The sequence below is a fragment of the Streptomyces sp. RLA012 genome (assembly GCF_056270325.1).
Genome location: NZ_JBWDPA010000002.1, coordinates 4,753,104 through 4,809,302, shown reverse-complemented (window position 1 = coordinate 4,809,302; position 56,199 = coordinate 4,753,104). Strand labels below are relative to the sequence as shown.

At 69.7% G+C, this 56,199-nt stretch carries 52 protein-coding genes, 3 tRNA genes and 5 pseudogenes (1 of these 60 cut by a window edge); 39 read left to right on the top strand and 21 right to left on the bottom strand.

Translation table 11 applies throughout. The annotated features are described in order from the left end of the window. Positions 1-308 precede the first annotated feature (308 nt). The 5 genes from RV986_RS21825 (at position 309) to RV986_RS21805 (ending at position 6,118) form a co-directional block, all read left to right on the top strand. Positions 309-1,319 (top strand): polyprenyl synthetase family protein, encoded by a 1,011-nt coding sequence (locus RV986_RS21825; RefSeq protein ID WP_475919007.1) that lies wholly within the window; start codon positions 309-311, stop codon positions 1,317-1,319. Between the two features lie 287 nt (positions 1,320-1,606). After that, entirely contained in the window at positions 1,607-2,653 is a 1,047-nt protein-coding gene (locus RV986_RS21820; protein WP_475919006.1) for a CHRD domain-containing protein, read from the top strand. Positions 2,654-2,921: 268 nt separating this feature from the next. Next, complete coding sequence (locus RV986_RS21815; RefSeq protein ID WP_475919005.1) at positions 2,922-4,178, top strand: LolA family protein; 1,257 nt, start codon at positions 2,922-2,924, stop codon at positions 4,176-4,178. A gap of 46 nt (positions 4,179-4,224) precedes the next feature. Then, complete coding sequence (locus RV986_RS21810) at positions 4,225-5,223, top strand: ABC transporter ATP-binding protein (RefSeq protein ID WP_475924371.1); 999 nt, start codon at positions 4,225-4,227, stop codon at positions 5,221-5,223. After that, complete coding sequence (locus RV986_RS21805; RefSeq protein ID WP_475919004.1) at positions 5,210-6,118, top strand: ABC transporter permease; 909 nt, start codon at positions 5,210-5,212, stop codon at positions 6,116-6,118. Before RV986_RS21810 ends, RV986_RS21805 begins: the two co-directional genes overlap by 14 nt. Positions 6,119-6,206: 88 nt before the next feature. Here RV986_RS21805 and RV986_RS21800 read toward each other — a convergent pair whose 3' ends face one another. Continuing rightward, positions 6,207-6,743 (bottom strand): DUF6668 family protein, encoded by a 537-nt coding sequence (locus tag RV986_RS21800; RefSeq protein WP_475919003.1) that lies wholly within the window; start codon positions 6,741-6,743, stop codon positions 6,207-6,209. Between the two features lie 318 nt (positions 6,744-7,061). On the opposite strand from RV986_RS21800, the gene RV986_RS21795 reads away from it, so the two are divergent. Next, the gene (locus RV986_RS21795) at positions 7,062-8,495 is read left to right on the top strand and encodes a tetratricopeptide repeat protein (RefSeq protein ID WP_475919002.1); all 1,434 of its coding nucleotides are present in this window, start codon (positions 7,062-7,064) and stop codon (positions 8,493-8,495) included. A gap of 147 nt (positions 8,496-8,642) precedes the next feature. Here the strand turns inward: RV986_RS21795 and RV986_RS21790 are convergent, their stop codons facing one another. The 4 genes from RV986_RS21790 to RV986_RS21775 all read right to left on the bottom strand — a co-directional run bounded on the left by RV986_RS21790 (position 8,643) and on the right by RV986_RS21775 (position 12,573). Continuing rightward, entirely contained in the window at positions 8,643-9,590 is a 948-nt protein-coding gene (locus tag RV986_RS21790) for a M28 family metallopeptidase (protein WP_475924370.1), read from the bottom strand. A 150-nt stretch (positions 9,591-9,740) separates the two neighbouring features. Beyond that, positions 9,741-10,265: a VOC family protein gene (locus tag RV986_RS21785; protein ID WP_475919001.1), complete on the bottom strand. Its 525-nt coding sequence runs from the start codon at positions 10,263-10,265 to the stop codon at positions 9,741-9,743. Between the two features lie 143 nt (positions 10,266-10,408). Beyond that, complete coding sequence (rarD, locus tag RV986_RS21780; protein ID WP_475924369.1) at positions 10,409-11,341, bottom strand: EamA family transporter RarD; 933 nt, start codon at positions 11,339-11,341, stop codon at positions 10,409-10,411. 377 nt (positions 11,342-11,718) lie between these two features. Continuing rightward, entirely contained in the window at positions 11,719-12,573 is an 855-nt protein-coding gene (locus RV986_RS21775) for an SDR family oxidoreductase (RefSeq protein WP_475919000.1), read from the bottom strand. Between the two features lie 89 nt (positions 12,574-12,662). On the opposite strand from RV986_RS21775, the gene RV986_RS21770 reads away from it, so the two are divergent. Continuing rightward, positions 12,663-13,103, top strand: coding sequence for a winged helix-turn-helix transcriptional regulator (locus RV986_RS21770; RefSeq protein WP_475918999.1), 441 nt, complete (start codon positions 12,663-12,665; stop codon positions 13,101-13,103). Between the two features lie 22 nt (positions 13,104-13,125). Here RV986_RS21770 and RV986_RS21765 read toward each other — a convergent pair whose 3' ends face one another. The 5 genes from RV986_RS21765 to RV986_RS21745 form a co-directional block, all read right to left on the bottom strand. After that, positions 13,126-14,211 carry a 2-oxoacid:ferredoxin oxidoreductase subunit beta gene (locus RV986_RS21765; protein WP_475918998.1) on the bottom strand — a complete coding sequence of 362 codons (1,086 nt, stop codon included), beginning with the start codon at positions 14,209-14,211 and terminating at the stop codon, positions 13,126-13,128. Next, the gene (locus RV986_RS21760; RefSeq protein WP_475918997.1) at positions 14,204-16,135 is read right to left on the bottom strand and encodes a 2-oxoacid:acceptor oxidoreductase subunit alpha; all 1,932 of its coding nucleotides are present in this window, start codon (positions 16,133-16,135) and stop codon (positions 14,204-14,206) included. The genes RV986_RS21765 and RV986_RS21760 overlap by 8 nt, the downstream gene beginning before the upstream one ends. A gap of 282 nt (positions 16,136-16,417) precedes the next feature. Beyond that, positions 16,418-17,122, bottom strand: a complete 705-nt coding sequence (locus RV986_RS21755; protein ID WP_475918996.1) for a response regulator — start codon at positions 17,120-17,122, stop codon at positions 16,418-16,420. A gap of 321 nt (positions 17,123-17,443) precedes the next feature. Continuing rightward, positions 17,444-18,799, bottom strand: a complete 1,356-nt coding sequence (locus RV986_RS21750; RefSeq protein ID WP_475918995.1) for a sensor histidine kinase — start codon at positions 18,797-18,799, stop codon at positions 17,444-17,446. 403 nt (positions 18,800-19,202) lie between these two features. After that, entirely contained in the window at positions 19,203-20,417 is a 1,215-nt protein-coding gene (locus RV986_RS21745) for a sensor histidine kinase (protein WP_475924368.1), read from the bottom strand. A gap of 541 nt (positions 20,418-20,958) precedes the next feature. Here RV986_RS21745 and RV986_RS21740 point away from each other — a divergent pair. From RV986_RS21740 to RV986_RS21675, 14 genes and pseudogenes are all read left to right on the top strand, one after another. Continuing rightward, entirely contained in the window at positions 20,959-21,372 is a 414-nt protein-coding gene (locus RV986_RS21740; protein WP_355884195.1) for an NADH-quinone oxidoreductase subunit A, read from the top strand. Then, a complete protein-coding gene (locus RV986_RS21735) occupies positions 21,363-21,980 on the top strand; it encodes an NADH-quinone oxidoreductase subunit B (RefSeq protein WP_475918994.1) in 618 nt (205 codons plus the stop codon). The genes RV986_RS21740 and RV986_RS21735 overlap by 10 nt, the downstream gene beginning before the upstream one ends. Continuing rightward, positions 21,977-23,260 (top strand): NADH-quinone oxidoreductase subunit C, encoded by a 1,284-nt coding sequence (locus tag RV986_RS21730; protein WP_475918993.1) that lies wholly within the window; start codon positions 21,977-21,979, stop codon positions 23,258-23,260. Before RV986_RS21735 ends, RV986_RS21730 begins: the two co-directional genes overlap by 4 nt. Further along, positions 23,257-24,225 (top strand): complex I subunit 1/NuoH family protein, encoded by a 969-nt coding sequence (locus RV986_RS21725; RefSeq protein WP_475918992.1) that lies wholly within the window; start codon positions 23,257-23,259, stop codon positions 24,223-24,225. The genes RV986_RS21730 and RV986_RS21725 overlap by 4 nt, the downstream gene beginning before the upstream one ends. A gap of 2 nt (positions 24,226-24,227) precedes the next feature. Further along, a pseudogene (locus tag RV986_RS21720) lies at positions 24,228-24,765 on the top strand (NuoI/complex I 23 kDa subunit family protein); the annotation flags it as partial. Positions 24,766-25,249: 484 nt separating this feature from the next. Further along, positions 25,250-25,918: an NADH-quinone oxidoreductase subunit J family protein gene (locus RV986_RS21715; RefSeq protein ID WP_475918991.1), complete on the top strand. Its 669-nt coding sequence runs from the start codon at positions 25,250-25,252 to the stop codon at positions 25,916-25,918. Beyond that, positions 25,918-26,331 carry an NADH-quinone oxidoreductase subunit NuoK gene (nuoK, locus tag RV986_RS21710; RefSeq protein WP_475918990.1) on the top strand — a complete coding sequence of 138 codons (414 nt, stop codon included), beginning with the start codon at positions 25,918-25,920 and terminating at the stop codon, positions 26,329-26,331. Before RV986_RS21715 ends, nuoK begins: the two co-directional genes overlap by 1 nt. Continuing rightward, the gene (locus RV986_RS21705; RefSeq protein ID WP_475918989.1) at positions 26,328-28,355 is read left to right on the top strand and encodes an NADH-quinone oxidoreductase subunit 5 family protein; all 2,028 of its coding nucleotides are present in this window, start codon (positions 26,328-26,330) and stop codon (positions 28,353-28,355) included. Before nuoK ends, RV986_RS21705 begins: the two co-directional genes overlap by 4 nt. Before the next feature lie 6 nt (positions 28,356-28,361). After that, on the top strand, positions 28,362-29,948 hold the full coding sequence (locus RV986_RS21700; protein WP_475918988.1) for an NADH-quinone oxidoreductase subunit M: 1,587 nt from the start codon (positions 28,362-28,364) through the stop codon (positions 29,946-29,948). Next, on the top strand, positions 29,945-31,444 hold the full coding sequence (locus tag RV986_RS21695; protein WP_475918987.1) for an NADH-quinone oxidoreductase subunit N: 1,500 nt from the start codon (positions 29,945-29,947) through the stop codon (positions 31,442-31,444). Before RV986_RS21700 ends, RV986_RS21695 begins: the two co-directional genes overlap by 4 nt. 156 nt (positions 31,445-31,600) lie before the next feature. Further along, a complete protein-coding gene (gene htpX, locus RV986_RS21690; protein ID WP_475918986.1) occupies positions 31,601-32,464 on the top strand; it encodes a zinc metalloprotease HtpX in 864 nt (287 codons plus the stop codon). After that, entirely contained in the window at positions 32,461-32,853 is a 393-nt protein-coding gene (locus tag RV986_RS21685; protein ID WP_475918985.1) for a YccF domain-containing protein, read from the top strand. Before htpX ends, RV986_RS21685 begins: the two co-directional genes overlap by 4 nt. A 15-nt stretch (positions 32,854-32,868) precedes the next feature. Beyond that, entirely contained in the window at positions 32,869-34,035 is a 1,167-nt protein-coding gene (locus tag RV986_RS21680; protein WP_475918984.1) for a barstar family protein, read from the top strand. Between the two features lie 52 nt (positions 34,036-34,087). Continuing rightward, a pseudogene (locus RV986_RS21675) lies at positions 34,088-34,653 on the top strand (SMI1/KNR4 family protein). A gap of 34 nt (positions 34,654-34,687) precedes the next feature. Here the strand turns inward: RV986_RS21675 and RV986_RS21670 are convergent. After that, complete coding sequence (locus RV986_RS21670) at positions 34,688-35,932, bottom strand: APC family permease (protein ID WP_475918983.1); 1,245 nt, start codon at positions 35,930-35,932, stop codon at positions 34,688-34,690. A 171-nt stretch (positions 35,933-36,103) separates the two neighbouring features. Here RV986_RS21670 and RV986_RS21665 point away from each other — a divergent pair, with 171 nt between their 5' ends. Then, positions 36,104-36,370, top strand: a complete 267-nt coding sequence (locus tag RV986_RS21665; protein WP_475918982.1) for a GlsB/YeaQ/YmgE family stress response membrane protein — start codon at positions 36,104-36,106, stop codon at positions 36,368-36,370. Between the two features lie 112 nt (positions 36,371-36,482). Here RV986_RS21665 and RV986_RS21660 read toward each other — a convergent pair whose 3' ends face one another. Continuing rightward, positions 36,483-36,971, bottom strand: coding sequence for a YajQ family cyclic di-GMP-binding protein (locus RV986_RS21660; protein WP_099500598.1), 489 nt, complete (start codon positions 36,969-36,971; stop codon positions 36,483-36,485). Positions 36,972-37,173: 202 nt separating this feature from the next. On the opposite strand from RV986_RS21660, the gene RV986_RS21655 reads away from it, so the two are divergent. Then, positions 37,174-37,255, top strand: a tRNA-Tyr gene (locus RV986_RS21655). Positions 37,256-37,433: 178 nt separating this feature from the next. Here RV986_RS21655 and RV986_RS21650 read toward each other — a convergent pair. The 3 genes and pseudogenes from RV986_RS21650 to RV986_RS21640 form a co-directional block, all read right to left on the bottom strand. Next, positions 37,434-37,685 (bottom strand): hypothetical protein, encoded by a 252-nt coding sequence (locus tag RV986_RS21650; protein WP_475918981.1) that lies wholly within the window; start codon positions 37,683-37,685, stop codon positions 37,434-37,436. Positions 37,686-37,788: 103 nt separating this feature from the next. Then, positions 37,789-38,280 (bottom strand): annotated as a pseudogene (locus RV986_RS21645) (helix-turn-helix domain-containing protein); the annotation flags it as partial. A gap of 546 nt (positions 38,281-38,826) precedes the next feature. Beyond that, positions 38,827-39,756: an SDR family oxidoreductase gene (locus RV986_RS21640; protein ID WP_475918980.1), complete on the bottom strand. Its 930-nt coding sequence runs from the start codon at positions 39,754-39,756 to the stop codon at positions 38,827-38,829. An 82-nt stretch (positions 39,757-39,838) separates the two neighbouring features. Here RV986_RS21640 and RV986_RS21635 point away from each other — a divergent pair. The 3 genes and pseudogenes from RV986_RS21635 to RV986_RS21625 form a co-directional block, all read left to right on the top strand. Further along, positions 39,839-40,108 (top strand): annotated as a pseudogene (locus RV986_RS21635) (TetR/AcrR family transcriptional regulator); the annotation flags it as partial. Between the two features lie 75 nt (positions 40,109-40,183). Continuing rightward, positions 40,184-41,437, top strand: coding sequence for an IS4 family transposase (locus RV986_RS21630; protein WP_475918579.1), 1,254 nt, complete (start codon positions 40,184-40,186; stop codon positions 41,435-41,437). Positions 41,438-41,661: 224 nt separating this feature from the next. Then, positions 41,662-41,952, top strand: coding sequence for an acyl-CoA-like ligand-binding transcription factor (locus tag RV986_RS21625; protein ID WP_475918979.1), 291 nt, complete (start codon positions 41,662-41,664; stop codon positions 41,950-41,952). A 13-nt stretch (positions 41,953-41,965) separates the two neighbouring features. Here the strand turns inward: RV986_RS21625 and RV986_RS21620 are convergent, their stop codons facing one another. Further along, entirely contained in the window at positions 41,966-42,610 is a 645-nt protein-coding gene (locus RV986_RS21620) for an IS630 family transposase (protein WP_475918978.1), read from the bottom strand. A 112-nt stretch (positions 42,611-42,722) separates the two neighbouring features. Beyond that, positions 42,723-43,007, bottom strand: a pseudogene (locus tag RV986_RS21615) (helix-turn-helix domain-containing protein); the annotation flags it as partial. Positions 43,008-44,170: 1,163 nt separating this feature from the next. On the opposite strand from RV986_RS21615, the gene RV986_RS21610 reads away from it, so the two are divergent. Continuing rightward, entirely contained in the window at positions 44,171-44,506 is a 336-nt protein-coding gene (locus tag RV986_RS21610) for an SCO0607 family lipoprotein (protein ID WP_475918977.1), read from the top strand. Between the two features lie 450 nt (positions 44,507-44,956). After that, the gene (locus RV986_RS21605) at positions 44,957-45,511 is read left to right on the top strand and encodes a hypothetical protein (protein WP_475918976.1); all 555 of its coding nucleotides are present in this window, start codon (positions 44,957-44,959) and stop codon (positions 45,509-45,511) included. Positions 45,512-45,846: 335 nt separating this feature from the next. Here the strand turns inward: RV986_RS21605 and RV986_RS21600 are convergent, their stop codons facing one another. Then, positions 45,847-45,981 carry a hypothetical protein gene (locus tag RV986_RS21600; RefSeq protein WP_475918975.1) on the bottom strand — a complete coding sequence of 45 codons (135 nt, stop codon included), beginning with the start codon at positions 45,979-45,981 and terminating at the stop codon, positions 45,847-45,849. A 134-nt stretch (positions 45,982-46,115) separates the two neighbouring features. Here RV986_RS21600 and RV986_RS21595 point away from each other — a divergent pair, with 134 nt between their 5' ends. After that, positions 46,116-46,328, top strand: coding sequence for a hypothetical protein (locus tag RV986_RS21595; protein ID WP_475918974.1), 213 nt, complete (start codon positions 46,116-46,118; stop codon positions 46,326-46,328). A gap of 23 nt (positions 46,329-46,351) precedes the next feature. Here the strand turns inward: RV986_RS21595 and RV986_RS21590 are convergent, their stop codons facing one another. Together RV986_RS21590 and RV986_RS21585 are read right to left on the bottom strand one after the other, a co-directional pair. After that, positions 46,352-47,008, bottom strand: coding sequence for an SDR family oxidoreductase (locus RV986_RS21590; protein ID WP_475918973.1), 657 nt, complete (start codon positions 47,006-47,008; stop codon positions 46,352-46,354). A gap of 261 nt (positions 47,009-47,269) precedes the next feature. Further along, positions 47,270-48,520: an amidohydrolase family protein gene (locus RV986_RS21585; protein WP_475918972.1), complete on the bottom strand. Its 1,251-nt coding sequence runs from the start codon at positions 48,518-48,520 to the stop codon at positions 47,270-47,272. 554 nt (positions 48,521-49,074) lie between these two features. On the opposite strand from RV986_RS21585, the gene RV986_RS21580 reads away from it, so the two are divergent. The 8 genes from RV986_RS21580 to RV986_RS21545 all read left to right on the top strand — a co-directional run bounded on the left by RV986_RS21580 (position 49,075) and on the right by RV986_RS21545 (position 54,394). Then, positions 49,075-49,147, top strand: a tRNA-Thr gene (locus RV986_RS21580). 46 nt (positions 49,148-49,193) lie between these two features. Further along, positions 49,194-49,266, top strand: a tRNA-Met gene (locus RV986_RS21575). 87 nt (positions 49,267-49,353) lie between these two features. After that, a complete protein-coding gene (gene rpmG, locus RV986_RS21570) occupies positions 49,354-49,518 on the top strand; it encodes a 50S ribosomal protein L33 (protein WP_004571794.1) in 165 nt (54 codons plus the stop codon). A gap of 336 nt (positions 49,519-49,854) precedes the next feature. Beyond that, positions 49,855-50,307 carry an FAS1-like dehydratase domain-containing protein gene (locus RV986_RS21565; RefSeq protein WP_475918971.1) on the top strand — a complete coding sequence of 151 codons (453 nt, stop codon included), beginning with the start codon at positions 49,855-49,857 and terminating at the stop codon, positions 50,305-50,307. 2 nt (positions 50,308-50,309) lie between these two features. Continuing rightward, the gene (locus tag RV986_RS21560; protein WP_475918970.1) at positions 50,310-50,738 is read left to right on the top strand and encodes a MaoC family dehydratase; all 429 of its coding nucleotides are present in this window, start codon (positions 50,310-50,312) and stop codon (positions 50,736-50,738) included. A gap of 164 nt (positions 50,739-50,902) precedes the next feature. Beyond that, a complete protein-coding gene (locus RV986_RS21555; protein ID WP_475918969.1) occupies positions 50,903-51,472 on the top strand; it encodes a TetR/AcrR family transcriptional regulator in 570 nt (189 codons plus the stop codon). A gap of 100 nt (positions 51,473-51,572) precedes the next feature. Next, on the top strand, positions 51,573-53,024 hold the full coding sequence (locus tag RV986_RS21550) for a DHA2 family efflux MFS transporter permease subunit (RefSeq protein ID WP_475918968.1): 1,452 nt from the start codon (positions 51,573-51,575) through the stop codon (positions 53,022-53,024). A gap of 314 nt (positions 53,025-53,338) precedes the next feature. Further along, positions 53,339-54,394, top strand: a complete 1,056-nt coding sequence (locus RV986_RS21545; protein ID WP_475918967.1) for a UDP-N-acetylmuramate dehydrogenase — start codon at positions 53,339-53,341, stop codon at positions 54,392-54,394. A gap of 3 nt (positions 54,395-54,397) precedes the next feature. On the opposite strand, the gene RV986_RS21540 is transcribed toward RV986_RS21545, so the two are convergent. Continuing rightward, positions 54,398-55,030 carry an NAD(P)-dependent oxidoreductase gene (locus RV986_RS21540; protein WP_475918966.1) on the bottom strand — a complete coding sequence of 211 codons (633 nt, stop codon included), beginning with the start codon at positions 55,028-55,030 and terminating at the stop codon, positions 54,398-54,400. A 162-nt stretch (positions 55,031-55,192) separates the two neighbouring features. On the opposite strand from RV986_RS21540, the gene RV986_RS21535 reads away from it, so the two are divergent. Next, on the top strand, positions 55,193-55,804 hold the full coding sequence (locus RV986_RS21535) for a TetR/AcrR family transcriptional regulator (RefSeq protein WP_475918965.1): 612 nt from the start codon (positions 55,193-55,195) through the stop codon (positions 55,802-55,804). A gap of 51 nt (positions 55,805-55,855) precedes the next feature. Beyond that, a protein-coding gene (locus tag RV986_RS21530) for a hypothetical protein (protein ID WP_475918964.1) crosses the window boundary here: on the top strand, positions 55,856-56,199 show its 5' portion. The gene runs 376 nt beyond the window's last position; only the first 344 of its 720 coding nucleotides appear in the window; it begins with the start codon at positions 55,856-55,858; its stop codon lies off the right edge, out of view.

Below are 56,199 nucleotides of genomic sequence, written 5' to 3'. Positions count from 1 at the left end.
TAGTCTTCGGTGTCCAGCCCTCCGGCGATTCGGTATATGCCTGGTCGTATCGCCCGATCGAGAACATACCGCTCGTGATCCGGAAACGCTCGGGCGCGGGACTGTCTGCCGCTCGGGGGACATCGGAGGGCCGGTGAGAGGGAAGTCGGGAGGAAGTCGACAGTGGGGACGGTGGGCGCTCGTGGTGATCGAAACGTGACCGGATACGCTGACTTGAGTGATGGCAGCGACACATCGACAAACCGTGTCATCGACCGAATGATCGACCGAGTTCGCCATGTGATCGTCAGCAGACAGGAGAACCTCTCGTGACCGTCGTCGGGCCGTTCGGGCTGAGCGTGCGGGACCAGGCTCTCGAAGCCGATGTCCAGGCCGGATTGGCGGCTGTGGAGGAGGGCTTGCTCGAAGTCACCAAGAGTGAGGTCCCCTTCATCACGGAGGCCGCGCAGCATCTTCTCCGGGCCGGCGGGAAGCGGTTCCGTCCGCTGCTCGTGATGCTCGCCGCGCAGTTCGGTGACCCGTACGCGCCGGGTGTCGTGCCCTCGGCCGTGGTCGTCGAACTGACCCATCTCGCCACGCTGTACCACGACGACGTGATGGACGAGGCCGACGCGCGGCGCGGGGTGCCCAGCGCGAACACCCGCTGGGGCAACTCGGTCGCTGTCCTCACCGGTGATTTCCTCTTCGCGCGCGCGTCGCACACGCTGGCCGACCTCGGGCCCGAGGCCGTCCGTATCCAGGCCGAGGCGTTCGAGCGGCTCGTCACCGGGCAGATCCTGGAGACGGCGGGGCCGCGCGACGGGCGCGACCCGGTCGATCACTACCTCGACGTGCTCGGCGGCAAGACCGGGTCGCTGGTCGCCGTGGCGTGCCGGTTCGGCGCGATGATGTCCGGGGCCGACGAGACGGTCGTGGACGTGCTGACGCAGTACGGGGAGCGGCTGGGCGTCGCCTTCCAGCTCGCCGATGACGTGCTGGACATCGCCTCCGACTCGCACGAGTCCGGGAAGACGCCCGGGACGGATCTGCGCGAGGGCATCGCCACGCTGCCGGTGCTGCGGCTGCGGGAGCGGGCGGAGCGGCTCGGTCTCGCCGAGGACATCGCGCTGTGCGAGCTGCTCGGCTCCGACCTCACGGACGACGACCGGCACGCCGAGGCGCTGGCGCTGCTGCGGGCGCACCCCGCGCTTGAGCAGGCTCGCCGGGACACCGTGCGCTACGCGGAGGAGGCGCGGGCCGCGCTCCTCCCGCTGCCGGAGTGCGACGCGAAGGCGGCGCTCGTGGAACTGGTGGACGCGGTGGTGCACCGGGCGGGTTAGGCCGCTACCGGGCGGGTCGGGACCGCTACCGGGCGGGTCGGGACCGTTACCGGGCGGGTCGGGACCGTTACCGGGCGGGTCGGACCGTTACCGGGCGGGTCGGGACCGCTACCGGGCAGGTCGGCTGCCCGGCGTCACGGGTGTGCCGACAGCCGCCTCCTCCCCGGGGCGGCTGGTGTGACGCAGGTCACATAGTTGGATTGAGTCCAGGTTCGGAATCTGTCCGTACTCAAGCATAGAAGCTGACGCAGGGGGTGTCAGCGGAAATACGGGGAGAAAACAGAATCATGGGATCGAATGCCACGTTCAGCAACGCGTCCTGGACCCGTCGCAAGAGCCTGACCCTGGCCGCTGTCGCGGTGGCCGCCGCGGCCGGTGTCGCCGCCGCCGTCATCCCGGCGGTCGCCGCAGTCGGCCACCACAGCGACCACAACGACCACAACGACCACAACGACATGACCCACTCGATGCCCGCCGACCAGACCATCGTCGCGCAGAGCGGAGTCGTCGGCGGCAGCGGCGGTACCATCCTCGCCACCAGCCTCCGCGGCGCCAACGAGGTGCCGGTCAAGGGCGGTCCGGCCGTCGGGGACAAGGACGGCGCGGCGCTGGAGTTCATCAAGGTCAAGGGCGACAAGGTGTCCGTCGCCGTGACCTGGCGCGGCACCGGCACACCGACCATGCTCCACATCCACCAGGGTGCCAAGGGCACCAACGGTGGCGTCAAGGTCGACTTCGGCAAGCTGCTCGGGAAGATCAAGGGCCACCATGTGGTCGGTACCGTGCAGGTCAAGGACACCGCCCTGCTGGCGCAGTTGAAGAACGACCCCGGTGCGTTCTACGCCAATCTGCACACCGCCGGGTTCCCGGGCGGAGCCGTCCGTGGCCAGCTCCACAAGGTCACCGGTTCCTTCGACTTCCGCGACGCCCTCGACAACTTCCAGGCGTCCGTGGTCAAGGGCAAGCAGATCTACCAGTGCAAGCCGGCCGAGGGCGGTGGCTACGCCTTCGCCCAGCGTGACGTCGCGGCCGTACTCGGCGGTGGCATCGTGCACACGTTCGTGAAGCCCAACTCCGGTACGCCGCAGTGGGTCGCGCCCGACCGCAGCGCGGTCACCGGGACGCTGATCTCCAAGACTCCGAACGGCGACAAGAACATCCCCGAGCTGGACCTCAAGGCCACCCAGTCCGGCAAGCACCGCGGTCTGCTGGCCGGCACGCAGGAGATCCTGCGGCTCAACACGGTGGGCGGCGTCGCCCCGGCCGGGTCCTGCACGCCGGGCACGATCGTGGGAGTGCCCTACCACGCGGACTACGTGTTCGTGCAGCGCTGACCCAGGGACCCGGATCCCTCCCGTGGACCGGCGGGTCGCCGGTCCACGGGCGGTGGTTTCCCCAACCCCTACGGGTCGGGGGAGCCACCGCCTTCCCACGTCATACCCCAGGAGTACGTGGAGTTGAGTCCGGGGTCTGACGCTTCTCGTCGGCCGATTTGGTCAGATTGAGAGCACCACTCCTCACCGGTTCGGGTGAGAATGGCGGCTATAGGGGTGGAGAAGTGCAGGACGGTAGGCCGCCGCCGACGACGGAGGTAAGGCACACATGGCACCGTACGAATCCGACAGGACCGCCGGGGCGGAAGGGCTGCGCGACGAGGCCGACGACGTCCGCGCCGGCCGGCGCAAGGCGGCTCGTTACGTCGTCCCGGTCGCAGTGGTGGGGGTGGCGGCCGCGACCATCGGGCTCGTCCCGGCGCTCGCCGACTCCGGCGACCCCAGCCTGCCGAAGATCACCGCACAGCAGCTCATCGAGAAGATCGCCAAGTCGGACGTCCAGCAGCTGTCCGGCACGGTCAAGGTCAGCACCGATCTCGGACTGCCCGGCCTGGGCGGACTGGAGAGCGGCATGCTGTCCGGCGCCGCGCAGGGCTCCGGCGGTTCCTCCGCCGACCCGCAGTCCAAGCTCCTGGAGCTGGCCTCCGGCACACACACCGTGCGTGTCGCCGCCGACGGCCCGGACAAGGCCAAGGTCTCCGTCCTGGACAGCGCCGCCGAGTACAGCGTCATCCACAACGGCGACGACGTATGGGCGTACGACAGCAAGTCGAACGAGGTGTACCACTCGACGGCCCCCGCAGCCGAGAAGGGCCAGGAGAAGGGCCAGGGGAAGGGGCGGGAGACGGCACCGGAGGATGTTCCGACGACGCCCAAGGATCTTGCCGACGAGGCCCTGAAGGCGGTCGACGACACGACCTCCGTGACGGTCGACGGCACGGCTCACGTCGCGGGCCGTGACACCTACAAGCTGCTCATCAAGCCGAAGCAGTCCGGGTCCACGGTCGGCGCGATCACCGTCGCGGTGGACGCGAAGACCGGAGTGCCGCTGAAGTTCACCCTGGTCCCGACGAGCGGCGGCGCGGCCGTCGTGGACGCCGGCTTCACCCAGGTCGACTTCGCCAAGCCGGCCGCCTCGACCTTCGACTTCACCCCGCCGAAGGGCGCGAAGGTCACCGAAGGCGATGATTCCACCGACTTCGGCGGCTCCGAGGCCCCGGAGTCCGCGCCGAAGCCCGGCGACCTCGGCCAGGGCCTCGACGGCCTGAAGACCATCGGCAAGGGCTGGAGCTCCATCGCCGAGTTCGACACGGGCGGCGAGGGCCTGCCCTCCGGCTCGTCGTCCGGCAACGGCGACGTCTCCGGATTCCTGGGCTCCCTCGGCGACCACGTCACCGGCAAGTTCGGCTCGGGCACGGTCTTCTCGACCCGCCTGGTCAACGCGCTGATCACGGACGACGGCAAGGTGTACGCGGGTGCGGTCACCAAGGACGCGCTGGTGAAGGCGGCCAACGCCGCCCAGTAGACCCGTACGGTGGAATCCCGTGCCCACAGGACGAATCGAGGAGCCCATGGAGGAACCGTCCGCCGCGGAGCCCGACCTGGTGGACGCGGGAGGCGCGGTGCCCGTCGACGACACGGCGATAGCCACCCGTGCGCTCACCAAGCGCTACCGCGGCGGACAGCTCGCCGTCGACGGTCTCGACCTGACCGTCCCGGCGGGCAGCGTCTTCGGCTTCCTCGGGCCGAACGGCTCGGGCAAGACCACCACCATCCGCATGCTGATGGGCCTGATCGAGCCGACCTCGGGCACCGCGCGGGTGCTGGGGCGGCCCATGCCCCGCGCCACCCGGGCCGTGCTTCCGCACGTGGGAGCCCTGATCGAGGGCCCCGCGCTGTACGGCTTCCTCTCCGGCCGCGACAACCTCCTCCGGTACGACGCCGCCGATCCGGCCGCCGACCCGCGCACCCGGCGTACGCGCGTCACGGCCGCCCTGGACCGGGTCGGACTGACCGCCGCCGCGGGCAAGAAGGCGAAGGCGTACTCGCTCGGCATGAAGCAGCGCCTCGGGCTCGCGGCCGCGCTGCTCCAGCCGCGTCGCCTGCTCGTCCTGGACGAGCCGACCAACGGCCTCGACCCGCAGGGCATGCGCGAGATCCGTTCCCTGGTACGGGAGCTGGCCTCGGACGGTACGACCGTCTTCCTCTCCTCGCACCTGCTCGACGAGATCGAGCAGGTGTGCACGCACGCCGCCGTGATGGCACAGGGACGGCTGATCATTCAGGGCCCGGTCGCGGAGCTCGCGGCGGGGGCGCGGGGCCGGCTCGTGGTCACCACCCCCGACCCCGGGGACGCGGCGCGCGTCCTGAAGGAACAGGGGGTGGGGGACCCCGTCGTCACCGATACCGGGGTGACGGCCGAGCCGCCCGACCACGACCGCGACCTCGCGGAGCTGAATGCCGCGCTGGTCACGGCGGGGGTCCGGGTACGCGGGTTCGGGGTGGAGCGGGCCTCGCTGGAGGACGCGTTCGTGGCGCTGACGGGGGAGGGGTTCGATGTCGCGGGCTGAAGTGACCTCCGCACTGCCGGAGGGACGGGGCGAGGCTCCGGCCGCCAGGAAGCCCAGTCCCCTCTGGACGTTCGGGCTGCTGCGCAGCGAGCTCGTCACCACCTTCCGGCGCTGGCGCACGATCGCACTGCTGGGCGTGCTCGCCGCCGTACCGATCCTCATCGGTGTCGCCATCAGGATCGAGACACGGGACGGCTCGTCGGCGGGCGGTGGAGGCGGCCAGGGGCCGGCGTTCATCACACAGGTCACCAACAACGGTCTGTTCCTGGTGTTCACGGCGCTCGCCGCGACGCTCCCGTTCTTCCTGCCGATGGCGATCGGCGTCATCGCGGGCGACGCGATCGCGGGCGAGGCGAACGCCGGAACCCTGCGCTATCTCCTCGTCGCCCCCGCGGGCCGGACCCGCCTGCTGATCACCAAGTACGCGACCACGATGACGTTCTGCCTGGTCGCGACCCTGGTGGTGGCGGTCTCGGCGCTCGCGGTCGGAGCGCTGCTCTTCCCGCTGGGCGAGCTGACGACCATCTCCGGGACACGGATCAGCTTCGCCGAGGGGCTCGGCCGGGCCTTGCTCATCGCGCTGGTCGTCGCCGCGTCACTGATCGGCGTCGCGGCGCTCGGGCTGTTCGTCTCGACCCTGACGAACAGCGGTATCGCGGCGATGGCGACCACGGTCGGCCTCCTCATCACCATCCAGATCCTCGACCAGATCCCCCAGCTCCACGCCCTCCAGCCGTACTTCTTCTCGCACTACTGGCTGTCCTTCGCCGACCTCATGCGTGACCCGGTGTACTGGCACGACCTGGTCCGCAACCTCGGCCTCCAGGGGCTGTACGCGGCGGTGTTCGGCTCGGCGGCGTGGGCGCGGTTCACGGTGAAGGACATCACGGCGTAGGACATCACGGCGTCGGGACAACGGCGCAGGCGTGACAACGGCGTAGGGGCGGTTACGGCGTAGGGGCGTCGCGGAGTTCTCGGCGGCTTCAGAGATGCTGCGCGGCACCGGTCAGACGGGCCAGCGCCGCCGTTTCGCGGGGCGGCCGGCCGGTGAGATCGCCGAGGCGCCACGCCGGTACCCACGGCACTTCGTACACGTCGATCGCCGAACCGATCACCTTGACGTGCTGGGCGAGTGGTCGGGGGAGCCGTCCGGGCGCGTCGGCGACCAGGACGACGGCGTCGAGGTCGAGCCCCGGGGGCGCGTCGCCCCGGCGGAAGATGTCCAGGGTGTGCGAGACGGCGTTCAGCCCGGCCGCGTGCGTACGCCCGACCAGGAGTACCGACGCCGGCTCCCCCTGCTCGGGCCGGGGCCAGTCCCGCCCCGCGTCGTGGCCTCCGAAGACCGCGACGAGCGTCGAGACACCGGCCCCGCCGTGCGTACCCACCCAGGCGAACCGTCGTGCGCCGGGGGAGTCGTGGCCGCCGGACGCGGAGTGCTGCGGCGGCTGCTCCGGTTCGCCCAGCGGCCCGCGAAGCCAGATTTCGGGCCCGTCCGCGCCCTGCCGTGCGCTCGCCTGCATAGCCGTTCTCCTCTGGTCGTGGGCTCGACGATCTCCGTGGCGTCCGGACAGGCTCGGGCCCGGTAACGGGGTGTGAGTTTCTGGGACGAGCCTGTGACGCTGTAGTGACGTGTGCGGTGGTGATGAGCCGAGAGACTTGACTGTATGTACACGACGTACGTGTCCAGATCTTGAGGCCGTGATCTCCCACGGACAAGGACGGCGGGCCGGTGCGTCCGGCACCCTGGCCGGTACTGAAGTGCTGAACGTGCGGAGGGGGACGAGGATGCGTACAAGGACGACGGCCGCGGTGGCGGATCGACCCGAGTGAGGGAACCGATGTCTCGACTCAGCCGCGATCAGAAGCGGGAATTCAAACGGCAGCACTCGGTGGTCGCCCCGGAGGCGACCCCGATCGAAGTACGGGTGCCCGTGCCCGCCGGAGGTTCCGGGGACGGAGCCACGATCGGCGGCATACCGGTCGTCCCCGCGCCCGGCGAGACCGTCCAGGCCGCCGTCCTGAACCATCTCCACCGCCACGCCCTGGCCACCGGCCGGACCGTACTCGCCTCGATCCACGACGAGCGGATCGGATTCGTCGTACCGCTTCAGGTGTACGCCGACGGGTCGAGCCGGTATGCCGGGGAGCCGGTGCGGGTGGGGCCCCCGGCCGACACGCCGTCGGTGGACGTGCTCCCGGTGGACGCGCTCCCGGTTCCGGCCGAGGCACCCCCGGTGCCGCTCCCGCCGCCCGCGCCGACCGCCCCGCCCGCGCCGCCGTCGGCAGTCCCGCGGCGGGACAGGGCGACCTCTGCGCTGCGGGCCGTGCCGGAGCCGGATCTGGAACCGAAGCCGCTGCCCGGTGCCGCGTCGACGCATGGGCCGCGGGCGGTGCCGGAGCGGGTGCCGGGTGTCGGCTTCGGCGACGTCGCGGCTCCGACGGGTGAGTTCGGCCCGCCCCCTGAGCTGCCCGGGAGCCCTTCGCCCCGGAGCCCTTCGCCCCGGAACCCGTCGCCCCGGAACCCGTCGTTCGGAAGTCAGCCGCTTGGAAGTCAGCCGTTCGGCGGTCAGGCGCTCGGCAGTCAGCCGGTGACTCCTGAGTGGCCGGAGCCCGCGCGCAAGGCCCCCGCGGTGGAGGCCATGTCCGTCGTCGGCTCCGAGCCCGAATCGGAGCCGAAGCCGACTCCCGCGCGGGGGTTCGACGCCGTCGCCGAGTCGGTCCTGGCACCGGTACCGACTCCGGGGGAGGAGGGGGCGCCGGAGTCGGAGGGCGCGGCGTTCCTCGCGGAGCCCGTGGCGCGCATCAACGAGGCCGTGAAGCAGGGCCGGATCGACGAGGCCGCGGGGATGGCCGAACGCGCCGGGGCGGAGGCCTCGCGGTCACTGGGGCCCGAGCACCCGGAGGTGCTGCGGTTGCGTGAACTGACCGCCTACATCGCCTACCTGGCCGGTGACCCGCTCCGGGCGTTCCATCTGTCGCTCGAACTCGCCCAGGCCCGCAGGCGGCACCGGGACCCGGACGCGGCGTACGGCAACGTGCAGAGCGCGGCGGCGGCCTGGCGCGCGGTCCGTGACCCCGCGCAGGGACTGAACCTGGGGCGTGACCTGATCACGCTGTGGACGGAACTCGTGGACGACGGCGGCCCCGCCGCCGACGACCTCGACCAGCTGGATTCGGCCCGCACCCGCATGACCCGCCTCGCGGACCGTGCCCGCGCCAAGGCGCTGGCCGACAACCCGTACACCCAGAGCCCGCCCGCCCACGGCCACTGACGCGGGAGGGCGGGCCCTGGATCTGGCCTTCTAGGACTCCTAGACCTCCTAGGACTCCTAGACCTCCTAGGACTCCTAGACCTCCTAGGACTCCTAGACCTCCTAGGCCTTCTAGACCTCCTAGACCTCCTAGGACTCCTAGGTCTTCTAGGAGGACAGCCCCCACACCGCGTACGCCAGCGCGTCCGCGTTCCGGTTCAGCGCCGTGTCGTTGATGTTGGACGACGTGTCGCAGGAGGCGTGGTAGCAGCGGTCGAAGGCCTGGCCGGACGTGCCGCCCCACTTGGCGGCCTGGGCGGCCGTCTTGATGTAGTCGGCGCCGCTGAAGAGACCGCCGACGGGGATGCCCACGTTCTTGAAGGGGGAGTGGTCCGAGCGGCCGTCGCCCTCGGTCTCCGGCTCCGTCGCGATGCCGACGCCCGCGAAGTAGTTCTTGAAGGTCTTCTCGATGGTCGGGTCGTCGTCGTAGACGAAGTAGCCGGGGTTCGGTGAGCCGATCATGTCGAAGTTCAGGTAGCCGCTGATCTTCGAACGGTTCGCCGCGGTCAGGTTGTTCACGTAGTACTTCGAGCCGATCATGCCCAGTTCCTCCGCGCCCCACCAGGCGAACCGCAGATGCTTGGTGGGCTGGTACTGCGCCCGGGAGACGGCGAGCGCGGTCTCCAGGATCGCGGCCGACCCCGACCCGTTGTCGTTGATACCGGGTCCCGCCGTCACGCTGTCGAGGTGCGAGCCCGACATGACGACCTGGTTGGTGTCGCCGCCGGGCCAGTCGGCGATCAGGTTGTACCCGGTGCTGCCGGAGGACGTGAACTGCTGGAGGGTCGTGGTGAATCCGGCGGCGTCCAGCTTGGCCTTCGCATAGTCGATGGACGCCTTGTACCCGGTGCGGCCGTGCGCGCGGTTGCCGCCGTTGGCGGTGGCGATGGACTGCAGCTGGGCGAGATGGGCCTTGACGTTGGCCACGGGGATGTCGGGCGCGACGGCCGCCGCGGTGGGGGCGGGCGCCGCGCCGACTATCGCGCCGGTGGTGAGAAGCGTGACGGCCGCGACGACGGAAGCACCGGTGGCACGCCCGGGAACGGAGAGCTTCATGTGGGGGGCTCCGAATTCCATGGGGATTCCAGGGGAATTCCACAGTGAATGGGGTGCCTGATGGTGTTTCTGAGGCTGACGTTCCGTCAAGAGCGCAATCCGGTCAGATGAGTTCACGGAGCGAACACCAACCTGTGGGGTGACCGACGCTCAGTGCACGCAGAACTCGTTTCCCTCCGGGTCGGCCATCACCACCCACCCGCCCGCCGGTTCCTCGACGTGGCGCAGAACGCTCGCGCCGAGCCCCTCCAGCCGGGCGACCTCGTCCACGCGCCGGCCCTCGCCCCGGTGCAGGTCGAGGTGGAGCCGGTTCTTGGCCGTCTTCGGTTCCGGGACGCGCTGGAAGAGCAGGCGCCGCCCGAGCCCGGCGCCGCGCTCCTTGTCGTACGGGTCGTCCGGATGCCGTACGGCGATCAGGTCCCGGAAGGCCGGGCGGCCGTGGAAGTCGACGGTGGCCTCGGCGGGCAGGGCGCCGAGCTCCAGCAGCCGTTCGACGAACGCGCTGTTGTCCTCGACCTCGTAACCGAGCGCGGCGGCCCAGAACTCGGCCTGGGCATGCGGGTCGAAGGCGTCGATGACGAGCTTCCAGTGCACGGGCGTCGGTGCGGGTGCGGATCCCGGCGTGGGCGTGGGCTCCGAAGCGGATCCCGGTGCGGGTGTGGGCGTGGGCGTCATGGCAACCACTCATAGTGGTTACGTGAGCGAGCGTGCAATGGAGGCGTCCGGGCCGACTTTGGTGTCGTACGACGGGAAGCGGTTCCGCTTCGACCCGGGCGCGCCCTGTCCGGAACTGCTGACGACGGGCGGGGCAGGGCTCCCTACGGCTTGGCCTCCACCACGGTGTCCGCGCTCCGCGGCGCGGTGACGCCGCCCCCGCCGCTCGCGCCGCGACCGGTGGCGGCAGCGGCTCCGAGTGTGCGGGCCGCGCGCCGTGCGGTCCGCAGCGCGTCGAAGGTGAGCAGCGACAGCGCGAGCCAGACCAGCGCGAACCCGGCCCACCGGTCGGGCGGCATGGCCTCGTGGAAGTAGAGAATGCCGAGCAGGAACTGGAACACGGGGGCGAGGTACTGCAGCAGCCCCAGCGTGGACAGCGGCACGCGTATCGCCGCCGCGCCGAAGCAGACAAGGGGGAGCGCGGTCACCACACCCGTCGCCGCGAGCAGCGCCGCGTGCCCCGCACCCTCCGTGGCGAAGGTCGCGTGGCCGCTCGAACCCAGCCACAGCAGATACCCGAGCGCGGGCAGGAACTGGACCGCGGTCTCGGCGGCGAGCGACTCGATCCCGCCCAGGTTGAGCTTCTTCTTCACCAGCCCGTAGGTGGCGAAGGAGAAGGCGAGGGTGAGTGAGACCCACGGCGGCCGGCCGTACCCGATGGTGAGGACGACCACCGCGGTGAGGCCGACACCGACCGCCGCCCACTGCGTCGGGCGCAGCCGTTCCTTCAGGAGAAGCACGCCCATGGCGATGGTGACGAGCGGGTTGATGAAGTAGCCGAGGGAGGCCTCCACCACGTGCTCGCTGTTCACGGCCCAGATGTAGACGCCCCAGTTGACCGTGATCACGGTCGCCGCGACGCTGATCAGCGCCAACTTGCGCGGCTGGCGCAGCAGCTCCCCGAGCCATGCCCAGCGCCGCATCACCACCAGCGCGACACCGACCACGGCGAGGGACCACACCATCCGGTGGGCGAGAATCTCGATGGCTCCGGCGGGCTTGAGCAGGGGCCAGAAGAGCGGGACGAGCCCCCACATGCCGTACGCCGCGAAACCGTTCAACAGTCCGATGCGCTGCTCGCCCTTGGCGGTCTGGACCTCCGTAGGGCCGGCGGAACTCCTGCCGGAACCCGCGGTCGCGCCGCTCGCGCCGCTCGCGCCGCTCGTGCCGCTCGTGCCGCTCGTGCCGGAACCCGGACCCGCGGTCGCGCCGCTCATGCCGGAACCTTCGGAGCCGGTCGCCCCATCGAGCTCTTCGCCTGCTGCACGGCCACCGGCCCTTCCTCTCGCCCGGCTGCTCCCGCGCAGCCTCCAAGAAGGTAGCGCCGAGCACCCCCGCCTGTCATGCCCGTATCGCTATACGGTCATGACAGGCGGAGGTGCGGAGGCGACGGCGCCCGGGGCCCTAGGGGGAGTCAGCCCTTGAGCGCCGCCGCGATCGAGTCGGCGATCGGCGTGGTCGGACGGCCGGTCAGCCGCGACAGGTCACCGCTGGTGCCCGCCAGCTCGCCCTTCTCGATGGACGCGTCCACGCCCGCCAGGATTGCGGCGAAGGGCCCGGGCAGTCCGGCGCCGGTCAGGATGCCCGTGAACGCCTCGACGGAGACGGGGTTGTAGGCGATCTCCTTGCCGGTCTGCCTGGCCACCTCGGCGGCGTACTCGGCGAAGCCCCACGCGATGTCGCCGCCGAGCTCGTACGTCTTGTTCTCGTGGCCCTCGCCGGTCAGTACGGCCACGGCGGCGGCCGCGTAGTCGGCGCGGGCGGCGGAGGCGACCTTGCCGTCACCGGCGGCCTGGGTCACGGCGCCGTATTCGAGGACCGGGGCGAGGTTCTCGGTGTAGTTCTCGTTGTACCAGCCGTTGCGCAGCAGCGCGTAGGGGACGCCGGACTCCAGGATCGCCTTCTCCGTGCCCTTGTGGTCGTCGGCGAGGGCTGCGGTCAGGCCGCCCGGGGCGCTGGTGTACGCGAAGAGCGCGACCCCGGCGGCCTTGGCGGCGTCCAGGACGACCTGGTGCTGGGCCACGCGGCCCTTGTCGAACTCGTTGCCGGAGATGAGCAGTACCTTGTCGCCGGCGGCGAAGAGGGTCCCGAAGGTCTCGGGCTCGTTGTAGTCGGCGACCGCGATCTTCACGCCGCGGGCCGCGAAGCCGGCGGCCTTCTCCGCGTCGCGGACGACGGCGGTGATCCGGTCGGCCGGAACCTTCTCCAGCAGCCCTTCGATGACGTGGCTACCGAGGTGTCCGGTGGCGCCGGTGACGACGATGCTCATGGCTCAACTCCTTGTGGGGTGGGTCTGCCACTAACCCTAGGGGGTGCGCTAACTCTGTGAAAGTACCCACTTTGGAGTAAGGTACTGACATGGGAGTAAGTGCCAAGGCATCCACCAGCAAGACCCCGGCCGTCTCCGAGACCCCGGCCGTCTCCAAGTACGACAGCGGCGAGGCGAAGTGCCCGTACCGCCTCGTCCTGGAGCACGTCACCAGCCGCTGGGGCGTGCTCGTGCTGATCGAGCTCCTCGATCGCCCCTATCGGTTCAGCGAGCTGCGTCGTGCCATCGGCCGCGTCAGCGAGAAGATGCTCACCCAGACGCTCCAGACCCTGGAGCGCGACGGCCTCGTCCACCGCGACGCGAAGGCCGTGATCCCGCCCCGCGTCGACTACTCCCTCACCGACCTCGGCCGCGAGGCCGCCGAGCAGGTGCGTGCGCTGGCCGCCTGGACCCAGAACCGGATGGACGACGTGGAGAAGTCCCGCCGCACGTACGACGAGGCCCGGGCGGCAGCCACCCGGGCCTCGTGAACTCCTCGAACGGTCGGGTCGCTCAGCCGACGACCGTCCAGGTGTCCCCGCCCGCGAGGAGCGTGGCGAGGTCGCCCTTGCCGTTCTGCTCGATGGCCGCGTCGAGCTGCTCGGCCATCTGGGTGTCGTAGACCGGCCGCTCCACGGAACGGAACACGCCGATCGGGGTGTGGTGCAGGGTGTCCGGGTCGGCCAGCCGGGACAGCGCGAAGGCCGTGGTCGGCGACGCGGAGTGCGCGTCGTGGACCAGGATCCGCTCCTCGTTCTCCGGGGTGACGGTGACGACCTTCAGGTCACCGGTCAGCTGATCCCGTACGACACCCTTGGCGCCGTCCGTGCCGAAGCGGATCCGCTGCCCGTGTTCGAGGCGGATGACCGCTTCCTGGGCCTGCTTCCTGTCCTTCAGCACGTCGAAGGCGCCGTCGTTGAAGATGTTGCAGTTCTGGTAGATCTCCACCAGCGCCGTGCCGGGGTGGGCGGCGGCCTGGCGCAGCACGTCGGTGAGGTGCTTGCGGTCGGAGTCCACGGTTCTGGCGACGAAGGAGGCCTCCGCGCCGATGGCCAGGGACACCGGGTTGAAGGGGGCGTCCAGGGAGCCCATCGGCGTCGACTTGGTGATCTTGCCGACTTCGGAGGTGGGCGAGTACTGGCCCTTCGTGAGCCCGTAGATCCGGTTGTTGAACAGCAGGATCTTCAGGTTGACGTTGCGGCGCAGGGCGTGGATCAGATGGTTGCCGCCGATGGAGAGGGCGTCGCCGTCTCCGGTCACCACCCACACGCTCAGGTCCCGCCGGGACGAGGCGAGCCCCGTCGCGATGGCGGGGGCGCGGCCGTGGATGGAATGCATGCCGTACGTGTTCATGTAGTACGGGAAGCGGGAGGAACAGCCGATGCCGGAGACGAAGACGATGTTCTCCTTGGCGAGGCCGAGTTCGGGCATGAAGCCCTGGACGGCGGCCAGGACCGCGTAGTCACCGCAGCCGGGGCACCAGCGCACTTCCTGATCGGACTTGAAGTCCTTCATGGACTGCTGGGCCTCGGCCTTGGGCACCAGAGTGAGCGCCTCGATCGTGCCCGAGCCCTCCGTGGACGTGGTCGTCTCAGCCATCGATGGCCTCCTTGAGCGCCGTGGCGAGCTGTTCGGCCTTGAACGGCATGCCGTTGACCTGGTTGTAGGAGTGCGCGTCGACCAGGTACTTCGCCCGGACGAGCGTGGCGAGCTGGCCGAGGTTCATCTCGGGGATCACCACCTTGTCGTAGCGCCTCAGCACGTCACCGAGGTTCTTCGGGAAGGGGTTGAGATGGCGCAGATGGGCCTGCGCGATGCTCTCCCCGGCCGCCCGCAGCCGGCGTACGGCCGCGGTGATGGGGCCGTAGGTCGAACCCCAGCCCAGGACCAGGGTGGTGGCCTGGCCGGAGGGGTCGTCGACCTCGGTGTCCGGTACGTCGATGCCGTCGATCTTGGCCTGCCGGGTACGGACCATGAAGTCGTGGTTGGCGGGGTCGTAGGAGATGTTGCCCGTGCCGTCCTGCTTCTCGATGCCGCCGATCCGGTGCTCGAGCCCCGGTGTGCCCGGGATCGCCCAAGGGCGGGCCAGGGTCTGCGGGTCGCGCTTGTAGGGCCAGAAGACCTCGGTGCCGTCCTCCAGGGTGTGGTTCGGGCCCTGCGCGAACTGCACCCGCAGGTCGGGGAGTTCGTCGACCTCGGGGATGCGCCAGGGCTCGCTGCCGTTGGCCAGGTAGCCGTCGGAGAGGAGGAGGACGGGGGTGCGGTAGGCGAGGGCGATCCGCGCCGCTTCGAGGGCGGCGTCGAAACAGTCGGCCGGTGTGCACGGGGCGACGATCGGGACCGGGGCCTCGCCGTTGCGTCCGTGCATCGCCTGCAGCAGGTCCGCCTGCTCCGTCTTGGTCGGCAGACCGGTGGAGGGGCCGCCGCGCTGGATGTCGACGACCAGCAGGGGCAGTTCGAGGGAGACGGCGAGCCCGATGGTCTCCGACTTCAGCGCCACCCCGGGCCCCGAGGTCGTCGTGACGGCCAGCGAACCGCCGAAGGCCGCACCCAGCGCCGCACCGATGCCCGCGATCTCGTCCTCGGCCTGGAAGGTGCGTACACCGAAGTTCTTGTGCCGGCTCAGCTCGTGCAGGATGTCGGAGGCCGGGGTGATCGGGTACGAGCCCAGATAGAGGGGCAGGTCCGCCTGCCGGGACGCGGCGACCAGGCCGTACGACAGGGCCAGGTTCCCGGAGATGTTGCGATAGGTGCCGGTCGGGAAGGTCTTGGAGGCCGGCGCGACCTCGTAACTGACCGCGAAGTCCTCGGTCGTCTCACCGAAGTTCCAGCCCGCCCGGAACGCGGCGATGTTCGCGGCGGCGATGTCGGGCTTCTTGGCGAACTTGGCCTTCAGGAACTTCTCGGTTCCCTCGGTCGGCCGGTGGTACATCCAGGACAGCAGGCCCAGCGCGAACATGTTCTTGCTGCGCTCCGCCTCCCTGCGGGACAGATCGAGCTCCTTGAGGGCCTCGATCGTCATCGTCGTGAGGGGGACCGGATGGACGGCGTATCCGTCCAGCGAGCCGTCCTCCAGGGGGTTCGCCGCGTAACCGACCTTCGCCATCGCCCGCTTGGTGAACTCGTCCGTGTTGACGATGATCTCCGCGCCGCGTGGCACGTCGCCGATGTTCGCCTTCAGGGCCGCCGGATTCATGGCCACCAGCACGTTCGGCGCATCGCCCGGCGTGAGGATGTCGTGGTCCGCGAAATGCAGCTGGAACGAAGAAACGCCCGGCAGGGTGCCTGCGGGCGCTCGGATCTCGGCGGGGAAGTTCGGCAGTGTGGAGAGGTCGTTGCCGAAGGACGCCGTCTCGGAGGTGAAGCGGTCGCCGGTGAGTTGCATACCGTCACCGGAGTCGCCCGCGAACCGGATGATCACCCGGTCGAGCCGGCGAGTCTCTTTCGCCCCCGCCGGTTTGCGCTGTTCTCCTACGACGGCTCCGTCGGCCTGCTCCGCTGGGCTACTGACCTGGCTGGTCACTTAACTGGACCTCCTTCGAGGCGGCTGTCTGGGAGCGGCCCTCCCGCAGGCCTTCCCAGGATCAACCCTACGTCTGTAAGGGTCGCCTTCCCCGGGCCGTTCGCATGATGGACACCATTTTGAGACGGTTCGACGCCCGGACTTGTCATGATTTACTCGCCCCCCGACCCTCCTGTGGAGGACGCTCCTATCTCATCCTTTGGTTCTGGTGCCGGGCTGGTGTCGGGCTGGTGTCGGCCTTGCGTTCGGCGTGTTCTCCATGACTGACAGAGTGTCAGGTGGTCAGGAGTTGAGGTAGGTCAAGACCGCCAGAACACGCCGGTGATCCCCGTCGCTCGGGGAAAGTCCCAGCTTCAGGAAGATATTGCTGACGTGCTTCTCGACCGCTCCGTCGCTGACCACGAGCTGGCGCGCGACCGCCGAGTTGGTCCGGCCCTCGGCCATTAGTCCTAGGACCTCCCGCTCCCGCGGGGTGAGCCCGGCCAGCACGTCCTGTTTACGGCTGCGTCCGAGCAGCTGCGCGACCACTTCCGGGTCCAGCGCGGTACCCCCCTGGGCCACCCGCACCACCGCGTCCACGAACTCGCGCACCTCGGCGACCCGGTCCTTGAGCAGATAGCCCACACCGCGGGTCGAACCGGCCAGCAGTTCGGTGGCGTAGCGCTCCTCCACGTACTGTGACAGCACCAGTACTCCCAGTCCCGGGTGGTGCTTGCGCAGCTGTACGGCCGCCTTCACGCCCTCGTCGGTGTGTGTCGGGGGCATCCGCACATCGGCGACCACGACGTCCGGCAACTCGTTCTGGGCCGCCAGGTCGGTGATGGTCTTGATCAACGCGTCCCCGTCCCCGACACCGGCCACGACATCGTGCCCACGGTCGGTCAGCAACCGGGTCAGGCCCTCCCTCAGCAGCACTGAATCCTCGGCGATGACCACCCGCACCCTGTCCTCCACGATTCTCGGCCCCCCAGCCCGTCCCCGGCCCATGCCGGCAGCATCCCCGCACGTACGACAGTCCTCAGCATCCCAGCATTCGGACCAGATGGGGGCCATTCGGGAGCCTGGGCGGGGGCAGTGCCCTACCGGGTTCGGGGGCGGAGCCCTGTCTTGAGGGCGCGAGGAACTGCGCGCCCGGCCCCCACCGGCCCGCAGTCGAACAATCCCGGGCGGGCGGGGGTCTCGGGGCGGAGCCCCGCCGGGGTCGTAGGGGCGGAGCCCCTGGGGATGGGGATGGGGATGGGGATGGGGATGGGTAGGGGTAGGGGCGGCGGGGGTGAAAACCATCCCGCCGCGCCCCGCGCACCCCCGCTAACCCCGCCAGGGCAACTCCGCCGTGATCCGCGTGGGCCCACCCACAGGCGAGTCCACCACCAAAACCCCATCCACCGCATCGAGCCGCTCCGCCAGCCCCGCCAACCCGGACCCGCCCGACACATCGGCCCCACCCGCACCGTCATCCGTGACCTGCAGCATCAACCGGTTCTCCACCCGCCACACATCCACCGTCGCCCGCGCCGCCCGCGAGTGCTTGCTGATGTTCTGCAGCAGCTCGGAGACGGTGAAGTAGGCGATCCCCTCGATCGCGGCGGCGGGCCGGGCGGGCAGGTCCACATCCACCTGCACCGGCACCGTGCACCGCGAGGCCACGGAGGACAGCGCGGCATCCAGCCCCCGGTCGGTCAGCACGGCCGGATGAATCCCGCGCGCCAGATCCCGCAGCTCCTGCAACGCCGTCTTCACCTCACCATGCGCCTCGTCCACCATCCGCGCCGCCGCCTGCGGATCCTCGGTGAGCTTCTCCTTCGCCAGCCCCAGATCCATCGCCAACGCGACCAGCCGGGCCTGCGCCCCGTCGTGCAGATCCCGCTCGATGCGCCGCAGGTCCGCCGCCGCCGTGTCGATCACGACCCCCCGGTCCGACTCCAGCTCGACCACCCGGGTCGCCAGCCGGGACGGCCCGAGCAGCCCCAGCACCATCACCCGGTCCACCATGGTCAGCGCCCGTACGATCCACGGCGTGGCCATCGTGATCAGCAGCCCCAGCAGCGCGGTGACCGTGATCTCGAAGGGATTGTCCAGATACACGCTGTGGGTGTCGTCGCCGTAGAGCTGCAGGCCGCCCTGACCGCCGTACACCGGGAAGAGCCAGAACCACAGCGGATACGTCAGCATCGCCCAGCCGTACACCCAGAAGCTCAGCGCCACCACGAACGAGAACACCGCCCACGGAAACTGCACCAGCGCGTAGAGCAGATGCCGCCACGACGAACCGTTCTTGAGGATCGCCCCCATCCAGGCCATCGCGCCCTGCTTCTTGATCCGCACGGGCTCCGGCGCGGCCACCTCGATCCCGAGCAGTCGGCGCGCCCGTGTCCGCTCCAGCGCACCGAGTCCGCGGCAGCCCGCCAGACCCGCGGCGAGCACGGGGATCCCCAGGAAGGTGATCAGCAGTCCCGCGCCGAGCGAGAACATCGTGACGGCGAACGTGAACATGAAGACGCCGAGCGGCAGGCTCAGCATCACATAGCCGAACTCACGCCGGCTGCGGGCCTCGATCGGCGCCCGCAGCGGTGCCGGGAGACGGTGCCGCCGCTCCTCGGCGCCCACCGCGTGGAATCCGGGCCCGCTGTGCTGCCCGTACCCCTGTCCGTATTCCGTGGCCATCGGCGTCGTCCGTTCTACTCGTCCTACTCGTCGGCTCGTACCCCCAACCCTGCTGTCCCCGGCTCTTCCCGACCATGGAGCGGGTCGGAGTCTTGGAACGGGGGTTTTCCCTACCCCGCAAGCCCAGGAGCCGCCGACAACCACACACGGACCTCAGCGGACACGCCCCCTACGCGCTCCCTACGCGCCCTATGCCCCTACGGCGCGGACCGCGCCCGGCGCGCAAGCCCGGCAAGCCGCGCAACCGCATACGTCATGCATGCCGCGCATACTGAACCGGATACCGCACGCCGCGTCCGCACGCCGTATCCGCCGCCCCGTCCGTATGCGCCGTCCGTATGCGCCGTCCGTATGCCCTGCCCGTATGCCCCATCCGTACGTGTCACGCGGGCCGAGCCGAAGGTCACCCGGTCGATCCGTCCTGCCGGTCCCGCCACGGCAGCTCCGCCGTGATGGTGGTCGGCCCACCGGGCGGCGAGTCGATGACGAACAGCCCGTCCACCGCGCCGAGCCGGTCCGCGAGCCCCGCCATCCCCGTACCGCCGTCGAGGCCGGCCCCGCCCCGCCCGTCGTCCCTGACCTGTATGAGCAGCCGCTGGTCGGTGCGCCACACGTCGACGGACGCGGACCTCGCTCCGCTGTGCTTGCTGACGTTCTGCAGCAGCTCGGAGACGGTGAAGTACGCGATGCCCTCGATGGCCGCGGCCGGTCTCGACTCCAGGTCGGCCGTCACCTTCACCGGCACGGTGCAGCGCGAGGCGACGGACGACAGCGCCGCGTCCAGTCCCCGGTCGGTCAGCACCGCCGGGTGGATCCCGCGGGCCAGGTCGCGCAGCTCCTGCAGGGCCAGCTTCACCTCGCCGTGCGCCTCGTCGACCATGGCCGCGACGGTTTCGTCGGCCTGGCCCTCCAGCAGCTTCTCCTTCGCCAGGCCGAGCCCCATCGCGAGGTTGACCAGCCGGGCCTGCGCCCCGTCGTGCAGATCCCGCTCGATGCGCCGCAGGTCCGCCGCGGCCGTGTCGACCACGACCCCCCGGTCCGACTCCAGCTCGGCGATACGCCGCTCCAGTTCGTCCGAGGGCGACAGCAGCCCGCGCACCATGGCCCGGTCCACGTTCGTCAGCGCCCGCGCGAGGAACGGCAGCACCGGCCACAGTATGAACAGCGACATCAGCGTGACCGTGAAGGTGACGATGCCCCACGGCAGCCGGATGAAGTCGTACAGCACCGTCCGCCAGCCCACCGGGTCCTTCAGGCTCGACCACAGCCACGCGAAGAAGCCGGTCCGGCGCACCGGCAGCGGGCTCGGCTCGTCGATCCGCACGCCGAGCAGCTTGCGCGCCCGCGCGCGCTCCATCCTGCCCAGCTGCCGCGCGCCCAGCAGCCCGCCCGCGAGCAACGGCAGCCCGATCACCGTCACCGCGAGCCCCGCGCCCGTGAACATCAGCGTCACGACGTAGGTGAAGCCGAAGATCGAGACCGGCAGATTGGCGAGGAGGTGTGCGATCTCCTGCCACGTCCGACGGTCCAGGGCGAGACGCGCGCGAGGCAACGGATCGTTGTCGGCCGACCCGGCCGACCCGGCCGACCCGGTCGCCGTGGCCAAGTCGTCCACCATGGCCAGGTCGTCCACCGTGGTCACCTCGTCGATCGTCGCCAACTGGCCCGTTCTGGCTGGTGCGGCTGGTGCGGCTGATGTGGCGGACATGTCTGCCATGGCGGCTGACGCGGCCGACTCGTCCACCGCGCTCGGCGGGCCGCCAGAGGTAATGCGTTCGGTCATATCCGCTAGCCTGCCCGGCTGCGAGCCGCCGCGCCATGAGGTCGACCGCCGCGATCCACTGGGGAAAACCCCACCTTGTGAGGTGAGAGGGTGAAACCGGGCGCCTCCGAGAGGTCAAATGGAACGTGACCGTGAGGTGTGGACGGGAACACAGGGACGTGCGAGGTGGACGAGTTCATGAACCCAGTGACGTGTGAGGCGGGCGAGTCCATGACGTGTGCCCGATAACCAACGCGTGACGGGCTGCTTACCGTCTCTTTAGCAGGCCCTAGACTCCCGTCCGTACAGATCGTCGAACAGGTCGCACCACAGCGTGCGCAACGGGGCGCACGCTGGGCGCAACGAGGTCAGGAAGTTCAGGGAGCGAGGGGCTGACGTGCCGGAACCGACCGTTGTCACGGCAACCGGGACCGTTGTCGCGGCGGATTACTTCCAGTCCTACTCGGTTGTCGGACTGCTCGCCGTCGTCGGCGTGCTCTTCGTCGCCGTCGCCTTCGGGGCCGGCCGTCTGCTGCGGCCGGTGGTCCCCACCCCCGAGAAACTCCTGACGTACGAGTGCGGCGTCGACCCCGTCGGCGAGGGCTGGGCCCACACCCAGGTCCGCTACTACGTCTACGCCTTCCTCTACGTGATCTTCGCCGTCGACTCGATCTTCCTCTTCCCCTGGGCGACCGTCTTCGCCGCACCCGGCTACGGCGCGGCCACGCTCGTGGAGATGTTCATCTTCCTCGGCTTCCTGGCCGTGGGCCTGCTGTACGCATACAAGAAGGGCGTCCTGGCATGGACGTGACCCCGCCGACCTCCGAGCCGGTACTGCTTCCCGAGCCCGTGCTGCTTCCGGAACCGAAGCGGCTGGGCGCGCTCTCCCGGCTGGCCCCCGAGCCGATGAAGGTGATCCTGAACTGGGGCCGCCGCTACTCGCTCTGGGTCTTCAACTTCGGCCTCGCCTGTTGCGCGATCGAGTTCATCGCCGCGTCGATGGCCCGGCACGACTTCATCCGGCTCGGCGTGATCCCGTTCGCACCGGGCCCGCGCCAGGCCGACCTGATGGTCGTCTCCGGCACGGTCACGGACAAGATGGCCCCGGCCGTCAAACGACTGTACGAGCAGATGCCCGAGCCGAAGTACGTCATCTCCTTCGGTGCGTGCTCGAACTGCGGCGGCCCGTACTGGGACTCGTACTCCGTCACCAAGGGCGTCGACCAGATCATCCCGGTGGACGTGTACGTGCCCGGGTGCCCGCCCCGGCCCGAGGCGCTGCTCCAGGGCATCCTCAAGCTCCAGGAGAAGATCGCCCGGGAGTCGCTGGGCGAGCGCTACGGCTCGTCGCCGCGCCCGTCGAAGGCCGCGCTCCAGAGCGGTCTGGTGCGCCCGCCCGCCGTGGGGGAGGCCCGATGACCGTCGGCTGGCTCCCCGCCCCCGCCGAGGAACTCTTCGGCCCGGAGGCCACGGCCGAGGAGTCGTACGAAGTACTGACGGTCGACGTACCGCCGACTTCCTGGCTCCCCGCCCTGCAGACCGCGCGCGACGCGCTCGGCTGCACCTACTTCGACTGGCTGAGCGCCGTCGACGAACCCGGCACGGGTTTCCGCGTCGCGGCCCACGTGGTCGCCCTGTCTCCCGTACGCCGCCTCCTCGTCCGTACGACCGTCCCGCACTCGGCACCGGTCCTGGCCTCGGCGGTCTCCGTGTACGCCGGCGCGGGCTGGCACGAGCGCGAGACCCACGAGATGTTCGGTGTCGCCTTCGAGGGCCACCCGGGGCTGGACCCCCTGCTGTTGCCCGAGGGCTTCGAAGGCCACCCCCTCCGCAAGGACTTCGTCCTCGCCGCCCGCGTCGCCAAGGCGTGGCCCGGTGCGAAGGAGCCGGGGGAGTCGGAGCACGGCGGACCCAAGCGCCGCCAGATGCTTCCGCCCGGCGTCCCCGACCCCAACGAATGGGGTCCCCTGAAGGGCCAGCTCCCGCCGGCTCCCGCCCGGCCCGCCCGCGGCGCCGCCCGCGCCACCGGCGACCGCCCGGTACGCCGGGCCCGTACGGCGGGTGAGGGCTCGGCAAGCCAGCCGCCGGCCACGGACGCGAGTGCCGCCACGGGCGCGGGCGCCGGGGCGGACACCACCGCGGACACCACCGCGGACACCACCGTGCCGTCGCGCCGCGCACGCAGCGCGAGCCAGGGCTCGGCGAGTCAGCAGCAGACGAGTCCGACCACTGAGCAACCGGCTGCCCCGGCCGGCCCCCGCCGCGCGCGCAGCGCGAGTCAGGGCTCGGCTTCGCAGCGGCCGGAGACAACGGCCCCCACCGAGCCGACGACTCCTTCCACCACGACCACACCGACCACACCGACCTCTCCCGCCACACCGACCTCTCCCTCCGCACCGACCGGGTCCACCGCGCCCCGCAGCGCGGACGCCCCGTGGCACCACGCCCGCCCCGCCTTCGAAGAGCCGAAACCGGCTCCGGCACCAGAGTCGGAATCGAAAACGGAGCCGGAACCGACATCGGGACCGGGACCGGAACCGGCACCGGAGGCGGAAGCGGCCCCGGAGGCACGCCCGGTGCCCGGATCGGAGCCGCGCCCGGTGCCCGGATCGGAGCCGCGCCCGGAAGCGACACCGAAGCCCTCGGCCGAAGCCGCCCCAAGTCCCGACCCCGACGATTCCTCCGGAGGCACGCAGTGAACGACGCTCTCGACGTCGCCCTACGCCTCCTCGTCGTCTTCGTCGTGTTCCTGACGTTCCCCTTGATCGTCGGTCAGACCGAGCACAAGGTGATGGCCCACATGCAGGGCCGCCTCGGCCCGATGTACGCCGGCGGCTTCCACGGCTGGGCCCAGCTCGTCGCGGACGGCGTGAAGTTCGCGCAGAAGGAGGACGTGGTACCGGCCGGAGCGGACCGCCGTATCTTCCAACTCGCCCCCGCCGTCGCCCTCCTCCCGTACCTCCTCGTCCTCCTCGCCATCCCGATCGGCCCCGGCGAGGGCGCCGTCGGCCAGGTCGTCGACGCGGGCATCTTCTTCGTCCTCGCCGTGATGGGGGTGGGCGTCCTCGGCTCACTCATGGCCGGCTGGGCCTCGGCCAACAAGTTCTCCCTCCTCGGCGGCCTGCGCACCGCCGCGCAACTCCTCGCGTACGAACTCCCGATGCTGCTGACCGCCGCCTCCGTCGCGATGGCGGCCGGCACCGTCTCCCTGCCCGGCATCGTCGACGCCTTCGAGTGGTGGTGGCTGCCCTGGCAGATCGTCGGCGCCATCGTCTTCTTCGTGGCAGGCCTCGCCGAACTCCAGCGCCCGCCCTTCGACATGCCCGTCGCCGACTCGGAGATCATCTTCGGCGCGTACACCGAGTACACGGGCCTCCGCTTCGCGCTCTTCCTCCTCGCCGAGTACGCCGGAATCGTCGTCCTGTGCGGCCTGACCACCGTCCTCTTCCTGGGCGGCTGGCACGGACCCTGGGGCGCCGACGGCCTCGGCTGGGTCTGGACCCTCCTGAAGGCGGCCATCCTCGCCTTCATCGTGATCTGGCTGCGCGTCACCTATCCCCGCATGCGCGAGGACCAGCTCCAGAAACTCTCCTGGACCCTCCTCGTCCCCCTCTCCCTCGCCCAGATCGCCCTCACCGGCATCGTCAAGGTGGTGATCTCGTAACCATGGCCCCCATTCCTGGCTCCGGCCTCGCCAAGGGCCTGGCCGTCACCCTCCGCACGATGACGAAGAAGACCGTCACCGCGCAGTACCCGGACGCCCAGCCCGAACTCCCGCCCCGCTCCCGCGGCGTCATCGGCCTGTTCGAGGAGAACTGCACGGTCTGCATGCTGTGCGCCCGCGAGTGCCCGGACTGGTGCATCTACATCGACTCCCACAAGGAGACGGTCCCGCCGGCCGCCCCCGGTGGCCGCGAACGCAGCCGCAACGTCCTCGACCGCTTCGCCATCGACTTCTCCCTGTGCATGTACTGCGGTATCTGCATCGAGGTCTGTCCTTTCGACGCGCTGTTCTGGTCCCCGGAGTTCGAGTACGCGGAGACCGACATCCACGAACTCACCCACGAGCGCGACAAGCTCCGCGAGTGGATGTGGACGGTCCCGGCCCCGCCCGCCCTCGACCCCGGCGCCGAGGAACCGAAGGAACTCGCCGCCGCCCGCAAAACCGCCGACAAACTCGCCGCCGAGTCGGCCGCGTCAGCGGAGCCGCCCAGGAAGGCACCCGAACCGCCCACGAAGCCAGCTGAGCCGGCCACGGGTGCAGCCGGGCCGGTCTCGGAGGCAGCTGAGCCGGCCACGGGTGCAGCCGGGCCGGTCTCGGAGGCAGCCCAGCCGGCCGCGGACACAGCGCAGCCGGCCGCGAAGGCAGCGCAGTCGGCCGCGAAGGCAGCCGAGCAGGCACCGCAGACCGAACCCCCGGCTCCCGCCCCGGCCCCGGCTGCCGCCCCGGTTCCCGAGCAGGTTCCCGAGCAGGCTCCCGAGCAGGTTCCCGACGGGAGCGAGCCCGAACGGGCCGCACCTTCCGAGTCGGCCGCGCCTTCCGAACCGGCCAAGCCTTCCGAGCCCGCCCAGCCTTCCGCGTCCTCCGAGCCTGCCGAGCCCTCCGCGCCCGTCGAACCCGACCAGCCCTCCCAGCCCTCCCAGCCCTCCCAGTCCTCCGCGCCCTCCAAGCCACAGGACGGTGAGTCGTGAGCTTCGCAGCAGCCACGGCCGTCGCGGCGCGGGCCACGACCGCCGCCGAAAGCCACGGCTTCCTCTCCCCGACGGGCGTCGAGATCGCCTTCCTCCTCGTCGGCCTGGTCACCTTCGGCGCCGCGCTCGTCACCGTCACCACCAAGCAGCTGGTGCATGCCGCCCTGTGGCTGGTGGTGACACTCGGCGGCCTGGCCGTCGAGTACCTCCTGCTCACGGCCGAATTCATCGCCTGGGTGCAGGTGCTCATCTATGTCGGTTCCGTCGTCGTCCTCCTCCTGTTCGGTCTGATGCTCACCAAGGCCCCCATCGGCCGCTCCCCGGACGCCGACTCCGGCAACCGCTGGGCCGCGCTCACCGTGGCCGTCGCCGCGGCCGCCGCCCTGGTCTGGGTCGTCGTGGACGCCTTCCGTACAACCTGGGTCGACCTGAACGGCCCCGCCGCCGGCTCCACCGAGGTCACCGGAGCGAGCCTCTTCCAGAGCTGGGTCCTCCCCTTCGAGGCGCTCTCCGTCCTCCTCCTCGCCGCCCTGGTCGGCGCGATCGTCCTCTCCCGCAAGGCGAAGGCGGACGAGACCACGTCCGTGGGCGCGACCACCACCCCGGGCGCCCCAGGCACCCCGGGCACCCAGAGCCGCCGGAGCGAGAAGGAAGGCACCCGCTGATGCACCTCGCCTATCCCGCCGTGCTGGCAGCCCTCCTCTTCTGCACGGGCCTGTACGGAGTCCTCGCGCGCCGCAACGCGATCCTGGTCCTGATGTCCGTCGAGCTGATGCTCAACGCCGTCAACCTCAACCTCGTCGCCTTCGACGTCTGGCTCTCCAGAACCGCCCGTGACACCCTCCACTCCGGCCAGGCACTGACCCTGTTCACCATCGCCATCGCGGCCGCCGAGATCGGCATCGGCCTGGCGATCGTCCTCGCCGTCTACCGGGGCCGCGGCACCTCGGACATCGACAAGCTCCGCGACACCGCCGAGGGTCCCGAAACGGACGGCCCCGACGTCGGCGGTCACCACGGCGACGGCACCGAAGAAGCCCCCGTCCCCGGAGACGAGAAGGCTGAGGCCACCGCGTGACCACGACCACCCTCGCCGTCCTCGTTCCCCTCCTTCCGTTCCTGGGCGCCGCGGCCGGACTCCTCCTCGGCCGCACGGCCCCCGGCTACGTCCGTCCCCTCGCGGTCCTGCCGCCCCTCACCTCACTCGTCCTCGCCGTTCTGGTCGCCGTGCGCCAGGGCGGCGACCAGGCCGTCAACGCGGCCACCGAGCTGACGCCCACCGGCTCGGTCCCGATCGAACTCGCCCTGCACATCGACGGCTTCGCCGCCCTCGTCGCCGTACTCGTCGTCGTCGTCGCCTCCTGTGTGCAGATCTACTCGACGGGCTACCTGCGCGACGACCCGCGCTACCCCTCGTACGCCGCTCTCGTCTCCCTCTTCACCTCCGCGATGCTGCTCGTCGTCTACTCCGGCGACCTGATCATGCTCCTGGTCGGCTGGGAGGTCATGGGCATCTGCTCGTACTTCCTGGTCGGCCACTACTGGGAGACCCCGGAGGCCCGCGCCGCCTCGATCAAGGCCTTCCTGGTCACCAAACTCGGCGACGTCCCCTTCCTCATCGGTCTGTTCGCCCTCGCCACCGACGCCGGGTCCTTCCGCATCACCACGGTCCTCGGCACCGTCGCGAGCGGCGGACTGCACCATCCGACGCTGATCGCCCTGCTGCTCCTCGCCGGAGTGGCGGGCAAGTCGGCGCTGTTCCCGCTGAACACCTGGCTGCCCGACGCGATGGCGGGTCCCACACCCGTCTCCGCGCTGATCCACGCCGCGACGATGGTCGCCGCCGGTATCTACTTCGTCGCCCGGCTCCTCCCCGTCTTCCAGGCCTCCTCGGCCGCCATGGTCGTCCTCGCCGTCATGGCCGCCGTCACCATGGCGGGCTCGGGGCTCGCCGCGCTCGCCCAGGACGACATCAAACGCGTCCTCGCGTACTCCACGATCGGCCAGCTCGGCTACATGGCCGGCGCCCTCGCCGTCGGCGACCGCGGTGCCGCCGTCTTCCACCTCCTCTCGCACGGCGCCTTCAAGGCGCTGCTGTTCCTCGCCGCCGGTGTGATCATCCACGCCTCCGGCACCAACTCGCTGGCCGTCATGTCCCGTATGACAGGCCTGCGTGCCCGCGTCCCCGACGCCTACTGGACGATGACCGTGGCGCTGCTCGCACTCGCCGCGATCCCGCCGTTCAGCGGCTTCTTCTCCAAGGAGGCCGTCCTCGGCGCCGCCGAGCACGTCGCCACCGGCCACACCGAGCACGCCCCCGGCGCCGCGGGCTGGATCGTCCTCGTCGCCGGTCTGGTCACCGCCGTCCTCACCGCCGCGTATGCCACCCGCCTGTGGCTGCTGGCCTTCCACGGCCGGGGCGTCGAAGCCCCCGACCACGGCAAGGAGCCGCGCAGCATGACCGCCGTGCTGTGGGTGCTCGCCGTCCCGTCGCTCGCCTTCGGTCTGGCGTACGGCCCGCTGCCCGACTGGTTCGACGGCCGCGATCTCACGCCGGTCCTCACCACCTCCGTCCTCGGTACCGGGCTCGCCCTGGTCGGCGGACTCGTCACCTACGGCGCCTGGCGGCACACCACCGCACTGGCTCCCCGCGTCCCTCCCCCACTCTCGGCTTCGCTCGAGCGGGGGGACCCCCACGGTGCGGTCGTCGCCCACCCCGACGCCGACGCCGGAACGGTCGAGGCCGAGGCGATCGCCAGTCACGCACCCGCGTTCGGAGACGTGGCCTACGCCCCCGACCCGGCGGACCCGGGCCGGCTGCTGCTCGGTCCGCTGCACCGGCACGCGGCTGTCGGCTTCCACCTCGACGCCGTGTACGACGTGCTGTTCGTCCGCCCGGTCCAGGTCGCAGCCGCCCTCGTCCGATTCCTCGACCGCGAGGTCGTCGACACCTACGTACGTGGTGCGGGCGCCCTACCCCGCCTGCTCGGTGCGGCCGTACGGCGCGCGCAGACCGGCAATGTGCAGACATATGTGAGCGCGCTGCTCGCCGGCACCGTCGTCCTGGTGGTCGCCGCCCTTCTCGTCGCCACGGGAGCGTGAGCAGGCGTGATCGATATCAGTGAATCCGTGATGCAGATCCTTCTGGCATTCATCGTCGTCGGCCCGCTCATCGGCGCCGCCACCGCTCTCCTGCCCGCCCCGCCCGGGCTGAAGGGGAAGTCGCCCGAGCAGGCCGTGCTGCGGCACGGCGTGACCGTCACCGGCGCGGTGCTCATCGCCGCGATCGTCCTCGCGCTCGGCTTCGACCACGACACCCCGGCCAAGGCACAGCAGATGCAGGCCACGACGGACATCAGCTGGATTCCCGCACTCGACGTGCGCATCCACCTCGGCATCGACGGCATTTCCCTCCCCCTTCTGGTCCTGACCGCGCTGCTGACCTTCCTCTGCGCGCTGTACAGCTACTTCAAGATGCCCGCGGGCCCGACCCCGAAGGCCTTCGTCGCACTGCTGCTCGTCCTCGAGTCCGGCACCCTCGCGACCTTCGCCGTCCTCGATCTGCTGCTGTTCTTCCTCGCGTTCGAGATGGTGCTCATCCCGATGTACTTCCTCATCGCCCGGTGGGGCGGTGCCCAGCGCCAGGCCGCGGCCTGGAAGTTCATCCTCTACACACTGCTCGGTTCGGTCGTCATGCTGCTGGGCCTGCTCCTGATCGGAATCAAGGCGGGCACATTCGACATGGTGGCACTCGCCACTGACAACGGCCGGTCGCTGACCACATCCGTGCAGGTCATCGCTGTTTTGGCGGTCGGGATCGGGCTCGCGGTCAAGACGCCGATGTGGCCGTTGCACAGCTGGCTGCCGGACGCCCACACCGCTGCGCCCACCGTCGGCTCGGTCCTGCTGGCCGGCGTACTGCTGAAGATGGGTACGTACGGTTTCGTCCGGATTCTTCTGCCGGTCGCGCCGGACGGCATGCACACCTTCGCGCCCTACCTCGCCGCCTTCGCCGTGGTCGGGATCATCTACGGATCCCTGGCCTGCCTGGCCCTCGCGAAACGGGGCGCGAAGGGCGATCTCAAGCGGCTCATCGCGTACTCGTCCGTCGGCCACATGGGCTTCGTCCTGCTCGGCATCGCGACGATGACCCCGACCGGCGTGAACGGCGCGCTGTTCGCCAACATCGCCCACGGCCTCATCACCGGTCTCCTCTTCTTCCTCGTCGGTGCGCTGAAGGACCGCACAGGCACCACCGACCTCGACACCCTGGCCGAGGAAACCGGCGCCGCGCTGTACGGCAAGGCCCCGCGCCTCGGCGGCCTGCTCGCCTTCGGCGCGGTCGCCTCCCTCGGGCTGCCGGGCCTCGCCGGATTCTGGGGCGAGATGCTGGCGCTGTTCGGCGCGTTCAATCCCGCCGCCGGCCTCAGCCGACCCGCGTATCTGACGTTCATGGCGATCGCCGCCTTCGGCACACTGCTCACCGCCGCGTACATGCTCGTCGTCGTACGCCGCGTATGCATGGGCGAGGCCCCGCGGCAGGAGGCGCCGAAGCTCGCCGACGTCCAGAACTACGAGTTCGCGGCCTGGACGCCGCTTGTCGTCCTCACCCTCGTCGCCGGCCTGTGGCCCAAGGCCCTCCTCGGCCTGACCGACCCGGCCGTACAGCAGCTCCTCGCAGGAGGCACCCGATGAGCTCCCTGGTCCAGTCCGTCGACTGGCTCGCGATCGCGCCACCCACCCTCGTCGCGGTCGTCGGACTTGTCGTGCTCGTCGCCGACCTCTTCATCGGCGAGGAGAGGAAAGCGGTACTCGGCTGGGTGTCGGTGGCCGGACTCGCCGCGTCCGCGCTCATGTTGCTGCCCCTCCTGGACGGCGACCGCGCCACGTTCTGTCTGACCGGCGACGCGAACGCCTGCAGCTACACGGCGGACCGCTTCACACTCGTCATCCAGTTCCTGGTCCTCGGCGGCGCGCTCCTTGCGGCCCTGTTGTCGGTCACGGCTCTGAAGGACGCCAACAAGGAACTCCCCGAAGGGGAGTTCTGGTTCCTGCTGCTCTCCTCGGCTGCGGGCGCCGCCCTGCTGCCCGCCTCCCGCGACCTCGCCACCCTCATCGTCGCCCTCGAAGTGGCGTCCCTGCCCGCCTTCGCGCTCGTCGGCATCAAACGCGGCGACAAGAAGTCCTCCGAAGCGGCCCTGAAGTTCTTCCTGTCCTCCGTCACCGCGACCGCCGTCAGTCTCATGGGCGTCAGCTTCGTCTACGCGACGACCGGCAGCCTCTACCTGACCCAGATCGCGGACAAGATCCAGCACGTCGACGGACAGTTCCACACCCTCGCCCAGACGGGCGTCGTCCTCACCCTTGTCGGCTTCGCCTTCAAGACGGCCGCCGTGCCCTTCCACTTCTGGGTACCCGACACCTACGTAGGGGCGCCTTTGCCGATCGCCGCCTACTTGTCGGTCGTCGGCAAGGCGGTCGGTTTCTCCGGCCTGATCCTCGTCACCGTCGTCGCCCTCCCGTCGTACGCGGACGTGTGGGGCCCGGCGCTCGCCGCGCTGGCCGCCCTCACCATGACCGTCGGCAACGTCGGCGCCCTGCGCCAGCAGGCCACGCGCGCGTACAGCGCGGTCCGCCTGCTCGCCTGGTCCTCCGTCGGCCAGGCCGGCTACCTCCTGGTCCCGATCGCGTCCGCCGCCTACTCCAAGGACGCCGAGAAGGCCATCGGCTCCACCGTCGCGTACGCCCTGATGTACGCGGTGGTGAACCTGGGCGCCTTCGCCGTGGCCGCGCTCGTCGCCCGTACGAGCCCCCTGAACCGCATCAGCGACTACCGGGGCCTGTACGCGAGGAGCCCCCTGTCCGCGCTGATCCTCGGCTTCTTCCTGCTCTGCCTCGCGGGACTGCCGCCGGGCATCATCGGGCTCTTCGCCAAGGTCACCGTCTTCGCGGCGGCCGTCGACGCGGGGCTCGGCTGGCTGGCCGTCGTCATGGCCGTCAACGTCGTGATCGCGCTCTTCTACTACCTCCAGTGGACGACACTGCTCTTCCGCGCCCCCGAGGGCGAGCCCGAGAAGCACCGCGTCCCGGCCCCGCTGACCGCCGCGATCGCCCTGACGGCCGTCCTGGGCATTGCCCTCTCCGGAGCACCCCAGCTGGTCCTGCGCTTCTCCGCAACCGGCCTGTTCTGAGACCGTCACCCGGACGGCCGACGTGCGCTGTCGCGCGCACAAGGGAACTAGTGCTCTCCGCCTGGCGTTGACCAGTGCGGGAGGTTCCACTGAAAAGTGGAAGCAAGGTATCAGCAAGCAAAGGGTTCCCCTGCCGCACCACTTGGAGGGCGTACCGTGCACCGCCGGCACAATGGGCTCAGGACCGCCGTACTCCTCGGGGGACTGTCCGCACTCATCATCGTCATCGGCAGCTTCTTCGGGCGTACCGGCCTCGTCGTCGCGCTGTTCATCGCGATCGGGACGAACGCGTACGCGTACTGGAACAGCGACAAACTGGCTCTACGCGCGATGCGCGCGCGCCCGGTGAGCGAATTCGAGGCCCCGGCCCTGTACCGCATGGTCCGCGACCTCTCGACCCAGGCCCGCCAGCCCATGCCGCGCCTGTACATCTCACCGACGGAAGCACCGAACGCGTTCGCGACGGGGCGCAACCCGCGCAACGCGGCCGTGTGCTGCACCGAAGGAATCCTGCGCATCCTGGACGAACGCGAGCTGCGCGGCGTCATCGGCCACGAGCTCAGCCATGTCTACAACCGAGACATCCTGATCTCCTCGGTGGCGGGAGCCCTGGCTTCCGTGATCATGTTCCTGGTGAATTTCGCCTGGCTGATCCCTGTCGGCCGCTCGAACGACGACGAGGGTCCCGGCATACTCGGCATGCTGCTGATCATGATCCTGGGCCCGCTCGCCGCGACCGTCATCCAGCTCGCCATCAGCCGTTCCAGGGAGTACGAGGCGGACGCGTCCGGCGCCCAGCTCACCGGCGACCCCCTCGCCCTCGCCAGCGCACTGCGCAAGCTCGACGCGGGCACCAAGCAACTGCCACTGCCACCCGAGCCGCGCATCGAGACCGCGAGCCACATGATGATCGCCAACCCCTTCCGTCCGGGCCAGGGAATGTCGAAGATGTTCTCCACGCACCCGCCGATGGCGGAGCGCATCGCCCGGCTCGAGCAGATGGCAGGTCGCCAGCAATGAAGACAATCCTGAACGTCATTTGGCTCGTCCTGAGCGGCTTCTGGCTGTTCCTCGGCTACCTGGTCGCAGGCTTGCTGCTATGCATCACCATCATCGGCATCCCCTTCGGCATCGCCGCGTTCCGTATCGGTGTCTACGCCCTGTGGCCCTTCGGCTATACGACCGTGGAGCGCCGTGACGCGGGCGCGCCGTCCTGCATCGGCAACGTCCTGTGGCTGATCCTTGCGGGCTGGTGGCTCGCTCTCGCCCACATCGTCACCGGCGTCCTGCTCTGCATCACGATCATCGGCATCCCGTTCGGCATCGCCAACTTCAAGCTCATCCCGGTATCGCTGCTTCCCCTGGGACGCGAAATCGTCCGCACGGACCAGCCGTTCGCGACGCGCTAGCGAGCGGGCGCGGGGGTGGGACCGCCGAAGTACCTGCTGCTCTCGTACGACGCCGAAGCCGAGTTCAACGGCGAGGGCGGGTACGAGGAGACATGGGCCGCCTGCGAGGACGCGGAGGGCCTCTTCGGCGATCCGCCCCCTCCCGCACGCAGGACGTACGAACTCCTCGGGTGCGTACCGGAAGGCCGGCTGAGCAGTGCCCTCGCACGCGCGCGTGCCGAGGGCTCGGCGCCGCTCGGCTCGCTCGCCCTGGAGACGCTGGACAGACAGGGTGCGCGCGTCGGGGTGTGGTTGTGGCACCTGGAGGACGTCCGCCTCCTCGGGGACCGGCCGTGCGCGCGTGACCTGTCGCTCCGCGACATCATCGTCGAGGCGTCCGAGTCCGCGTCCAACGGGTCCGACTATCCCCAGTGCCCGCCGCTCTCCCCGGGCTACCGGCTCCTCGGCGCCGACGAAGCCCCGTGGGGCACCTGCAAGGACCTGGCTCACGTCCGGCACGAACAACACCCCGAACCGATGGAGCCGTCGCTGCGACTGCTCGGCTGCTCGCCCCGCGGCGCCCTCCGGACGGCACTGAACGGCGGCGAAGAGGACCTGGGACACGCGAAGGTGCTGCGCCTCGACGCGCGGGGCCGCACCGTCCAGTCGGCAGTCGAGGGCGAACTCACCGCGTGGATCCCCTCCTCGCGCGGCCGTGGCCGGATCGACCTCACCCTCGAACCCTGGTCGGAACGGCCACCGACCGCGGCCCCCGAGGTCTGGGACCTGTGGTGGCAGGGCCGCCCGTCCGGGCCCGGCCTCTGGGCGCGATGCGGTTTTGAGGGCCGTGCGTTCTGGCTCCGCACGGCCCTGGACAATCACATCTACGGCGAGCCGGACGATCCTCCCGCCAGCACCTACCACCTCGACGGCCGTCACATCACCGATGAACCCGGATTCTTCTGCGCACTCGGCGAAGCCGTGAATGGACCCGGCGGATACTTCGGACGGGGCTGCGACGCGCTCAGCGACTGCCTCGACGGCCGGTGGGGGGCCGAACCACCGTTCACGCTCGTATGGCACGACGCGGAGATCGCCCGCAGCTGCCTCGGCGTCACCCCGCACGCGGGCCACCGCCCGCCGACCTTCGAAGAACTGCTCGCCTGCTTCGCCGAAAAAGGCATCGACGTACGGCTGGCGTGACGGGTTATCCACAGGCCGCCCGATTGTCAGTGGCGCGCTGCATCATGAACCCATGACCGAAATCGAGCAGTTGCTGGTACGGGTCGGTGTGGAGGCCCGCAATACCCGTCCATGGGGCTGGCCTTCACTCCCCGGGCCCGTGGACGCGGCGGCGGTCACCCGCGCCGAGGCCGCCCTGGGCTTCCCCCTGCCGCCCCTGCTCGCCGCGCTCTACCTGCGGATAGGGGACGGGGGATTCGGCCCGGAGTACGGCCTGCTGCCGCTGCTCGACGGCTCCGTGTCCGGCGAGCCCGCCGCCGTCCCGCAGTACCTCGCCCACCGCAAGAGCGGCCGCAAGGACCCGGACTGGCCCTGGCCCGAGGGCGTCCTGCCGATATCCCACTGGGGTTGCGGGATGTACGCGTGCGTGGACTGCCGCAGCCCCCGGGGCACCGTCCTGCTCTTCGAGCCGAACGCCGACGAGGCCGACCACGCGTGGTACGTGGACGCACCGACCTCGAGGCATGGCTGCACACCTGGCTCGCGGGTTCCGGCTGGTACGAGGAATCCAACGACGATACGGACTTGACCCCTTGGCCCGACTTCCGCATACGCACGGCGGCGGCACCGGCGTCGTAGCGACCCGCCCCGCTACGGAGGCCCGCGCCGACGGCTACCGCGAGGCCACCCACGCCCGCACACCGTACGCCGCCGCCCCCAGGCCCAGCACAGCCGCGCCCACGCCCACCGAGACCGCCGGCAGTGCGAACGCCAGCGTCACGCACCCGACGAGTCCCACCACCGGCACCACCCGCGCCGTCGGAGCCGGACTCAGCGTCCAGGCGGACGCATTGGCCACCGCGTAGTACGCCAGCACACCGAAGGAGGAGAACCCGATCGCGCCCCGCACGTCCACCGTCGCGGCCAGCGCGGCGACCACCGCGCCCACGGCCAGCTCCGCCCGGTGCGGTACGTGGAAACGCGGATGTACGGCGGCCAGGGCGCCCGGCAGATGACGGTCGCGGGCCATGGCCAGCGTCGTCCGTGAAACGCCCAGGATCAGGGCGAGGAGCGAGCCGAGCGCGGCCACGGCCGCACCCACTCGCACCACCGGCACGAGCCCCGGCACACCGGCCGCCCGCACCGCGTCGGCCAGCGGAGCCGAGGCGTGCCCGAGCCCAGCCGACCCCAGCACGGAAAGGACCGCGACCGCGACCGCCGCGTACACCACGAGCGCGATGCCCAGAGCCGTCGGGATCGCGCGCGGAATGGTGCGCACCGGATCCCGTACCTCCTCACCGAGCGTCGCGATCCGCGCGTACCCGGCGAACGCGAAGAACAACAGCCCCGCCGCCTGAAGCACCCCGCCCACGCCGCCGGAGACCCCGACGTCCAGCCGCCCGGCGTCGGCGGTGTCCGAGCCGAGGCACACGACCACCACGGAAGCGAGGACCGCGAGGACCACCGCCACGATCGCCCGCGTCAGCCAGGCGGACTTCTGCATGCCGCCGTAGTTCACCGCGGTGAGGGCCACCACGGCCCCGACCGCCACCGCGTGCGCCTGTCCCGGCCAGACGTACGCCCCTACGGTGAGCGCCATCGCCGCACAGGAGGCCGTCTTCCCGACGACGAACGACCAGCCCGCCAGATACCCCCAGAAGACCCCGAGCCGCTCACGCCCATACACATACGTGCCGCCGGAGGCGGGATACAGGGCAGCCAGCCGTGCCGAGGACATGGCGTTGCAGTACGCGACCACGGCGGCGACCGCGAGCCCGGGCAGCAGCCCGGACCCGGCCGCCCGTGCCGCGGGGCCCAGCGCCGCGAAGATTCCGGCACCGATCATCGACCCGAGACCGATGACCACGGCGTCCCCGACGCCCAGGGTGCGTCGGAGCTCGGAACCGGACTGTGTCATGGACCGCACCCTACTGATCGCTGCAACCGACCGGCGCCGACGAGGCGTCCTCCCCGGCAACGCGCGACGAACATCAGCACGACCTCCTGCTGCTCGAACTCGAAGGCATGACACAGCAGGTCCGGAGCAGGAGTACAGCACAGGCACAGCGCGGAGAGGCAGGTTCAGGGCATGGGCATCATCAGCTGGATCGTTCTGGGACTGTTGGCCGGAGCCATCGCCAAATTCCTGCTGCCGGGCCGTGACCCGGGCGGCTTCTTCGGCACGACCCTCATCGGCATCACCGGGGCCTTCGTCGGCGGCTGGATATCCGCGCGCTGGCTGGACCACCCGGTCACCAAGCAGTTCTACGACGGTGCCACGTGGGCCGCCGCGATCGGCGGCTCGCTCGTCCTGCTCATCCTCTACCGCATCCTGTTCGGCGACTCGCGCCGTTGAGCGCGCACTCCGGGGCCGCAGCCGGCAGGCGAGAAGGGTGGGCACCCCCGGGTGCCCACCCTTCCTCGTACACGCGACGCACCAACGGCCGAGGCCACCGGACGGCCGACGGCTACCGGTAGTTCACGAACTGCAGCGCGAAGTCGAAGTCCTTGCCCTTGAGCAGGGCCTGTACGGCCTGCAGGTCGTCACGGCTCTTCGAGCTGACGCGCAGCTCGTCGCCCTGCACCTGTGCCTTCACGCCCTTCGGGCCCTCGTCGCGAATGATCTTCGCGACCTTCTTCGCGTTCTCCTGGGAGATGCCCTCCTCGATGGAGGCGAAGATCTTGTACTCCTTGCCGGAGAGCTGCGGCTCGCCCGCGTCCAGCGCCTTCAGTGAGATGCCGCGCTTGACCAGCTTGGTCTCGAACACGTCGAGGACGGCCTTGACCCGCTCCTCGGAGTTCGCCTCCATCAGGATCTTCTCGCCGGACCAGGAGATGGAGGCGCCCACGTTCTTGAAGTCGTAGCGCTGCGAGATCTCCTTGGCGGCCTGGTTGAGGGCGTTGTCGACCTCCTGCCGCTCGACCTTCGAGACGATGTCGAAACTGGAGTCGGCCATGTCCTGTGGCTCCTTGTATCGGGGTGCGTAGGGGCGGCCGTCGAGCCCTGCATCGGTCCCCGGCCGCATCCGCATAAGCCTAGCCACCCGCTCCCCTCCGAGCGCAGATCAATCGGGTGGCGAAGCACCCCCGAGCATCGGGTATCGTTTACGTCGTTGCCAGGGAGCACCGCCGAAAAGCGGTCCTCACGGCAGCAACCCCGGCGGTGTGCCCGAGCGGCCAAAGGGAGCAGACTGTAAATCTGCCGGCTTCGCCTTCCCAGGTTCGAATCCTGGCGCCGCCACGCTGAGGGAGACCCCCTCTGATCTGCGAGAACGTAGATCAGAGGGGGTTTCTGCGTTATCGAACGTGATCTTGCGAGTGGAATCGAAACAAGGTGACTTGTCTCACCCTGTCTCGCCCGGATCCCACTCCTGATCAGCCTGCGTCCCCCGCCCGCCCCCCGGGGGGACGGGGGGCGGTCACTGCGGCTCGTTCCACTCGCGCAGGGCAGCGTCTATCCGCCGGTTGGCGCGATCCTGGGTCTGCGTGAGGAGGGAGGCGGCTTCGGCCTCGGTGAGTACCTTTTCCCGAGCCTTTGCCCAGACCTCCCCGTACTTGGTCTCTTGTGGCAGGCCCCCGCGGCTGGTCCGAGACAGCCGTCCGTCGGGTGCCGTGCCGTGGGTGGCGATGTGCTGCCGGAGCTGTCGGACGGGGTGGAAAGGGATCGGCACCGGTCGCGAGTTCTTCTCAGCCCTGGCCTTCAGGTGTCGGGCCTGGTGGGCCTTCCCGTCATCCGTCCAGTTCCGGCCGGCCCGCACCATGCCTGCCTCAGGGCCCGCTGCGGCGCCCCGGTCGCGTTGAGGCGAGTGGCTCGATGAACTTCACGTCGATCTGCATCCGGTGGCCGGGCAGTTGCTTCTCGTACTGCTTCCATCGGCGGTCGTGGCGTTTGTAGCGCTGGGAGGCCGGCAGGCGGCCCATGTCCGGGCGGTTGAGGATCCGTCAGGCGCCGGACTTGCTGATGGTGACGTCGTGGTGCCGCTTGAGGTACATCGGGATCTTCTCGGGGCCGAAGTGGTAGTTCTGCCGCGGGTAGATGATGTTCCCGGCCGCCTCGACATGCGTCGCGTTGGGGTTGTGCTTGGGTGCGTTGGAGCGGGTGGGCAGCTCCTCGACGCCTTCGGCCTGGTAGCGGCGGTGCCAGGTGTAGTACGCCTGTCGGCTGATCCCGAAGTACCGGCAGGACACTGCGGTGTTCCCGGTGGCCTCTTCGACGTGACGTATGACCGCCGGGCGCCGTTTGGCCTCGCGGTTGAGCGAGCGCAGGGTTGGTTTTCGGCATGGTGCTTTATCAAGGCCTCGGCTGTGCTCCGCTTTGCCGGGGCGCTTCCTGGTCCTGGTCGCGCCCACGCTCCTGCCTCCGGCCCGCTCGGCGCTGCCGCGACAAGCGGGCCGTCGCTCCGGGGAGAATCCGAGCCCACGAAGGGCTGACCGAAGTCTCACGGCGAAGTGGGTCACGACTCGCTGAAGAAGGCCACTGGCTCACGCCGGTGGCCTTTTCCAGTTGCGCGGGGAATCACGCCGGATTGATTTTCGTGATCGCACACCTGCGAGCGCATGAATAAGCTGATTGTTTTGTTACCCACTGACTGCAATCACGGCAACGCGGTCGCGAATAGAGGTCGAGTACCGCATAGCCGAAGGCTTCGGCCGCAGCCCGGATGAGCCCCTCTGCCCATTCACGGCAGTGAGCTCCTGCCATGTCGCGAAGGTGAAACCATGGCGGTGGCGGACCAGGTTGACGCCGGCGCCGATGTTCACGCACTGCGTGCGATTCGGCGTGTGCCGGGCAGGTGGCGTCTCCGGGGCTGGTCAGGTGGCGGTGGCAGGGGCAGGGGTGCGGAAGTAGTGGCCCTTGTCGAGGTCTTCGAGGAGGCCGGGGTGGGTCGGCTGCCAGTCCAGCAGTTCGCGGGTCAGGGCGTTCGACACCAGGGCGTCGAAGCCGATGAAGGGGCTCAGCCAGGTGAAGTGCTCAGCCGCGGCCTCGGGGGCCACGGAGGTCACCGGTACGTCGAGGTGGCGGCCGATCGCCTCGGCGATGTCGCGGATCGCGATGCCCTCCTCCGCGACGCCGTGCAGCACCGATCCGGCGGGTGCCTTCTCGACGGCCAGGCGGAACAGCCGTGCGACATCGAGGCGGTGGACTGCCGGCCAGTGATTGGCGCCGTCGCCGAGGTAGCCGGAGACGCCCTTGGCGCGGGCGGTGGCGACCAGGTGCGGTACCCAGGAGTAGTCGCCCTCGCCGTGACAGGTCGGAGAGAGCCGCACGACCGATGAGCGGACGCCGAGCGGGGCAAGGGCGAGCGCCGCCTGGGCGGTGGCCGTTCGGATCACAAATGGCGAGCCGTCGATCGTGGGCACGTCCCGCTCGGTCGCCACGCGCCCAGACGGGAGGCCGATCAGGCCGGAGGCGAGGACGAAGGGGCGGTCGGTGCCGGCGAGCGCGTCGCCGAAGGTGTCGACGGCACGGCGATCGGCCTCGGCGGCGCCCCGGTAATCGCCGGTGAACGCGACGTCGCCCTTGAAGGCGAGGTGGATCACCCCGTCGGACGCGGCGGCCGCGTCCCGCAGGAGCTCAAGGTCGTCGACGGTGCCGCGGACGACCTCCGCGCCGGCGGCGGTGAGCGCGGCGGCGGAGGCGTCGGAGCGGGCGAGCCCGGCGACCTGGTGCCCCGCGTCGATGAGCTCGGGAACGACGGCGGAGCCGATGAAGCCGGTCGCGCCGGTCACAAAGATGCGCATGAGGAACCTCAGCTGTTGATGTCAGTTACTGTCATCGACACTGCATCTGATGTCAGTCGCTGTCATAACGTAGGATCTGCCCATGGGTAGATGGGAGCCGAACGCGCGCGGGCGCCTGGCGACAGCGGCGCTGGAGCTCTACAGCGAACGCGGGTACGAGCAGACCACCGTGGCGGAGATCGCCCAACGCGCCGGGCTCACGGAGCGGACCTTCTTCCGGCACTACGCCGACAAGCGCGAGGTACTGTTCGCCACCTCCGGCGAGTTTCAGGAGCTGTTCGTGCGGGCGGTCGCCGGCGCTCTGAACTCCGCGGCGCCGATCGACGCGCTGGCGGTGGGTCTTGATGCAATGCCGCTAAGTTAGGCGGCTCGTGTCGTCCGCCTGACGATGGGGCAGGGGGGCAGCCGTCTCGCTAGGGTGCGGTTCGTGGCGCGAGTTGGGCAGGTCAGTGGGGACGAGCCGTCGGGCGGGCGGCTGACGGACCACATCGAGTTGGGTGTGCTCGCCCGTACGTTTCCCCGGGATCTGCTGGAGGAGGTCCTGGACGTCACGGGTCGGCGGGAGAGGCGGGTGCGGCGGCTTCCCGCTCATGTGATGATCCGTTACGTGATCGCGCAGGGCTTGTTCTTCGGGAGCGGGTCGGAGGAGGTCATGCGCCAACTGGTCGGTTCCCTGCGGCATCTGGGCTCGTGGAGTGACGACTGGCAGGTGCCCAGCACTTCGGCGATCGCGCAGGCCAGGGCCCGGCTGGGGGCCGAACCGCTGCGGGAGTTGTTCCGACGCGCGGCGGTCCCGGCGGCCGGACACGGCACCAAGGGCGCGTGGCTGGCCGGCCTGCGGCTGATGTCGATCGACGGAACCGGCCTGGACGCGGCCGACACCGAGGCCAACGTGGCCGCGTTCGGACGGATGAACTCCGGGCCCAAGGCGTCGGCCTTTCCCAAGGTGCACCTGGTCACCCTGTCCGAGTGCGGTACCCACGCTGTGGTCGCGGCGGAAATCGGCGGCTGCCGGACCGGGGAGCGTACGCTGGCGGCCGGTGTGCTGGACGCTTTGGAGCCGGACATGCTGCTGCTGGCCGACGCCGGTTTCTACAGCTGGCAGCTGTGGCACGACGCCGCCGCCACCGGCGCTGCCCTGGTGTGGAGGATCGGCGCCGGTGTGAGTCTGCCCGTCGTTCGTGCCCTGCCCGACGGCTCCTACCTGGGCCTGCTCTTCGACCCGTCGGTCAAGACCGCGCGCCGCCAGGCACTCCTGACCGCCGCCCGGGCCGGGCAGGAGGTGCCCGGGGAACAGGCGCAGCTGGTGCGGGCCGTGGAGTTCACCGTGCCCGACCGAAATCCCGACGGGGAACTGGTCTGCCTGATCACCACCGTCCTGGACCCCGCCCGGATCAGCGCCACCGAGCTGGCCACCGCGTATGCCCAGCGGTGGGAGCACGAGTCGGCGCTGGACGAGATCAAGACGCATCTGCGTGGTGGCGGCCAGATCCTGCGCAGCAAGTCTCCCGACATGGTCGAGCAGGAGATCTACGGACTGCTCCTGGCGCACTACGCGGTCAGGGACCTGATGTGCCAGGCCGCGGACGAAGCAGGCCACGACCCCGACCGGCTGTCATTCGCCCGCTCCGTCCGCGTCGTCCGCCGCCAGGTCACCGACCAGGCGGCCTTTCCCCCCTGAACACCTGCCCACGGCAACCGCCCACACCCTCGCCGAGATCACCGAGCGGCCCAACCCCCGGCGTCGCCACCGCACCTACCCCCGCGTCATCAAACGCGCCCGCCACAACTCCTACCGCGTGAAACGCCCCACCGACGTAGCCCTCAAACACACCGGACCACCCACACCGCAACTCATCCGAGCCACCTAACTTAGCGGCATTGGGTCTTGATGCGGTCTCCGAGATGCTCACCGAACAACGCGACTGCGTGCGTGCTCGGCAGGCTGTGATCATGGCGAACCCCGAGCTCCAGGAGCGCGACCTGATCAAGCTCGCCTCGATCTCGGCCGCGCTCGCCGGCGCCCTGCGCCGACACGGCGTTACGGAGTCGGCCGCGAGCCTGGCCGCCGAGTCGGGGGTCGCCGTCTTCAAAGTCGGCTTCGAGCGCTGGATCACGGCGGAGGACGAACGCGAGTTGTCGCGGTTGATGCGGGAATCACTGGATGAACTCAAGGCCGTGACCGCAGGCGGCTAGTAGATTGTCGCGGCTAATTTTTGGGATAGAGGTGGCGCAGTTTGATGCGTGCGTCGTGGGTGGTGAACTGCCAGTCCACCTGACGCTGGTCAGTGTTGGTGGCGTTCTGCCAGGCCGAGAGTTCAGTGTTGAGGGTGTCGAGGTCGCTGATCCGGCGGTCGAGGCATTGCCGGGTCAGCGCGGAGAGTTCGATCTCGGCGATGTTGAGCCATGACCCGTGCTTGGGCGTGTGGTGGATCTCGAGGCGTTGGGCCAGGGCGAATGCCTCTTCTGGTTCGAATGCCTCGTACAGTGAGGCGATGCCGTGGGTGTTGAGGTTGTCCATCACCAGCACCACGGCCTCGGCGTCGGGGTAGTCCACGCTCAGCAGCTGCTTGACCTGGCCGGCCCAGTCGATCCGGGTCCGCTGGGACAGCGCCTGAACGCGACGCCACCCACGCAGGGGTTCGACCCACACGAAGATCGAGCACGTGCCGCAGCGGATGTACTCGCTGTCCCGGCAAGCGTCGTGACCAGGGCGGGCCGGGAGCGGGTCGCGGACATCGGCGAGAAGCTGGTAGGGCTTCTCGTCCATGCACACCACCGGACGTGCCGGGTCGTAGGGCCGGGCATAGACGGCCAGCACATCTTCCATCCGGGCCGAGAACTCCGCGTTCACCCGTGGTGGGATGGTCCAGCACTTTCTCAGATGAGGACGCAGTTCCGTTTTTTAAGACCCGCCCGATGGTGGAGTGGTCCAGATCGGGGATGTCCTCGGCCAGCGCGACGTGCTTCTCCAACAGCCGCAGCGACCACCGGGTATAGCCCTGGGGTGGCTGTGAGCACGCCATCGCGATCAGTCGGGCTTCGACCTCGCCGGTCACCGGCGAGGGCACCGGTGGGAGGTCACGTCTCTTCCGCGCGATCGTGGCGTGCACATCGCCACCGGTCTCGGCGAAACGCTTGGCAACCAGCCGTAACGTCTCACCGGAGACGCCGAGCCGGGCCGCGATCACCTCCTTGGAATCCACGTCACCCACTGAGGTGTCCAGCGCAAGCAGCACCCGCGCACGCATGATCATCGAGGCCCCACGAACACCCGTCGTGGTCACCCGGACCAACTCCTCACGATCCTGCGCGGTCAACTTGACCGGCCGCTTCTTCTGCGAACCCACAACGACAGTCCTGTCTGGGAAAAAGGAAGGTACCCACCAGACGCCAGCATCCCAACCAGACATGCCATAACTAAGCAGCGACGCGCTACTAGGTGTATTGCCCTGAAGGGTTGTTGACGCGGGTGACCGGTGTCCGGCCTGCGAGTACGGTCGGCGCGCTGTCGGGCAGTTGGTCGCGCGACTGTGCGGTGGTCAGCTGATCGGCGCCGAGACTGCTTCGGCGGTCGTGGGTGCCGTCTGGCCGGTAGCTGTGTGGCTTCGGAAGAGGTCTGCTGGCGGCGGCAGCGAGGTCGGGAGGGAGTGAGTGAGTGGCTGACCGGGCATCTGCGGGCGGTCGGGAACGAGTCCCATCAGTTGTCCCCAGGGACAGCGAGTTCCGCTGAAATCCCTGATCAGAGGTTGTGCCATGAGCTTTCCGTAAATCTGCCGGCTCAGTCAGCCTTCCCAGGTTCGAATCTGAGGTAGTTCGTGTGGACCCGGGAGAGGACGGCTGCGCTGTGCTCGGCGCGCTTGGCTACGGGCTGTGGTTGCACGGTTGAGTCGGGCCACGTGGAGACTGCCGTACGACGAAGGTCATAGATCAGCCCGCGGCGCCGGCCAGGTCTGAAACGGTCGGTTGTTGGGCGTCGGGCGCTGTGCTGTACGAGGTGGCGCGGTAGGTCGCCGTTCTGGAGTCGTAGCCCGATGATCGTGGTCGGTCCACGCTGCCGTGTCGTACACGCATCCGAAGAGTGCCGCCGGATGCCGCCAGGACCGCTTCGGTAGGTCTGTGGGGGAGAGGGGGCGGGGGCGATGCCGTGTGCTCGATGACAGTTGGCCACTCGCTGCTCAGCGATGGTTGGCGAGTCGGCCCGTGGAGGCGAGGGGGAAGGCTCGGGTGGCGCGGCCTCGGCAGGCGTACGGGAACTGTGCGGGCGAGCACTGCGCCCACGTGGGGGAGCGGTCGCCGTCGTGCCTACGTGGAATCAGGTATGCCAGCCTGCCGCATCTGGGTATGCGTACTCATGATCGGTTTTCTCGTCCCGCGCAGGCTGGTCGCACAAGCCGTCCAGAGGGAGCCAACTGTGCGTACGAAGAACCGAGTTCACCGCCCGTTGTCCGCGATCAGCAGTGGTCCGGTGCGGTCCGCCCTGGGGCTGGCGCTGGCCTGCGTGGCCGTCGCGGTGCTGACCGGCTGCTCCTCCGAGGACGCGAGCTGCGGCGGCGGCGAATATCCGGTCATGTCGGTGGGCAGCACCGGCAGCGCCTGCGTGTCCAACGGCGTGGAACCGCCGAAGGGGTACGTCCGCTATCCGGAGGGGAAAGTCCCTCAGCATGTTGGCGACAAGTGGGACACCTACTGGAGCACCCACACCGTCGACGAGAACGGCAAAATCATCAAGGCTCCCGACGCCGGATGAAAAGTGAGCTGAATTCGCAGTTTGCCGCCGTGTCGACCTGCGTCGCTTCCGAGACGTCGTTTGAGAGTCTTGATCGGGCGAGCCCTTCGGGGTGCTCGGCGCTGTGCGTGAGCAGCTGGCCGCATCGTTTGGTGTTGTGAAACGTTCCTATGCGGAACAAGGCCAGCGCGGCGCCCTACGCGAGTCGGGCAGGGCAGAGCGGGGCAGCGCAGGGGAAGCCTGTTGTTGTTCAGGGATGCTGACGGCCCATCAACTGCCGGGCCTTGATAGCGGGGTTCCTACTCCCAGGCTAAGATCGCGGGCCGGGGCGGGACAAGTGAGTAGCACGCACTCCTGATTTCCTGTGCCCGTCTCGCCGTGGGCGGCCGTGTAGCCATACCGGTTCGCCCCCGATTTTTCCAACGGGGATCGGCCAAAGAAATCGGCCGACGACACAAGAAAGACCTCTTCATGAACATACTCACCCGCCGTGCGGCCACTGCGGTGACTGCCGGCGCATTGCTCTTCGGCGGAGTCGTCGCCACGTCTGGGTACGCCGAGGCCGCGTCCTCCACGCAATGCAAGACCAGCACCAAGTCGTTCAACCTTCCCAGCAAGCCGGATGTGAAGGTCAGCATCAACATCTGCATCAGGTACAACGGCACCAGTGGCGGTTACCGCCACTATCAGGCCTGGGTCAACAAGGCTTCCTGGGACGGCACGTCCTTTTACACCGGGGGCGAACGATTCAACGGGTTCTCGATCCAGATGCGTGCGGAACACGGGTCGACCACGGTCAAGAACTGTAGCTACGACATCTGCGAGGAACGCGACATCAGCTCCGAGATCAACAACTCGGAGCATGGCTCGAAGACTTACCCGAGTGGTGCCAGCGGTTATGGCATTGCCTACGTGAAGACCAAGAAGAAGACGTGGACCGCGGACGCCACCGCCTACTACGACATCGCTGACGACGGAAAGCCCACCAAGTCCTGGGGCTTGGCGGGCACTTCCGCAGTTTCCTGACCCTCCCGAGGCGGATCACGACGACGCCACGGCGGCCCGGGAATTCGACGACCAGGCCGCCGTGAGCGGCGCCGGATTCCACCTTTCGCTCTGCGCCCAACTGAGCGCGGCCCACGGTTCCTTCATGTGCGGAATGGCCTGTCGCGTCGCCCGCTTGTCCCCCGACAGCAGCGGGATCGGTCCCGTCTTCGGTCGGCTCAGTGGGTGAGTGGGTTCCTGCTCTGGAGCAGCCCGACATGCACGCCCAGACGGGACTTCTTGAGGGCAGGCACGCTCCGCCAGTCGGTGTCGGCCGCCTGCTCCGCCGTCATCACCACCTGGGTCTCCGGATCCGGTCATACCAGGCGGGCCGGTACGGCGCTGCGGAAGTCCAGGCCACCCGCCAGCCCGGAGCCGTCGAGTTCCCGACCCTCGATCACCGATCCCGGGCCCGCGCGGAGGGCTCCGGTGCTGCCCGTTAGTTGCTTCATCAGAGGATTCCGAAACCGCAGGGGACCTAGGGGGCCTAGAGGGCCTAGAGGGCCTAGAGGGCCTAGAGGACTTGGGGCGCTCGGACTCCAGGCGGTGTCGGTGCGTCGCTGTTGTCGCCGGGCACACTGATCTCATGTCATCGCGTCGTAGGAACTGCCCCGAGTGCCGTCGGGAGATCGCCGTCGTGGCGGGGCGGTTCGCCCGGCATGATCCGCCGGGTGCGCGGAGGAGCGGGGAGCTGATCTCGTGTCCCGGTTCGCGCAGGCAGGCGCAGCTGGGGGCGGTTCAGCCGGCACTGGAGGGGTACGCCGTTCCGGAGTTTCCCGGCCAGCTCCCGCTGTTCTGACCCGTTCTGATCTGTTGAGGGTGCTAGTTTCCCGCCACCGACTTGACCGCCACCGAGATGGGTGTCGAGCCGCTGATCAATTCCAGGGTCAGCCCGGCCGTCGCCGACGTGTCCAGCAGTTCCGCGAGGGTCGCGGCGACGTCGTCGCGCGGGATCGCGCCGGGACCCGTCGAGGCCTCCAGGCGTACGAGGCCGGTTCCGGCGTCGTTGATCAGGCTTCCGGGGCGCAGGATCGTCCAGTCCAGGGCCGTACGACCGCGTACGTACTCGTCGGCCTCGCCCTTGGCGCGCAGATACACGTCGAAGACGTCGTCGCCCGGGTGCGCCGGGTCCGCTCCCCTGGACGACACGACGACGTAGCGCCGTACGCCCGCCCGTTCCGCCGCGTCGGTGAACAGGACGGCGGCGCCCCTGTCCACCGTCTCCTTGCGGGCCGTACCGCTGCCCGGACCCGCACCGGCCGCGAAGACGACGGCGTCCGCGTCCCGCAGATGGGCGGCGACCTCCTCCACCGAGGCCGACTCCAGATCGCACAGGACCGGCTCGGCGCCGGCCTTCCGTAGATCGTCGCCCTGCTCGGCGCGGCGGATGATCCCCGCGACCTCGTCACCGCGCGCGGAGAGCAGCCGCTCCAGCCGCAGCGCGATCTGACCATGACCTCCAGCGATGACAATGCGCATGTTTCCGACCGTACGCCCGGATGGACGTGTTCGCCGCACGACTCGGTGGATCACTCACGGGTCTCTTGAGCGATCCACTGAGCGAACCACTGAGCGATCCACAAGGGCGCGCGGTCCGTCGGGCAGTTCGTCGGGCAGCTCGTCGTGCGGATCGGTGTGCGGTGTGGTGAACAGGTGCTGGTCGTGGTGCGGTTGGGACTGGGGGTCCGCGAGGTGCGGGTGCTCAGACGGCAGTTGCGCGCGCGTGGAGCCCGGCCAGGCCTAGGAGAGCTCCCCGCGGCCCTGTCGCGGCAGGCCCAAGCCCACCGCCGCCGCCGAGTTGCAGTACTCCCGGACCGCGCTGGTCCGTGCCACCACGCGCCCCCGGTGCACCACGATCCGGCTGTACGAGAGTGACAGCGCCCCCGCGAGCCGGTCGCCGCGCACCGCGAGCAGCTCGGCCGGGAAACCAGCCTCCACACGCACCTCGGGCAGCCCGAGAGCGGCCCGCGCGGCGGTGCTCACGGCGTCGTACGCGTCCTCGGGGCGCAGCCCGTGCCGCGAGGCCAGCAGGTAGGCCGCCTCCAGGGGGTCCCCGCGGCCCACCGGGTTCGACACGTCGCGCAGGGCGCCGCTGCCTGCCGTGACCCGTACCCCGGCCGACCGCAACAGTCGTACGGGCGCGGTCCCGCGACGGTCCACGGACCCGCAGCCGCCCTGCGGCAGGCACACCACGGTCACACCGGCCGCGGCGAGTTGGTCGGCCGCCCGGGAGGCCACCTCGGCGGGCAGTCGGCCGAGGCCGCCGCACGGGCCGAGCGTCACCCCGGGCCGCAGGCCGCCCGCCATCGCCGCGAGCCGGGCGAGCCGGGCGGGGTCGGTGGCGTCCGTGTGCAGGTCGACCGGGCAGCCGTGCTCGGAGGCGAGTTCCAGGACCGCCTCCACGTACCCCGTCGGGTCGGGGTCCGCGTCAGGACAGCCGCCCACCACCGAGGCGCCCATCTTCACGGCGTCCCGCAGCATCGCGAGTCCTTCGGCTCCGGCGGCGCCGGTCAGCACGCGCGGCATCGCCACCGTGGTCAGTTCGGCCAGCCCGCGCAGCGCCCGCCGTGCCTGGAGCACCGCGGTCAGCGCGTCGAGCCCCTGGACGTCGCCGACGCGCACATGCGAGCGCAGCGCCGTCGCCCCGTGCCCGAGCTGCAGCAACGCGGACTCGGTGGCTCGGCGCTGGACCTCCTGGGTGTCGTACGAGAGAGGGCCGTCGCCGTCGGCCGTCAGTGCCGTGTCGCCGTGTGCGTGGGGTTCGGCGGGGGCCGGCAGCAGCAGGTAGCCGTCGAGGTCGACCTTCGTGGCGAGCGCCCCGGAGGCGCCCGTCGCCAGGCTTCCGGCGGTGCCGACCGCCTCGATGCGCCCGCCGCCCAGCCGCACGTCCACAGCCCGGCCGTCGGTGAGCCGCGCCCCGCACAGAAGCAGGGGGGCGCTGTCGGTCTGGCCGGACGAGGAGTGGGGTGGCTGCGGCTGACTGTCGGGCATCGCGCTCCTGGGACTCGGGGGCGGCTGCTGAGAGGGGCGACAAACGGGGATGCGTCTAACGGGGAGGTGACTAACAGGGAGATGACTAACAGGGAGGCGGCTGACGGAGAGGGGCGACTGCAGAGAGTGGTGGTACTCAGAGTCGTGGTGGTGCGGGGGTGGGGTGCCGGTGCGGTGTGTGTGGAGGGGACGGCGGGGCGTGGAGAGGACGGCGGGAGCAGGGCTCGGGGCTCGGGTCGCGGGCAGTGGGGGGCAAGATCACGCAGCGTGAGTCGAGCCTAGGGCGGCGAGCGGTTCCCGTCGGGGAGGAGCGCAATAGTCGTACTGGTGTGGTCCGTGCACGGACAGAAAGCACGAACGGAAAGCCAGGAGTGGCTGGTGAACGGGGGTACGCCCGTGGCCCGCGAGGCGGAAGCGGCCCCAGTCGCGGCCGTGCGGCAGCGTCCGTGAGGGGCTGGAGGAACGGCCGGGGAACAGCCAGGAAGAGGCCGGGGCGGGGGCCACGAAACGGATTTGGGCGATCGGCGGGCGAGCGTGTAATGTCTTCATCGCTCGCCCCAATAGCTCAGTCGGCAGAGCGTCTCCATGGTAAGGAGAAGGTCTACGGTTCGATTCCGTATTGGGGCTCTGGTGTGTGAGGTACCCGTCGCGAGACGGGTTCTGATCGCATCTCAGCGGTGTAGCTCAGTCGGTAGAGCAAGCGGCTCATAATCGCTGTGTCACCGGTTCAAGTCCGGTCACCGCTACAGACGGTAGCCGATTGTGGGGTCGGTCCTTCGATCGGCTACTCTTCTATGCGTTAATGTCCCATCCGTTCGTCAAGGAGCACTCCTGTGGCTGCCACCGACGTCCGCCCGAAGATCACGCTGGCCTGCGTGGAGTGCAAGGAGCGGAACTACATCACCAAGAAGAACCGGCGTAACGACCCGGACCGACTGGAGATGAAGAAGCACTGCCCGCGTTGCAATGCGCACACCGCGCATCGCGAGACGCGATAAATCAGGCTCGTACGCGAGGCCGTCCCCAGTAACGGGGGCGGCCTCGCGTCGTTCACCACCCGAGTACCACCCGAGTACGCCCGCACGCTCGGTCATCGATCCGTCGTCGAACAGTTCCCGATCCGGTTCCCGATCCGGTTCCCGATCCGGTTCCCGATCCAGTTCCTGATCGGTTCTCGATCGGTTCTTGATCGGCCGGCGTCGATCGGTTGTCGAGAGGTCGTCGAACAGTGCCGATCGGTCGTTGATCAATTACCGATCGGCCGTCGATGATCTCCGTGCGGGCATCGGTCCGAGATTCGCTACACCGGCTGAAAACCAGGAGGTGCCGAGCCCATGGCGCTCGACCAGTCCTTCGTGGGGCGGTCCTACCCGCCCACCGACCCCTATGAGGTCGGCCGGGAGAAGATCCGCGAGTTCGCGGAGGCCGTGGGGGAGACCAACCCGGCGTACACGGACCCGGATGCCGCCAAGGCGCTCGGGCACGCCGATGTGATCGCCCCGCCGACCTTTGTGTTCGCGATCACCTTCAAGGCCGCGGGGCAGGTCATTCAGGACCCCCAACTGGGCCTCGACTACAGCCGTGTGGTGCACGGTGACCAGAAGTTCGCCTACAGCCGCCCGGTGCGCGCGGGTGACCGGCTCACGGTGACCTCGACCATCGAGGCGATCAAGTCCTTGGCGGGCAACGACATCCTGGACATCCGCGGTGAGGTCCACGACGAGGCGGGCGAGCACGTGGTGACGGCCATCACCAAGCTCGTGGCGCGCGCGGCAGAGGAGGACTGACCATGGCGGCGAAGATCGCATACGACGACGTCGAGGTCGGCACCGAACTGCCGGCCCAGACCTTCCCCGTGACTCGCGCCACACTCGTGCAGTACGCGGGTGCCTCCGGGGACTTCAACCCGATCCACTGGAACGAGAAGTTCGCGGTCGAGGTCGGCCTCCCCGACGTCATCGCGCACGGCATGTTCACCATGGCCGAGGCGATCCGTCTCGTCACCGACTGGGTCGGCGACCCGGGTGCGGTCGTCGAGTACGGCGTGCGCTTCACCAGGCCCGTCGTCGTCCCGAACGACGACAAGGGAGCGACCATCGAGGTCAGCGGCAAGGTCGCGGTCAAGCTCGACGACAACACGGTCCGCGTCGATCTCACGGCGACCAGCGCCGGACAGAAGGTGCTGGGCATGTCGCGGGCGGTCGTACGACTGGCCTGAGAGGGCGGAGCGGGAGCGGGCGGTGTAAGGGGCGTTCTCCATGGCGGGGCGCCTCTTACTGGTTTGCGGTCCCCTACCTGCACGAACGTCCGGAGAGGACGGAAGGTGCCGGATGGCGCCGCAGCCCCTTGACGTGGTTAGTGATTGAGTACTAACTTACTCGCATGGCCAGGATGAGCGCAGAAGAGAGGCGTGAGAGCGTCGTCCACGCGGCGGTCGCCGAGTTCTCGCAGCGGGGGTACTACGGCACCTCCACCGAGGCGATCGCCAAGCGGGTCGGGGTCTCGCAGCCGTATCTCTTCAGGCTCTTCCCGGGCAAGAAGGCCATCTTCGCGGCCGCCTCGCTCAGGTGTGTCGAGGACGTGTGCCAGGTTGCGGCGGAGGCGGCCGAGGGACTGCAGGGCCAAGACGCTCTGGAGGCCATGGCGAACGCCTATGTGCGGCTCATCACGGAGCATCCCGAGAAGCTCCAGATGCAGATGCAGACGTACATCACGGTGGCCGCCGCCGAGGCGGAGGGTGACCACGAGTTCGGCGAGGCCGTACGGAACGGCTGGATGAAGCTCTGGGACATCGCGCATCTGCCGCTGGGGGCGGACGTGAAGGAGACCACGAACTTCATGGCGTACGGAATGCTGATCAACACCCTCGTAGCCATGGGTTTTCCGCCCGAGCACCGGGTCTGGGAGGGGCTCTATCCGGAGGCCCGTGCCACCGGGCGGCTGGTGAAGTAGCAGAGGTCGACAAGAGGCGGATTCTTCGCCTCTTTTTTTATGAGCAGAAAAGTTAGTCATCAATAACTAACCATCGGTACCATCACCCTCTGGGGGAGCGATGTCAGAGCAGCCCGCACGTCGCGGGGGAGCAACCTGGGCCCTCGTCATCACCAGCGTCGCCGGATTCATGGCGGCCCTCGACAACCTCGTCGTCACCACCGCCCTGCCCTCCATCCGCAAGGATCTCGGGGGCGCGCTGGACGACCTGGAATGGACCGTGAGCGCCTACACGCTCACCTTCGCGGTCCTGCTGATGTTCGGCGCGGCGCTCGGCGACCGGTTCGGGCGCCGCCGGCTCTTCCTCGTCGGCATCACCGTCTTCACCGGCGCCTCCGCCGCCGCGGCCATGGCGCCCGGCATCGACTCCCTCATCGCCGCCCGTGCGATCCAGGGCGTCGGCGCGGCGATCATGATGCCGCTGACACTGACCCTGCTGACCGCCGCGGTGCCCGCCGCCAAGCGCGGGATGGCGTACGGCATCTGGGGCGCCGTCAACGGACTCGCCGTCGCCTCCGGGCCCCTCATCGGCGGCAGCCTCACCGAACACGTGTCCTGGCACTGGATCTTCTGGCTGAACGTCCCGCTCGGCCTCGCCCTCCTGCCGCTCGCCCGGCTGCGCCTCGCCGAGTCGCACGGCTCCGGTGCCCCGCTCGACGTCCCCGGCACCCTGCTCGCCAGCGGCGGCCTCTTCGGGATCGTCTACGGCCTGGTCCGCGGGCCCGCCGACGGCTGGACCAGCCCCCTCGTCCTGACCGGACTGTTCGCCGGCAGCGCGCTGCTCACCGGATTCGTGCTCTACAGCACCCGCGCCAAGAACCCCATGCTCCCGATGCGGCTGTTCCGCTCCCGTGCCTTCGCCGGCGTCAATGCCGCGAGCCTGCTGATGTTCCTCGGGATGTTCGGATCGATCTTCCTGCTCAGCCAGTACATGCAGGGCGTGCTCGGCTACTCGCCCACCGAGGCGGGGCTGAGGATGCTGCCGTGGACCGGTATGCCGATGCTCGTCGCGCCGATTGCCGGCATCCTGTCCGACCGCATCGGCGGCCGCCCGGTCGTCGCCGCCGGCCTCTTCCTGCAGGCCGTCGGCCTCGGCTACATGGCCTCCGTGGCCACCGTCCACGCCTCCTACGCCGTTCAGCTGCCCGCCCTGACGATCAGCGGTATCGGCATGGCGCTGTACTTCGCCCCGGCCGCCAACCTGGTCATGTCCAGCGTCCGCCCGCAGGAACAGGGCATAGCCTCCGGCGCCAACAACGCGCTGCGCGAGGTGGGCGGCGCGCTCGGCATCGCGATCATGTCGTCGATCTTCGCGGCCCAGGGCGGCTACGAGTCCGGGCAGGCCTTCGTGGACGGCCTGCGGCCCGCGCTGGTGGTGGGCGCCGCGGTGGTCGCCCTGGCGGGCGTGGCGGCGCTGTTCATCCCGACCGCACGGCGCGCGGCGGGGACGCGGGCCGACGGCTCCGAGCCGACTCCGGCCGCGGCGTCCGTCCTGGAAACCGCGGGGCACTGAGTCCGGAAGGCAAACGCTCACCCTTGCACAGGGTCCGGGATCCAAACCTGGGGCTCGCATCGAGTCCAGTGTCCAAACCCGGACCCTTGTAGTGAGTCCAGTGTCCAAACCCGGACCCTGTAGTGAGTCCAGTGTCCAAACCCGGATCCTCGTAGTGAGTCCAGTCTCCGAACCCGGCCCCTCGCAGTGAGTCCAGCCCTCAAACCGGACGCCTGTATCGAGTCCAGTTTCCAAACCCTCGATCGACGCACCGTGTGAACCACGCAGAAGCGGCCCCGCCTCACCCGGCGGGGCCTTTCTCGTACTCTTGGCCCGTGCAGGAACTCCACGACGCGCCGCTCGCCCCGCTGACCACCTTCCGGCTGGGGGGTCCCGCGACCCGGCTGATCACCGCCGCGACCGACGCCGAGGTGATTGCCGCCGTCCGGGAGGCCGACGACACCGGTACGCCACTGCTGCTCATCGGCGGCGGATCGAACCTCGTCATCGGAGACAAGGGCTTCGCGGGCACCGCCCTTCGCATCGCGACCGGCGGCTTCGCGCTCGACGGTACGAAGCTGGAACTGGCGGCGGGCGAGGTGTGGACCGACGCGGTCGCCCGCACCGTCGAGGCCGGGCTCGCGGGCGTCGAGTGCCTCGCCGGGATCCCCGGCTCCGCGGGCGCGACCCCGATCCAGAACGTGGGCGCGTACGGCCAGGAAGTGTCGTCGACCATCACCGAAGTGATCGCGTACGACCGCGAGGCGCGGGAGACGGTCACACTGACGAACGCCGACTGTGCCTTCTCGTACCGCCACAGCCGCTTCAAGGCCGACCCCGAGCGCCATGTCGTGCTGCGGGTCCGGTTCGAGCTGGAGGACGCGGAGGGGCTTTCGGCGCCGGTCAAGTACGCCGAGACGGCCCGTGCCCTCGGGGTCGGGCCCGGCGACCGCGTGCCGCTCGCCACCGCCCGCGAGACCGTTCTGAAGCTGCGCTCCGGCAAGGGCATGGTGCTCGACCCCGAGGACCACGACACCTGGTCGGCCGGTTCGTTCTTCACCAACCCGATCCTCACGGACGAGGAGTTCGCCGCCTTCCACGCGCGCGTGGCGGAGCGGCTCGGCACCGAGGTCGCGCCACCCTCGTACCCGGCGGGCGACGGCCACACCAAGACCTCCGCGGCCTGGCTGATCGACAAGTCCGGCTTCACCAAGGGCTACGGCTCCGGACCCGCCCGGATCTCCACCAAGCACACGCTGGCCCTCACCAACCGGGGCCAGGCCACCACCGAGGACCTTCTCGCGCTGGCCCGCGAGGTCGTCGTCGGCGTCCGCGAGGCCTTCGGCATCACACTGGTCAACGAACCGGTGACGGTGGGCGTGGCCCTCTAGCGCCTAGTAGGCGACTCCGACGCCCTGCTTCACCGTCCCGGGGTCGTCGGTCATCGCCAGCATCGCGTGCGCCACATCGGCGCGCCCGATGAACCGGCCCTTGAGTGGGAAACTCCCGACGACCGTCCGGTACGAGCCGGTCACCGGCTTGTTCTGCAGCCGCGGCGGGCGCACGACGGTCCAGTCGGTCGTGCTCCGGGCCAGTTCGCCCTCCATGGCCGCCAGGTCGGCGTAGACGTCCTTCAGGAGGAGCGAGACCAGGCCCAGCGCGGCGCGGTCGACGAACGCCGCGCCCTCGGGGTCGGGGCCGACCGGCCCCGCGCTCACCACCAGCAGTCGCCGCACCCCCTCGGCCTCCATGGCGTTCAGCACCGTACGGGTCAGCCGGGTCGCGATACCGGCGTCCTTGCGGCTGCGGGCGCCCAGTCCGGAGAGGACCGCGTCGCGGCCCGCGACCGCCGGGCGCAGCGCCTCCGGGTCCGTGAGGTCCGCGCGGAACACCTTCAGACCCGCGCCGGTGACGGTCAGCCGAGCCGGGTCCCGTACGACGGCGGTGACCTGGTGGCCGGAGTCCAGCGCCTGCCGGACGATCTCCTGGCCGATGCCACCGGTGGCACCGAAGACGGTGAGTTCCATGCGTGCTCCCCTTGGGTCTGTTCGGGTCGGGTCCATGTGGATCGATCAGGTGGGTCGATCAGGTGGGTGAGTACTCACTCACCTATGCTTGCTCCTAGGGTGGGTAAGCACTCACTCACCCGTCAAGCCCGAAACGGGGTGACCATGGAATCCTTGGGGCCCATGCAGCAGAAACCGGCCCGGATCCGCATCCTCGACGCGGCGCACGAGCTCATGCTCACCGTCGGCCTCGCCCGCGCCACGACCAAGGAGATCGCCAAGGCGGCGGACTGCTCCGAGGCGGCGCTCTACAAGTACTTCCCCAGCAAGGAGGAACTGTTCGTCACGGTCCTCAAGGAGCGGCTGCCGCAGCTGACCCCGCTGCTGGCCGGCCTCGCGGCCGAGCCGGGCCGGGGCACCCTCCTGGACAACCTCACCGAGATCGCCCGCCAAGCGGCCCTCTTCTATGAGCAGAGTTTCCCGATCGCCGCCTCCTTGTACGCGGAACCCCAGCTCAAGCGCCGCCACGAGGAGTCGATGCGCTCCATGGGCTCGGGCCCCCACATGCCCATCCGCGGCCTCGACGCGTATCTCCGCGCCGAACAGGGCGCGGGCCGGGTCCGTGCCGGCGTCGACACCTACGCCGCCGCCTCGCTCCTGCTGGGCGCCTGCGCCCAGCGCGCCTTCGCCTACGACTCCACGGAGGAGGGCAAGCCGCCGCCCGTCGACGAGTTCGCCGCGGCGATGGCCCGCACCCTGCTGGGCGGAATCTCCGTTGCCGAGGCCCCCTCGTGACGGTCACGATGGAGGCATGACAAAGCTCCGGACGGGCCTGGGGTACCCCCTGTGCAGCTGAGATTGACCGAGTTCCGGCCGCGCGTCGGCCCCCGCTCGTACCGCGTCGTCCAGCCGCGTCCGCTCCTGCGGCACACCACGCTCAGTGACCCCGTCGCGGGCTGGGGCTACCTCGTGGGCGACCACGACGGGCTCTCCCGGCTCGCCGGACTCTTCTCCTTCGCCGCGTTCTCCCGGCACACGATCGTGTACGTCCCGCTGCGGCGGAGCATCCCCAGGACGTACGCGCCCGGAGTGCCGGTCGACCTCGTCCTCGCCCACCGGTCACCGGGGCTGCGGCCTTCCCACTGGCCCGAGCTGCGCCGCCGGCTGCGCGACGGCACCCCGCTCACCGT

Bases quoted from the DNA above. Each gene is read 5' to 3' on its own strand.
- RV986_RS21600 (WP_475918975.1), bottom strand. From the start codon at position 45,981: ATGAAGCAACTAACGGGCAGCACCGGAGCCCTCCGCGCGGGCCCGGGA.
- rarD (WP_475924369.1), bottom strand. From the start codon at position 11,341: ATGTGGGGGCTCGTCCCGCTCTTCTGGCCCCTGCTCAAGCCCGCCGGA.
- RV986_RS21560 (WP_475918970.1), top strand. From the start codon at position 50,310: ATGGCGGCGAAGATCGCATACGACGACGTCGAGGTCGGCACCGAACTG.
- RV986_RS21660 (WP_099500598.1), bottom strand. From the start codon at position 36,971: ATGGCCGACTCCAGTTTCGACATCGTCTCGAAGGTCGAGCGGCAGGAG.
- RV986_RS21735 (WP_475918994.1), top strand. From the start codon at position 21,363: ATGGACGTGACCCCGCCGACCTCCGAGCCGGTACTGCTTCCCGAGCCC.
- RV986_RS21605 (WP_475918976.1), top strand. From the start codon at position 44,957: ATGAACATACTCACCCGCCGTGCGGCCACTGCGGTGACTGCCGGCGCA.
- nuoK (WP_475918990.1), top strand. From the start codon at position 25,918: ATGCACCTCGCCTATCCCGCCGTGCTGGCAGCCCTCCTCTTCTGCACG.
- RV986_RS21540 (WP_475918966.1), bottom strand. From the start codon at position 55,030: ATGGAACTCACCGTCTTCGGTGCCACCGGTGGCATCGGCCAGGAGATC.
- RV986_RS21670 (WP_475918983.1), bottom strand. From the start codon at position 35,932: ATGACACAGTCCGGTTCCGAGCTCCGACGCACCCTGGGCGTCGGGGAC.
- RV986_RS21745 (WP_475924368.1), bottom strand. From the start codon at position 20,417: ATGGTGGACGACTTGGCCACGGCGACCGGGTCGGCCGGGTCGGCCGGG.
- RV986_RS21775 (WP_475919000.1), bottom strand. From the start codon at position 12,573: ATGAGCATCGTCGTCACCGGCGCCACCGGACACCTCGGTAGCCACGTC.
- RV986_RS21815 (WP_475919005.1), top strand. From the start codon at position 2,922: ATGGCACCGTACGAATCCGACAGGACCGCCGGGGCGGAAGGGCTGCGC.
- RV986_RS21665 (WP_475918982.1), top strand. From the start codon at position 36,104: ATGGGCATCATCAGCTGGATCGTTCTGGGACTGTTGGCCGGAGCCATC.
- RV986_RS21625 (WP_475918979.1), top strand. From the start codon at position 41,662: ATGCTCACCGAACAACGCGACTGCGTGCGTGCTCGGCAGGCTGTGATC.
- RV986_RS21820 (WP_475919006.1), top strand. From the start codon at position 1,607: ATGGGATCGAATGCCACGTTCAGCAACGCGTCCTGGACCCGTCGCAAG.
- RV986_RS21695 (WP_475918987.1), top strand. From the start codon at position 29,945: ATGAGCTCCCTGGTCCAGTCCGTCGACTGGCTCGCGATCGCGCCACCC.
- RV986_RS21750 (WP_475918995.1), bottom strand. From the start codon at position 18,799: ATGGCCACGGAATACGGACAGGGGTACGGGCAGCACAGCGGGCCCGGA.
- RV986_RS21810 (WP_475924371.1), top strand. From the start codon at position 4,225: ATGGAGGAACCGTCCGCCGCGGAGCCCGACCTGGTGGACGCGGGAGGC.
- RV986_RS21730 (WP_475918993.1), top strand. From the start codon at position 21,977: ATGACCGTCGGCTGGCTCCCCGCCCCCGCCGAGGAACTCTTCGGCCCG.
- RV986_RS21685 (WP_475918985.1), top strand. From the start codon at position 32,461: ATGAAGACAATCCTGAACGTCATTTGGCTCGTCCTGAGCGGCTTCTGG.
- RV986_RS21755 (WP_475918996.1), bottom strand. From the start codon at position 17,122: ATGGGCCGGGGACGGGCTGGGGGGCCGAGAATCGTGGAGGACAGGGTG.
- RV986_RS21535 (WP_475918965.1), top strand. From the start codon at position 55,193: ATGCAGCAGAAACCGGCCCGGATCCGCATCCTCGACGCGGCGCACGAG.
- RV986_RS21640 (WP_475918980.1), bottom strand. From the start codon at position 39,756: ATGCGCATCTTTGTGACCGGCGCGACCGGCTTCATCGGCTCCGCCGTC.
- RV986_RS21590 (WP_475918973.1), bottom strand. From the start codon at position 47,008: ATGCGCATTGTCATCGCTGGAGGTCATGGTCAGATCGCGCTGCGGCTG.
- RV986_RS21765 (WP_475918998.1), bottom strand. From the start codon at position 14,211: ATGGCTGAGACGACCACGTCCACGGAGGGCTCGGGCACGATCGAGGCG.
- RV986_RS21800 (WP_475919003.1), bottom strand. From the start codon at position 6,743: ATGCAGGCGAGCGCACGGCAGGGCGCGGACGGGCCCGAAATCTGGCTT.
- RV986_RS21595 (WP_475918974.1), top strand. From the start codon at position 46,116: ATGTCATCGCGTCGTAGGAACTGCCCCGAGTGCCGTCGGGAGATCGCC.
- RV986_RS21585 (WP_475918972.1), bottom strand. From the start codon at position 48,520: ATGCCCGACAGTCAGCCGCAGCCACCCCACTCCTCGTCCGGCCAGACC.
- RV986_RS21550 (WP_475918968.1), top strand. From the start codon at position 51,573: ATGTCAGAGCAGCCCGCACGTCGCGGGGGAGCAACCTGGGCCCTCGTC.
- RV986_RS21785 (WP_475919001.1), bottom strand. From the start codon at position 10,265: ATGACGCCCACGCCCACACCCGCACCGGGATCCGCTTCGGAGCCCACG.
- RV986_RS21770 (WP_475918999.1), top strand. From the start codon at position 12,663: ATGGGAGTAAGTGCCAAGGCATCCACCAGCAAGACCCCGGCCGTCTCC.
- RV986_RS21565 (WP_475918971.1), top strand. From the start codon at position 49,855: ATGGCGCTCGACCAGTCCTTCGTGGGGCGGTCCTACCCGCCCACCGAC.
- RV986_RS21795 (WP_475919002.1), top strand. From the start codon at position 7,062: ATGTCTCGACTCAGCCGCGATCAGAAGCGGGAATTCAAACGGCAGCAC.
- RV986_RS21805 (WP_475919004.1), top strand. From the start codon at position 5,210: ATGTCGCGGGCTGAAGTGACCTCCGCACTGCCGGAGGGACGGGGCGAG.
- RV986_RS21790 (WP_475924370.1), bottom strand. From the start codon at position 9,590: ATGAAGCTCTCCGTTCCCGGGCGTGCCACCGGTGCTTCCGTCGTCGCG.
- RV986_RS21555 (WP_475918969.1), top strand. From the start codon at position 50,903: ATGGCCAGGATGAGCGCAGAAGAGAGGCGTGAGAGCGTCGTCCACGCG.